Source organism: Pseudooceanicola sediminis (assembly GCF_003575965.1).
Classification (GTDB): Bacteria; Pseudomonadota; Alphaproteobacteria; order Rhodobacterales; family Rhodobacteraceae; genus Pseudooceanicola; species Pseudooceanicola sediminis.
Genome location: NZ_QWJJ01000011.1, coordinates 57,672 through 115,342, shown reverse-complemented (window position 1 = coordinate 115,342; position 57,671 = coordinate 57,672). Strand labels below are relative to the sequence as shown.

The 57,671-nt window shown below is 61.6% G+C and carries 41 protein-coding genes, 2 tRNA genes and 1 pseudogene (2 of these 44 cut by a window edge); 16 read left to right on the top strand and 28 right to left on the bottom strand.

The features are described 5' to 3' along the window. From lon to DL237_RS13470, 3 genes are all read left to right on the top strand, one after another. Positions 1–2,161 carry the 3' portion of an endopeptidase La gene (gene lon, locus DL237_RS13480; RefSeq protein WP_119399594.1) on the top strand. It extends 251 nt beyond the left edge of the window, so the window shows 2,161 of its 2,412 coding nt (coding positions 252–2,412); the start codon falls outside the window, past its left edge; its stop codon occupies positions 2,159–2,161. Between the two features lie 196 nt (positions 2,162–2,357). Then, positions 2,358–2,804, top strand: a complete 447-nt coding sequence (locus DL237_RS13475; protein WP_119399593.1) for an HU family DNA-binding protein — start codon at positions 2,358–2,360, stop codon at positions 2,802–2,804. Between the two features lie 18 nt (positions 2,805–2,822). After that, positions 2,823–2,897 (top strand) — tRNA-Val (locus DL237_RS13470). Positions 2,898–3,999: 1,102 nt separating this feature from the next. Here DL237_RS13470 and argE read toward each other — a convergent pair. From argE to DL237_RS13405, 13 genes are all read right to left on the bottom strand, one after another. Further along, complete coding sequence (argE, locus tag DL237_RS13465) at positions 4,000–5,208, bottom strand: acetylornithine deacetylase (protein ID WP_233544998.1); 1,209 nt, start codon at positions 5,206–5,208, stop codon at positions 4,000–4,002. Further along, positions 5,205–6,143: a LysR family transcriptional regulator gene (locus DL237_RS13460; protein ID WP_119399592.1), complete on the bottom strand. Its 939-nt coding sequence runs from the start codon at positions 6,141–6,143 to the stop codon at positions 5,205–5,207. The genes argE and DL237_RS13460 overlap by 4 nt, the downstream gene beginning before the upstream one ends. 61 nt (positions 6,144–6,204) lie before the next feature. Next, complete coding sequence (locus tag DL237_RS13455) at positions 6,205–6,879, bottom strand: DUF1028 domain-containing protein (protein ID WP_119399591.1); 675 nt, start codon at positions 6,877–6,879, stop codon at positions 6,205–6,207. A gap of 85 nt (positions 6,880–6,964) precedes the next feature. Further along, a complete protein-coding gene (locus DL237_RS13450; RefSeq protein ID WP_119399590.1) occupies positions 6,965–7,381 on the bottom strand; it encodes a RidA family protein in 417 nt (138 codons plus the stop codon). 245 nt (positions 7,382–7,626) lie between these two features. Then, complete coding sequence (locus DL237_RS13445; protein WP_119399589.1) at positions 7,627–8,238, bottom strand: glutathione S-transferase; 612 nt, start codon at positions 8,236–8,238, stop codon at positions 7,627–7,629. Next, positions 8,235–9,236 (bottom strand): NAD(P)H-quinone oxidoreductase, encoded by a 1,002-nt coding sequence (locus tag DL237_RS13440; RefSeq protein WP_119399588.1) that lies wholly within the window; start codon positions 9,234–9,236, stop codon positions 8,235–8,237. The genes DL237_RS13445 and DL237_RS13440 overlap by 4 nt, the downstream gene beginning before the upstream one ends. A 160-nt stretch (positions 9,237–9,396) precedes the next feature. Then, the gene (locus DL237_RS13435; protein ID WP_119399587.1) at positions 9,397–10,521 is read right to left on the bottom strand and encodes an ABC transporter ATP-binding protein; all 1,125 of its coding nucleotides are present in this window, start codon (positions 10,519–10,521) and stop codon (positions 9,397–9,399) included. Then, complete coding sequence (locus DL237_RS13430; protein ID WP_119399586.1) at positions 10,511–11,320, bottom strand: ABC transporter permease; 810 nt, start codon at positions 11,318–11,320, stop codon at positions 10,511–10,513. Before DL237_RS13430 ends, DL237_RS13435 begins: the two co-directional genes overlap by 11 nt. 2 nt (positions 11,321–11,322) lie before the next feature. Continuing rightward, positions 11,323–12,174, bottom strand: a complete 852-nt coding sequence (locus DL237_RS13425; RefSeq protein ID WP_119399585.1) for an ABC transporter permease — start codon at positions 12,172–12,174, stop codon at positions 11,323–11,325. Positions 12,175–12,234: 60 nt separating this feature from the next. Then, positions 12,235–13,260 (bottom strand): ABC transporter substrate-binding protein, encoded by a 1,026-nt coding sequence (locus tag DL237_RS13420; RefSeq protein ID WP_119399584.1) that lies wholly within the window; start codon positions 13,258–13,260, stop codon positions 12,235–12,237. 531 nt (positions 13,261–13,791) lie between these two features. After that, positions 13,792–14,727, bottom strand: coding sequence for a 2-hydroxyacid dehydrogenase (locus DL237_RS13415; protein WP_119399583.1), 936 nt, complete (start codon positions 14,725–14,727; stop codon positions 13,792–13,794). Continuing rightward, positions 14,724–15,170: a type II 3-dehydroquinate dehydratase gene (locus DL237_RS13410; RefSeq protein ID WP_119399582.1), complete on the bottom strand. Its 447-nt coding sequence runs from the start codon at positions 15,168–15,170 to the stop codon at positions 14,724–14,726. The genes DL237_RS13415 and DL237_RS13410 overlap by 4 nt, the downstream gene beginning before the upstream one ends. Before the next feature lie 141 nt (positions 15,171–15,311). Next, a complete protein-coding gene (locus DL237_RS13405) occupies positions 15,312–16,562 on the bottom strand; it encodes a flavin-containing monooxygenase (RefSeq protein WP_119399581.1) in 1,251 nt (416 codons plus the stop codon). 389 nt (positions 16,563–16,951) lie between these two features. Here DL237_RS13405 and DL237_RS13400 point away from each other — a divergent pair, with 389 nt between their 5' ends. Beyond that, a complete protein-coding gene (locus DL237_RS13400; RefSeq protein WP_119399580.1) occupies positions 16,952–17,428 on the top strand; it encodes a pyridoxamine 5'-phosphate oxidase family protein in 477 nt (158 codons plus the stop codon). A gap of 96 nt (positions 17,429–17,524) precedes the next feature. On the opposite strand, the gene DL237_RS13395 is transcribed toward DL237_RS13400, so the two are convergent. From DL237_RS13395 to DL237_RS13385, 3 genes are all read right to left on the bottom strand, one after another. Further along, the gene (locus DL237_RS13395; protein ID WP_158585642.1) at positions 17,525–18,655 is read right to left on the bottom strand and encodes a radical SAM protein; all 1,131 of its coding nucleotides are present in this window, start codon (positions 18,653–18,655) and stop codon (positions 17,525–17,527) included. 26 nt (positions 18,656–18,681) lie between these two features. Further along, on the bottom strand, positions 18,682–18,972 hold the full coding sequence (locus DL237_RS13390; RefSeq protein ID WP_119399578.1) for a hypothetical protein: 291 nt from the start codon (positions 18,970–18,972) through the stop codon (positions 18,682–18,684). A 460-nt stretch (positions 18,973–19,432) separates the two neighbouring features. Continuing rightward, positions 19,433–24,619 carry a beta strand repeat-containing protein gene (locus tag DL237_RS13385; RefSeq protein ID WP_119399577.1) on the bottom strand — a complete coding sequence of 1,729 codons (5,187 nt, stop codon included), beginning with the start codon at positions 24,617–24,619 and terminating at the stop codon, positions 19,433–19,435. A gap of 422 nt (positions 24,620–25,041) precedes the next feature. On the opposite strand from DL237_RS13385, the gene DL237_RS13380 reads away from it, so the two are divergent. After that, a complete protein-coding gene (locus tag DL237_RS13380) occupies positions 25,042–26,790 on the top strand; it encodes an alpha-amylase family glycosyl hydrolase (protein WP_119399576.1) in 1,749 nt (582 codons plus the stop codon). Between the two features lie 124 nt (positions 26,791–26,914). On the opposite strand, the gene DL237_RS13375 is transcribed toward DL237_RS13380, so the two are convergent. After that, the gene (locus DL237_RS13375) at positions 26,915–28,135 is read right to left on the bottom strand and encodes a glycosyltransferase family protein (RefSeq protein ID WP_119399575.1); all 1,221 of its coding nucleotides are present in this window, start codon (positions 28,133–28,135) and stop codon (positions 26,915–26,917) included. A gap of 72 nt (positions 28,136–28,207) precedes the next feature. Continuing rightward, a complete protein-coding gene (locus DL237_RS13370; RefSeq protein WP_119399574.1) occupies positions 28,208–28,990 on the bottom strand; it encodes an HAD-IIB family hydrolase in 783 nt (260 codons plus the stop codon). Between the two features lie 48 nt (positions 28,991–29,038). Between DL237_RS13370 and DL237_RS13365 the strand changes: the two genes are divergently transcribed. Then, a tRNA-Val gene (locus DL237_RS13365) sits at positions 29,039–29,114 on the top strand. 296 nt (positions 29,115–29,410) lie between these two features. Here the strand turns inward: DL237_RS13365 and DL237_RS13360 are convergent. The 3 genes from DL237_RS13360 to DL237_RS13350 form a co-directional block, all read right to left on the bottom strand. After that, a complete protein-coding gene (locus tag DL237_RS13360; protein ID WP_119399573.1) occupies positions 29,411–31,078 on the bottom strand; it encodes a sulfatase-like hydrolase/transferase in 1,668 nt (555 codons plus the stop codon). A 73-nt stretch (positions 31,079–31,151) separates the two neighbouring features. Further along, positions 31,152–32,177, bottom strand: coding sequence for a TAXI family TRAP transporter solute-binding subunit (locus DL237_RS13355; protein WP_233544996.1), 1,026 nt, complete (start codon positions 32,175–32,177; stop codon positions 31,152–31,154). A 37-nt stretch (positions 32,178–32,214) separates the two neighbouring features. Beyond that, the gene (locus DL237_RS13350) at positions 32,215–34,137 is read right to left on the bottom strand and encodes a TRAP transporter permease (RefSeq protein WP_119399571.1); all 1,923 of its coding nucleotides are present in this window, start codon (positions 34,135–34,137) and stop codon (positions 32,215–32,217) included. A 2-nt stretch (positions 34,138–34,139) separates the two neighbouring features. On the opposite strand from DL237_RS13350, the gene DL237_RS13345 reads away from it, so the two are divergent. Next, a complete protein-coding gene (locus DL237_RS13345) occupies positions 34,140–35,087 on the top strand; it encodes a helix-turn-helix domain-containing protein (protein WP_119399570.1) in 948 nt (315 codons plus the stop codon). 414 nt (positions 35,088–35,501) lie between these two features. Beyond that, entirely contained in the window at positions 35,502–36,599 is a 1,098-nt protein-coding gene (locus tag DL237_RS13340) for a tRNA-dihydrouridine synthase (RefSeq protein WP_119399569.1), read from the top strand. Positions 36,600–36,974: 375 nt separating this feature from the next. On the opposite strand, the gene DL237_RS13335 is transcribed toward DL237_RS13340, so the two are convergent. Further along, the gene (locus tag DL237_RS13335) at positions 36,975–37,748 is read right to left on the bottom strand and encodes a potassium channel family protein (RefSeq protein ID WP_199672087.1); all 774 of its coding nucleotides are present in this window, start codon (positions 37,746–37,748) and stop codon (positions 36,975–36,977) included. Between the two features lie 499 nt (positions 37,749–38,247). Here DL237_RS13335 and DL237_RS13330 point away from each other — a divergent pair, with 499 nt between their 5' ends. Both DL237_RS13330 and DL237_RS13325 read left to right on the top strand, forming a co-directional pair. Further along, a complete protein-coding gene (locus tag DL237_RS13330) occupies positions 38,248–38,955 on the top strand; it encodes a TetR/AcrR family transcriptional regulator (RefSeq protein ID WP_325048637.1) in 708 nt (235 codons plus the stop codon). Beyond that, positions 38,948–39,301 carry a DoxX family protein gene (locus DL237_RS13325; RefSeq protein ID WP_119399567.1) on the top strand — a complete coding sequence of 118 codons (354 nt, stop codon included), beginning with the start codon at positions 38,948–38,950 and terminating at the stop codon, positions 39,299–39,301. The genes DL237_RS13330 and DL237_RS13325 overlap by 8 nt, the downstream gene beginning before the upstream one ends. Before the next feature lie 140 nt (positions 39,302–39,441). On the opposite strand, the gene DL237_RS13320 is transcribed toward DL237_RS13325, so the two are convergent. Next, complete coding sequence (locus DL237_RS13320; RefSeq protein WP_119399648.1) at positions 39,442–40,347, bottom strand: LysR family transcriptional regulator; 906 nt, start codon at positions 40,345–40,347, stop codon at positions 39,442–39,444. A 103-nt stretch (positions 40,348–40,450) separates the two neighbouring features. On the opposite strand from DL237_RS13320, the gene DL237_RS13315 reads away from it, so the two are divergent. Both DL237_RS13315 and DL237_RS13310 read left to right on the top strand, forming a co-directional pair. Further along, positions 40,451–40,771, top strand: coding sequence for a nuclear transport factor 2 family protein (locus tag DL237_RS13315; protein ID WP_119399647.1), 321 nt, complete (start codon positions 40,451–40,453; stop codon positions 40,769–40,771). Further along, a complete protein-coding gene (locus DL237_RS13310; RefSeq protein WP_119399646.1) occupies positions 40,771–41,550 on the top strand; it encodes an SDR family oxidoreductase in 780 nt (259 codons plus the stop codon). The genes DL237_RS13315 and DL237_RS13310 overlap by 1 nt, the downstream gene beginning before the upstream one ends. A gap of 168 nt (positions 41,551–41,718) precedes the next feature. Here the strand turns inward: DL237_RS13310 and DL237_RS21080 are convergent. Next, positions 41,719–41,910, bottom strand: a pseudogene (locus DL237_RS21080) (putative quinol monooxygenase); the annotation flags it as partial. A 297-nt stretch (positions 41,911–42,207) separates the two neighbouring features. Beyond that, the gene (locus DL237_RS13305; RefSeq protein ID WP_119399566.1) at positions 42,208–50,604 is read right to left on the bottom strand and encodes a GH36-type glycosyl hydrolase domain-containing protein; all 8,397 of its coding nucleotides are present in this window, start codon (positions 50,602–50,604) and stop codon (positions 42,208–42,210) included. 414 nt (positions 50,605–51,018) lie between these two features. Here DL237_RS13305 and DL237_RS21075 point away from each other — a divergent pair, with 414 nt between their 5' ends. After that, positions 51,019–51,348, top strand: coding sequence for a hypothetical protein (locus tag DL237_RS21075; RefSeq protein ID WP_407691913.1), 330 nt, complete (start codon positions 51,019–51,021; stop codon positions 51,346–51,348). Positions 51,349–51,773: 425 nt separating this feature from the next. Here DL237_RS21075 and DL237_RS13300 read toward each other — a convergent pair whose 3' ends face one another. Further along, the gene (locus DL237_RS13300) at positions 51,774–52,544 is read right to left on the bottom strand and encodes an SDR family oxidoreductase (RefSeq protein ID WP_119399565.1); all 771 of its coding nucleotides are present in this window, start codon (positions 52,542–52,544) and stop codon (positions 51,774–51,776) included. A gap of 98 nt (positions 52,545–52,642) precedes the next feature. On the opposite strand from DL237_RS13300, the gene DL237_RS13295 reads away from it, so the two are divergent. After that, positions 52,643–53,572, top strand: a complete 930-nt coding sequence (locus DL237_RS13295; RefSeq protein WP_119399564.1) for an AraC family transcriptional regulator — start codon at positions 52,643–52,645, stop codon at positions 53,570–53,572. A 185-nt stretch (positions 53,573–53,757) separates the two neighbouring features. Here the strand turns inward: DL237_RS13295 and DL237_RS13290 are convergent, their stop codons facing one another. Then, on the bottom strand, positions 53,758–54,189 hold the full coding sequence (locus DL237_RS13290; RefSeq protein ID WP_119399563.1) for a VOC family protein: 432 nt from the start codon (positions 54,187–54,189) through the stop codon (positions 53,758–53,760). Positions 54,190–54,839: 650 nt separating this feature from the next. Here DL237_RS13290 and DL237_RS13285 point away from each other — a divergent pair. Next, entirely contained in the window at positions 54,840–55,742 is a 903-nt protein-coding gene (locus DL237_RS13285) for an alpha/beta hydrolase (RefSeq protein WP_199672085.1), read from the top strand. 3 nt (positions 55,743–55,745) lie between these two features. Here the strand turns inward: DL237_RS13285 and DL237_RS13280 are convergent, their stop codons facing one another. Then, on the bottom strand, positions 55,746–56,726 hold the full coding sequence (locus tag DL237_RS13280; RefSeq protein ID WP_119399561.1) for a GlxA family transcriptional regulator: 981 nt from the start codon (positions 56,724–56,726) through the stop codon (positions 55,746–55,748). A gap of 73 nt (positions 56,727–56,799) precedes the next feature. On the opposite strand from DL237_RS13280, the gene DL237_RS13275 reads away from it, so the two are divergent. Then, on the top strand, positions 56,800–57,671 hold the 5' portion of the coding sequence (locus tag DL237_RS13275; protein WP_119399560.1) for a BKACE family enzyme. The gene runs 49 nt beyond the window's last position; only the first 872 of its 921 coding nucleotides appear in the window; its start codon is at positions 56,800–56,802; its stop codon lies beyond the right edge, outside the window.

Here is a 57,671-nt window from a genome sequence, read left to right as displayed (position 1 = left end):
CACCGTCAAGGTGCTGGTCGAAGGGGCGGCACGCGTTCACATCGAGGAATACCTTGAAAACGATGCGTTTTTCGAAGCAAAGGCCGTGTACCTTGACGAAACCCCCGGCGATCTGACGATCACCGAGGCCCTGTTGCGCACCGTCGGGCAGGAGTTCGAACGCTACGCCAAGGTCAAGAAGAACATCCCCGAAGAGGCCCTGTCCGCCGTGGCTCAGAGCGATGAGCCGTCGCGCCTTGCGGATCTGGTTGCCGGTCACCTTGGCATCGACGTGACGCAAAAGCAGGAATTGCTTGAAACGCTGCCGGTCAGCGAGCGTCTGGAGAAGGTCTATGGGCTGATGCAGGGCGAGATGTCCGTGCTTCAGGTCGAGAAAAAGATCAAGACCCGCGTCAAGAGCCAGATGGAGCGCACGCAGCGTGAATATTACCTGAATGAGCAGATGAAGGCCATTCAGAAGGAGCTGGGCGATGGCGAAGAGGGCGAAGGCGAGATTGCCGAGCTGGAGACGCGCATCGCCGAGACCAAGCTGAGCAAGGAAGCCCGCGAAAAGGCCGATGCCGAGATCAAGAAGCTGAAGTCGATGAGCCCGATGAGCGCCGAGGCGACCGTCGTGCGCAATTACCTGGACTGGATGCTGTCGATCCCGTGGGGTGTGAAATCGCGCACCAAGAAGAACCTGAACGGTGCTCAGGAGGTGCTGGATACCGATCACTATGGCCTGGAAAAGGTCAAGGAACGGATCGTCGAATACCTCGCCGTGCAACAGCGGTCGAAAAAGCTGAAGGGGCCGATCATGTGCCTCGTCGGCCCGCCGGGTGTCGGCAAGACCTCGTTGGGGAAATCCGTGGCCAAGGCGACGGGGCGCGAGTTCATCCGGATTTCGCTGGGTGGTGTGCGTGATGAATCCGAGATCCGTGGCCACCGTCGGACCTACATCGGCTCCATGCCCGGCAAGATTATCCAGGCTCTGAAAAAGGCGAAGACCACCAACCCGCTGATCCTGCTCGATGAAATCGACAAGATGGGGCAGGATTTCCGCGGTGATCCGGCAAGTGCAATGCTTGAGGTGCTGGACCCCGAACAGAACGGCACCTTCGTCGATCACTACCTTGAGGTGGAATACGACCTGTCCAACGTGATGTTCCTGACGACGGCCAACAGCTATAACATGCCAGGGCCGCTGATGGACCGGATGGAGATCATTTCGCTGGCCGGCTACACCGAGGATGAAAAGCGCGAGATCGCGCGGCAGCACCTTGTCGACAAGCAGATCAAGAACCACGGTCTGCGCAAGGGCGAGTTCGAGGTGACGGACGGTGCGCTGAGCGAGATGATCCAGCGCTACACCCGCGAAGCCGGGGTGCGTAGCCTTGAGCGCGAGATTGCCAAGCTGACACGCAAGGCGGTGACGCAGATCGTCAAGGGCGAGGTCGACAAGGTTGTCGTCACCGAGGACAATATCGACGACTATCTTGGCGTGAAGAAATACCGCTATGGTCTGGCCGAAAAGGAAGATCAGATCGGTGTCGTCACGGGCCTGGCCTGGACAAGCGTCGGCGGCGATCTGTTGCAGATCGAAGCACTGCGTCTGCCGGGCAAGGGCCGCATGAAGACGACCGGCAAGCTGGGCGACGTGATGAAGGAATCCATCGACGCCGCATCCAGCTACGTGCGCTCGATCGCGCCTGAAATCGGGGTGAAGCCGCCCCGGTTTGACCGGATGGACATCCACGTGCACGTGCCCGACGGCGCGACGCCCAAGGATGGCCCCTCGGCCGGTCTGGCAATGGTGACCTCGATCGTGTCTGTGTTGACGCAGATCCCGATCCGCAAGGATATCGCCATGACGGGCGAGGTGTCTCTGCGCGGCAATGCGATGCCGATCGGCGGGTTGAAGGAAAAACTGCTGGCCGCGCTGCGCGGCGGGATCAAGACGGTCTTTATTCCCGAAGAGAATGAAAAGGACCTGGCGGATATCCCCGACAACGTGAAGCAGGGCCTGACCATCATCCCGGTGACCCATGTGCGCGACGTCCTCAAGCAGGCGCTGGTGCGTCAGCCTGAGCCGATCGAATGGGACGAGGAAGCGGAGGAAGCGGCCGCCGCAGCCCGTGCGGCCCGTATGCCCGAACCGGGGCAGTCGACCACGGCGCACTGATCTCGCCGGACAGAAAACGATGTGGGGCCATGTTTCCGAAAGGGAGCGTGGCCCTTTTCTATGCGCTCTTCGGCGTTGCAATGTCTGAGTGCGGAAATCGGGACCACTCCCGGTAAGGTTGCTGGATTAAGCCGTGCGGCGCTGCTAGCGTTGAACCTATGCGTTGCAGGTGACGCCGGGGATCAAGGGGAACATGATGGTATCCAAGACCAGTCCGCGCAGGGCAATATCCAAGACATCTTCGGCGCAAAAGGCGACCCGCGGTGAGGCCGATATCGCCGCGCCCCCTGTTGAAGAAACCGTCACAGCAACAGAGTCGGCAACGCCTGAGCTAAAGAAGAAAGAGCTGATCGAGCTGGTGGTGATACACTCCGGGGTGAAGAAAAAGTTTGCCAAACCGGTGGTCGAGGCCATGCTGGCCGTGCTGGGCGAGGCCATCGCTGGGGGCCGGGAGTTGAACATGCAACCACTTGGCAAGGTAAAGGTCACCAACGAGAAATCGGTGCCGAACGGCAAGGTGATGAACACGCGCATTCGTCAGAGCGATCAGGCCCGACGCGCATCCGACGGTGTGCCCTCAAAAGAGGCCGAGGCATCCGATGCGGAAACTGTCAAAGAGACGCTTGCAGACCCGGCGCAGTGACGCTAAACACCGCCGCACGGGTGATTAGCTCAGTGGTAGAGCGCTTCGTTCACATCGAAGATGTCAGGGGTTCAAATCCCTTATCACCCACCATTACATCCGCATCTTGGTTCTCCGTCATTGTGTTTTTTCCGATTGATGAGGGACGTTTCGCTGTTGTGTGACAGGCAGTATTGCGGTGATCCCGAAAGACACCCGAGAAGCCTGTAAAATAAGGCATTGCGCAAAGGGTTTCTTCCTGTTGGCGCCTTAGCGGCGATCCCTTTGCAGCAAGGGAACATCCGGCCCCTGAGCACGCGATGACCAGCCGGTTCAACATAACCGGGGCACCGACAGCAGATCCTGAGAACATCAATGAAATAAGGGGCGTTGTGCGGGAAACGCGGTGCCTCACGAGATTTTAAGCCGGTTGGAAGATGCAAATTTTTCTGCAACTTTCTGCGGCTAGTTTATATTCGAAAAAATATATTAAAATCAATAGGATGGTCGTTGTCTGGCGCTCGACGATTTGCCTCGAAGGCAGGAGAGATTTAAGGCCAACTGGGCGGACGTGCCAACTGACGCAGGGGGATGAGAGCGTTTATCGTCCCCTTAACACGTGGCTTTTGCCCTCTGAGTATTCGCCTGATTTGGAGAGGTGGGGGTGACGGCGCGACAACGCAGCTGAGCTTTAGCGAGGCAGTGCCGACGAACACTGCCGACAATCGTCGCCCGCGTTTTCGCGAGAATGGGCCATTTGTGACTGGGGCTACAGGTAGATGCGATGGAAATGGTGGTGCCTGCGGTGCCGGTCGCTCCCTTGTTGGGTGGCAGTAAGGCTGCATAGAAAGATCATCGCGCGGATCGACGCGATGGCGCATGGGACTTATCTCAATCTTTTCATCAGAATCGGCGGCTTTTTGCGCCGTGCCTGGCAGTTGACGTGCAGGGTCTCCAATCTCTACAGGATTCCGATGGCGGCGCTTCCCTCATCTCATGGACGTGATGCGTTCTCAGATCATTTTCAGGCGTGAGTGAGAAGGCCTGCGCACCGGCTTGGGATCGGCGGCAAACCCGGCAATGGCCGCGTTGCAGGCGGCAGAGGCGACCTTGTCGCTCATGCTGCAGATGCGGGAAACAACCTTTGGCAGTTCTCGCCCTTCACCCCGCAGCGTCAGCTGGACAAACCCAAGGCGTCGCGACCCGCGTTGGTCAGTCAGAGGCGATCTGGCCCGCTCCGGCCCGCCAAGGCCTGCGCCTCGCCATCCTCTAGTGCATCCGTCAGTGCTGCCATCAGACCTTCACACTCGCTCAGCTGCGCCTGGCTGACGAATTCGTCGGGTTTGTGCCCCTGTGCCATATGGCCTGGCCCGCAGACCAATGTCGGTATTCCGAGCGAGTGCTGAAACAGACCGCCTTCGGTCCCGAAGGCGACCTTGATCATAGCGGCGTCATGTCCAAGCAGGGAGTGTAGCAGTTCGACGGCGGGCGTGCCGGCAGGAGTATCGAGCCCCGGATAGCCGGAAATCTCCTCGATTTCGATCCTTGCTTCGGGAAAGCGGTTGCGGTGCGGGGTAGCGATTGCCTCGGCATCCTCGATGATATCGGCGATAATCGCGTCCGGGTCATCGGCGGCGACATTGCGGATTTCGAATTCCAGCTCACATAGATTTGGGACGATGTTGAGCGCGGTCCCCCCCTGCATGACGCCGACATGGAGGGTGGAATAGGGAATATCATAGGCCGTGTCGCGCGCGCCACTGACGCGCAGCAGGTCCTGCCGTGTTTGCAGACGGGAGATGAAGGCCGCGCCAAGATGCAGTGCGTTCAACGCATCTGGCGCCAGCGCAGAGTGGCCCTCCTGTCCGTGGCAACAGGCCCGCAAGGCGCGCTTGCCCTTGTGTCCGGTTGCGATGTTCATGCCGGTCGGTTCCCCGATCAGGCAAAGCGCCGGCCGGTGCGGACGAGTGGCGAGCGTATCGAGCATCCCGCGCACTCCCATGCAGCCGATCTCCTCGTCATAGGAGATCGCCAGGTGCAGGGGCAGGCGCAGGGGGCGTGCCGCCGCGATCAGCATGGCGCGGATGGCAACGGCGAGAAACCCCTTCATATCGGCGGTCCCGCGTCCATAGAAGTTGCCCTCTGCGTGGTGCAGTTCGAAGGGATCACGGGTCCAGCTCTGACCGGTCACGGGGACCACGTCGCAATGGCCCGACAGAACCACGCCGCCGTCCCCTTCGGGACCGAGGCTGGCCCATAGGTTGGCGCGGGTGCCGTCGTCGCTGGCAAATCGCTCCAGCCTCACACCGGCCGGGCGAAGCAGGCTTTCGATATATTCCAGCAGGGCGATGTTGGAGTGCCGCGACAGGGTGGGAAAGGCGACCAATCGCGCCAGAATGTCGGCGGTTTCCGGGATCAAGGTCAACGTTCGGTTCCTGTGACCAGGCCGGGCAGTTTGTCGGCATCGGCGGCTTCGTGGCAATGGTCAATGAAGGCCTGGATGGTGCGCGAGACGTGGGCCGCCCGCGACATGGCAATGCCCAGCTGCAAGGGTGGCACCGCAGTTTGCAGGGGAATGAATTTGAGCATTTTGCCATCCATGGAAGATTCCGACACCGTGCGCATGTTCGAGATCCCAAAGCCGAAGCCATTTGCCACAAGGCTCCGCTGAATTGCGATTTCCGATGTGCGTTCGGTGATCCGGGGGCGGTGGCCAAGGGCCCGGAACAGCGACAGGAAATAGTCTGAGCTGTGTGGCATGTCGAGCAGGACCATGTCGTGATCGACAAGGTCGGCGGCGGTCAGTTCGCGGCGCCCGGCCAGCGGATGTGCCACATCCACCATGACATAGGGTGGCAATGTGCGTAACGGCTGAAAATCTATGTCACTCGGCAGCGACAGATCGTAGGTCAGCGCGAGGTCGATGCGCGACGAACCCAGGGCATCGAAAATCTGTGCCTGGTCCAGCTCCACCTGGCTGAAATCGACGCTGGAATACTTGTCTTCGAAACTGCGGCGCAGCTGAGGGACCATCAGTTGAACGAAGGTACGCATGCAGCCCACCCGCAGTGACCCGCGCACGCTGCCCGTATAGATGTTGGCCATGTCATTCAGTTTCGCTGCATCCTCCAGCACCGCACGGGCCTGTTCGATGAAGCGTTCGCCGGTAGGGGTCAGCACCGACCCCTGAGCATGGCGCCGGGTAAACAGTTGCACCCCAAATCCGGCCTCGAGCTGAGCAATGGCGGAGGACATGGATGGCGCGGTGACGTTCACCTTTTCGGCGGCCAGGGCGATGCTGCCGGCTTCGCCCACGGCGATGAAATACTCCAGTTGTCGAAGGGTGAACCTGAGGGGCATCGGTGGTCCTCGATCTTGGGTGATCCCGGCGGGCTGGCGTGCCGCCGCCGGGCAAGCCTAGTTATTCGTCGCCGGGAACGCCATAGGACGGGGCCTCTCGTGGATCCAGCGCGCGGGTGACATAGGCGGCCATCTGCGGACGATAGACTTGCCATGCTGTTTCCAGTGCCGCGATCGGGCACGCCTCGGTCCAGTCGATACGCAGTTCTGCAAGGGGCCAGCTTTGCTGGTCGACCAACAGCAATCCCGCAGAATGCACGGGCCCGGACTCTCCTCCTGCATCCAGGCCTGCGCGCAGGGCGCGGACAAGGCGGTCACCCAGATGGCCCTCTGACGTCAGAAAGGACTGCACCATCACTTCGGGAACTCCGGCATCGGCCAGAAGGTTTCCGGCGGCCGCGGTATCGCGTCCCTCTGCCTCGGACCACATGCCAAGTACCTGCGTGCCGGAGTAGATCGCGCTCTGCCCCGACCGTCCGACAGCCAGCACCTGACGATAGGCCATATGCCCCCCGCTGCGTTCAAGAATTGACAGCGCCTCTGACGGGCTGGCGCCTCTCTCCATCAGATCAAGCGCGTGCGGGCCAAGCCGGGGGTCCGTGACGTTCTGTGTTGCAACGGCACCGACACCGGCACGGGCGAAGGAACAACGCGCCGCCACCGCTGGCGAAGAAGACGAAATGGCGACCCCGAACATGCCGGTGTCGGGGCAATGCCCAATGATGGAGAAGGTCATGTAAACTCCCGGGGCCGTCAGCCCTGTTCTTGTTTGCAAGTCGTGTGCGGCCGCACCTGCGTGTCTGCCGCAATGGTCCGGTGGATCAGTCCGGGATCACGGCCGTTGCGTCGATTTCGACCAGCCATTCGGGGCGCGCAAGGGCGACGACAACCAGACCCGTGCACACTGGATAGACGCCCTTGATGTATTCGCCCAGGGTCCGATACACGGCTTCGCGATGGCGCACGTCGGTCAGGTACACCACCAGCTTGGTGACATGTGCCATTTCGCCGCCGCATTCCTCGACCAGTTGCCGGATGTTGCTCATCACCTTGTGGGTTTGTTCCACGGGATCGTTGCTCTTTATATTCTCGGCGGTGTCCAGATCCTGCGGGCACTGACCGCGCAGAAAGATGGTGGTGCCCCCCTTTGCCACGACGGCCTGCGACAGGTCGTTGTCGAGGTTCTGTTCGGGGTAGGTGTCCTTGGTATTGAACTTGCGGTGACGAAGATGCGCCATTTGATGTGTCTTTCATTTGATTTTGGCTATGCGCCCGTTTCGGGTGCTGGTCTTGTCTGGCTGCGGTCGATGATATCAGGCTGTTTCATCGTGCGCAGTCAGGCAGTGTTCACGGGTCGCTGCGGCAGCGGGCCTGTCACGCTACGGCGGGGATGATTGTGCAGCAGGATATTTCGCGACCCGCGGAATACGCAATCTGCAAGGTGCGGAATACGCAATCTGCAAGGTCATGATGATTTCCTTTGTCAGGCACGTGGACGGGTTGCGATCATGGCCGGGCGCGCTTCATATGCACGGTGCCATGCAGCCAGATCCGCGCGGCCCCGCCGCCAATCGAGTTCGGTAAAGCGGAAATCGAGCCATCCCAGGGTACAGGCATAGGATATTGCACCGATATCGCGACAGTCCGGTGCGGGGATGTCCGCCGCCATGGCGGTCAGCGCATCGTTCAGTTTTTCGTGCTGTTTCTCGACCCAAAGCGACCATTGCCGATCCTTTGGCCGCAACAGGGTTTCGTAACGGATCAGCAGCGCCGCATCCAGCAGGCCATCCGCCAGAGCCTGACGTCGCAGGGCAGTCCAGCGCGCAGGCAGGGGCAGCGGAAACAATCCGCCGTTTGACATCGTGTCCAGGTATTCGCAGATCACGCGGCTGTCATAAAGCAACGTCCCATCATCTGCGCGCGCCGCGGGCACCTTTGCCAGCGGGTTGAAGGCCTGGATACGGGTGTCGCGCTCAACCGGATTGGCCGCGCTGTCGAGAATTTCGATATCATTTTCCAGCCCAAGCTCATGCGCGACAACCATCACCTTGCGCACGAAGGGCGAGGCTGAGCCCCAGTAGAGGGAGAGCTTCATTTGGTGCCACCTTCCGTTTGCAGAACGATCTTGCCAAAGTTCCGGCCGCTTTCGAGCAGCGTATGCGCGGCAGCGGCGTCGGCAAGGGGCAGTGAGGCCGACAGGACCGGCCGCACTTTGCCGGGGCCGATCAGGGGCAGCAGATGGGTTTCAACATCCACTGCGATGGCGGCTTTTTCTGCATCGCTCTTGGGACGAAGCGTCGAGGAGCTGAGCCAGAGGCCCTTGCGCATCATTATTCCCAGATCGACGGGTGCGATCATGCCCGTCATGAACGACAGGCCAATGTGGCGCCCGCCCGGGGCCATGCAGGCAAGGTGCGAGTTGATTGCATCCCCCCCCAGGATATCCAGCACGACATCAACGCCCGCACCGTGGGTGAGGCGCATGACCTCGGCTGCCAGGTCCGCAGTGCGATAGTCGATGGCGTCTACGCCCATCTCGGCCAGACGGGCGCATTTTTCCGTACCTCCGGCAGTGACGATGACCCTGGCACCCCAGGCAACAGCCAATTGCAACGCCAGTGTGCCGATGCCGCTGGCACCGCCCTGGATCAGCACGGTTTCACCAGGACAAAGACCGCCTCTGTCGAACAGGTTGTGCCAGATGGTAAACAGGCCTTCGGGCAGCGCGGCGGCTTCTTGCATATCCAACCCTTTGGGGATGGAAAGGCAGTGATCTGCGCGGGCGACGGCATACTCGGCATAGCCGCCCCCCTTGACCAGGGCCATTACGGCGGTCCCCTGCATCGCGTCTGGCACCCCTTCACCTGTCGCGGTGATCGCACCGGCAACTTCGAGTCCAAGGATGTCGGGGGCATCCGGCGGGGCAGGGATGGCGCCGGTACGCTGCATGATGTCGGGGCGATTTACGCCGGCGGCGACAGTGCGGATCAGCACCTCACCCGGTCCCGGCACCGGCCTTGGCCGCTCAACCAGGGCCAGAACCTGTGGGCCGCCGATGGCAGTGGCAATTACCGCAGACATGGCGCGAGTCATGAGAACCTTCCCTTCGGGGCGAAACAAGGCACAACTGACAGCCCGCTCCGGTCAAGGTGGACGAGCGCTGCGTTGCTGCCACGTGTGGTTTGCAGCTCGGTTGAATGGCAGGTTCGTGTCGTGGGTGCAGGCGCAGAGCGGGGCTGGGGGATCTGAATTGTCATGCGATATCATCCTCTCTTGCGTAGATGGCCGGGCCGCGTTGCGGCAGCGCGATGCCCACACTGGCACCAGCAGGCAGAGCCTGAGAGGCGGGAACACGCAACATGACGCGCCCACCCTCGGCAGACGGGCAATCGAGATGCAGTTCTGCGTAACTTCCCTGATAGACCGACAGAGCGACAGTGGCGGGGATAGCATCCGGTTTTCCGCTGTCTGTCAGGACGCATTGCTCGGGACGCACGAACAGCGTCACCGGACCGGGCGCGGGCATATCCACCTGATAGGTCGAGAGGGTCAGACGGGTCGAACCGACCTCGAGTATTGCATCGGCGGTAGTCTTTTCCCGCAGGGTGGCGCTGAACAGGTTCGCATCCCCAACGAAAGTGGAAACAAAGCGGCTTTGTGGTTGATCATAGATTTCGGTGGGCGTGCCGATCTGTCGGATACGGCCACGGGACATGACCGCGATACGGTCGGACATGCTGAGCGCTTCGCTCTGGTCATGTGTCACGAACACCGTCGTCAGGCCCAGGCGAGACTGGATCTCTTTCAGTTCGACCTGCATTGCGGTGCGCAGATTTCGGTCGAGTGCCGAAAACGGCTCATCCAGCAGCAGCACGCGGGGGCGGATCACCAGCGCACGGGCCAGGGCCACACGCTGTTGCTGACCACCGGACAGTTGGCGGGGACGCCGGTCGGCAAAATCCTCCAGCTTGACCAGCGCCAGCGCCTCGCGCACGCGCTCTGCCGTTTCGGCCTTTGACACGCGCCGGGTTCGCAACCCGTAGGCGACGTTCTGCGCCACGTTCATATGTGGGAACAGGGCATAGTTCTGAAAGACGATACCGATTTCACGCTGATGCGGCGGGACTTGGGTGACGAGGTCACGATTGATGAAAAGCTCTCCCTCGTCGGCCTCGAGAAAGCCCGCAATGAGATTGAGCAGTGTGGTCTTGCCGCAGCCTGATGGGCCAAGCAGGGTCAGGAATTCTCCGCGTCGGATTTTCAGCCAGACCGGTTCAAGCGCGACAGTACCGGAAAATGACTTGGCGACACCGTCGATCTGGACAGCGGGATGCTGGCGACTGTCTTGCGGTGTGTTTCGGGGGATCTCACTCGACATTGAGGACCTTTTCGAGACGGAAGAATTTATGAACGAGCAGCAGCATGACGGCGACCACGGCGACGTAGATCACGGACACGGCCGCCAGCGTGGGATCGGCGTATTCGCGTACGTAGTTGTACATTGCGACGGGCAGGGTCTGCGTGCGTTGGTTGACCACGAAAAGCGATGCGGTGAATTCGTTGAAGGACAGGATCGCGGCAAACAGACCGCCCGAGACCAGCCCGGGTAGCAGCAGCGGCAAGGTGATGGTCAGCAGGACATGCACAGGCCCGGCGCCCAGGCTTTCGGCGGCCTGTTCATAGCGGCGTTCAAAGTTTTGCAGGGAGACGTAGACGGAACGGACCACAAACGGCAGGACGATGATCACATGCACGGCCACGACAAGCCAAACCGAGCGAGGCAGAGATGCGGCGGCCGACAGGATCAGCAGGCCCAGACCGATGGTGAAGTTCGGGATAATCAGCGGCGACATCAGAACACCGTTCAACAGAGATTTCAGCGCAAAATCATAGCGGTTCAGCACATAGGCAAAGCCAGACCCGGCGATCAGCGCGATGGTCGCGCCGATGGCAGCGATCATCAGCGAGTTGACCAGACCTTCGCCAAAATCGCGGTACTCGAATGCGTTGGCGTACCAGCGGAATGACCAGCCCTTGGGCGGAAAGGTCAGGATCGCGCTTTCGTTGAAAGAGGCGATCAGGACAACGATGAAGGGCAGCAGGACGAAACACAGGATCGCAGTCAGCAGGATCCGCCCGGCCCAGTCGAGTGCGTGATCGAGAATGGTCTTCTTCATGGTCAGTGCGCTCCGATCTTTTCAAGGCGCCGAATGCCGGTGTTGAAGATGGCCAGCACCGCGATGGTGAACAGCAGCCCAACCAACGAGAGCGAGGCCGCGAGCGGGAAATTGAACGAGGCAAAACCGACCTGATAGACGAGGGTCGAGATCGTCTGGACCTTGCCGCCGCCGATCATTTGCGGCGTCGCAAAGGCCGAAAAGGTCCAGGCAAAAGCGGTCGACGTGGCGGCGACGATGCCGGGGATGGACAGCGGCAGCGTCACGGTCGCAAAGACCCGGACACGTCCCGCGCCAAGCGAGGTCGCGGCGCGTTCCAGATTGCGATCTATATGGGAGAGCGCGGCGGCCAGCATCACGACAACGATGGGCAGGGTGAAATGCACCAACGCGATGACGACCCCTGTCATGGTGAACATGAAGTCGATCGGCCTGTCGATCAGCCCCATCTGCATCAGTACGGCGTTTACGAAGCCGCGATTGCCCAGAACGATCATCCAGGAATACGTGCGTACGATTTCCCCCAGAAACAGCGGTGTCAGGGAAATCAGCAGTATCGCACTGCGCAGGCGTGCTGACTTGGCACGCACCATCGCGAAGGCCAATGGATAGCCGATCAGCAGGGTGAACAGGGCGGTCCAGAAGCAAAGCAACACGGTGTTCAGGAACGCCTGCCCGTAGACGGCTTTCCAGAGCGTCGTGAAGTTGTCCAGCGTCAGCCCGCCCGGGTTGAGGGAACCGGGGACATGTGCGCGCAGGCTGTACTGAACAATCGCCAGAAAAGACGCTGCGATCGCGAATGCAATCAGGATGGACGGCGAGGCAAACCAGCCTAGGAATGGGCGTTTCGACATCAGGGAGGTCTGCTCCTTCTGGGGGGATCCCGGCGGCGGCACCGCCGGGATGGATCAGTTTCAGTTGCCGGAAATCATGTTTTCCGAGAACCATTGACGCCATTCTGCGGTTTTTTCAGCGCGCAGCTCATGCGGGATGATCAGGGTCTGGCTCTCCCACTGTTCGGGAGTGGTGAAGATGCCGGGCAGGTCAGCAAGCTCTTCGGGCAGGTCGACGTTTGAGACGACAGGGCTGCCTTTCTTGATCTCTGCAATCTTTGCCTGCACTTCGGGATCAAGGGCTGCGTTGATGAACTTGTACGCCAGCTCTTGCTTGTCGGTGCCGGCGGTGATGCCCATGGTATCGACACCCAGCACCGCCCCTTCCTTGGGGATCGCCAGTTTTATGTTCAGACCTTCGGACTGCATGTGATAGGCGTTCATCGACAGCATGATCTGCACCGGGGTTTCGCCGGTCGACAGCAACTGCTGCGAATTGGCATCGTTGGTATAGAACGCTTTGAAGTTCGGTTTCAGTGCCAGCAGCTTGTCGGTGGCATCCATCCAGTTCTCGATGTCGACGCCGTCCAGCTTGGATGAAACCGCGATGATGTGGGACGGATCGAAATCGGGTGCAGCAATCATGCCTTCCAGTTCGGGCGACCACAGGTCTTCCCAGCTGTCGAAGGTCATCCCCTCGGGGACCGCGTCAGGCAGGTAGCCGATGGTATAGACATAGGCCCATGCCCCGATGTGGGACGGGCTGATTTTTGCCTGCTCGACCAGGTTCACGGCATTCGGGATCTTGGACATGTCCAGTTCTTCGAACAGCCCGTCGTTGTGATAAAGCCAGCCGATATGCGAGGTGGTGAAGGTCACGTCGCTTTCCGGGGTGTCACGGCTGAGCTTGGCCTGGTTCAGGCGATCGATCGTGCCGCCGGTGATGAATTCGACATCGACACCGGTTTCCTCGGTGAATTTCTTGGCGATGGTTTCGTCGATCAGGTCGCGAAAGCTACCGCCCCAGCTGCTGACGACGAGGGTTTCGGCGAATGCGGCGGGAGACAGCAAGCTTATCGCAGCGGCGGTCAGGAGGAGACGTTTCATATGGAGGTTCCTGTTGGTTGAAGGGTTTATGATGCGGCAATTGTTTGCGGCATGCCGTTATTTGCCGAACCGAGAGACGGGTTCGGGTCTTGCTCCGGCAGGGACGTCAGGCCCTTGGCCGGAGAGGATCGGCCTGGGGTGATCTGCCCCCATGGACCGGGGAATGGATAAGAGGTTTGCGCGGCTCGTTTGCAGTTGCTGCCGAACACTCGGCCGAGGGCCGCCCGTTCGCAGTGGCACCTGTGCGCATGAAATCTGATGGTACTGCCGAGGCAGGTATCTTTCTGAACCCGGCGATGCAGCCTTCACGGTGTCGGCGGCAGGTCAGAGCCATGGGTTTCTCCAGTCAGTTGTTGCGTCTCTTGCTTGGTCACAAACTGCCCGGGCTCGACCGGTTAGAGTAATTGCAAATATCAACTCCCTACAAAGGTTTTTCCAACTTAGGATGGGTAACTGTATGATACTAAATGGTTTATTATAGTGTCGTTACCTGGGCCATCGCGGGGCGTTCGCAGCGTGATTGCCGGGTGCCTAATATCCACGCACTCGGGACACCTGGTTGATCAGGGTGCCGCCTGTCTGCACCGCCCGGATATTGCGCGCAATTTGAGGCGCGGCACTTTTGGGAAGTGCGACCGAGGCAAGGTGCGGCGTGATCAGGACACCCGGCAGCGACCAGAGCGGATGTTCGGACCCAAGAGGTTCGGTCTCGAACACGTCAAGCGTGGCGCCGGACAGGTGGCCAGAGCGCAGGGCGGCAACAAGCGCGGCTTCATCGACGACCTCTCCCCGGGAAACATTCACGAAAGCGGCGCCCCGTTTCATCGCACCGAAGGCCGAGGCGTCGAGGCGTCCGCGTGTCCCGGGGGTCAACGGTAACATGCAGACCACGATATCGGCCTCGGCCAGCAGCGGTGCGAGGGCGTGATCGCCGCAATGCACACGCACCCCTGGCAGATCATGTGGTTTCGTTGCCCATCCGTGGGTGTCGAAGCCCTGCCGGGCGACCTCGGTCGCTGCCAATGCTCCCAGTTCGCCCAGGCCAAGCACCGCAACCTTGGTGTCGCCAGCCGCACGTGGGTGACGGTAGGACCATTCACGGCGTGCCTGCGCCGCTTCGAAATGTGGAATGTCGCGCGCATGTCGCAAGACCGAGAACAACACGAAACTGGCCATCATCCGCCCCATCTCGGGATCGGACAAGCGCGTGATCGGTACGTCCGGCAGATCGTCACGCGCGACCAATCGGTCGACGCCGGCCCCGAGGTTGATCACCAGCTCAAGATTCGGAAAACGTTCGAAAAAGCCCTCGGGCGGCATCCATACAAGGGCGAAGCGCACTGCGTCCGGGTCAGTGACGGCATCTGAATTCTGAATGCGCACCGTATCGGGCAGGTGTGGCACAAGGGCATCCCGCCAAGTGTCGAACGGGTCAGGGCCGCTGAAGAAAACCAGGGTGTCGGTCATGCTGGTGTGTCCGTGATCATCGTTTTCATGGCGGACAATCCAAGCAGGTAGCCCTGTACGCCGAGACCGGCAATGACCCCCGTCGCGGCCTTGGAAATATAGGACTGGCTGCGAAAGGGCTCTCGCTTCCAGATGTTGCTCATGTGGCATTCGATGATCGGGCCATCGAACGCCAGCAAAGCGTCCAGAATGGCGATCGACGTATAAGTCAGCCCGGCTGCGTTGATCAGAAGGCCATCACAGGTTTGCCTTGCTTCCTGTATCCAGTCGATCAGGACGCCTTCGTGATTGGACTGACGAAAGATCAGGTTGAATTCCAGCTCGGCAGCGCGATCCAGGCAGGCCGCTTCGATCTGTGGAAAGCTGTCCGTGCCATAGGCACCTTTCGGATCAAGGCCGTACAGATTTGCATTCGGGCCATTGAGGAACATGACGGTCTTCATGACGGTGTCCTTGTTGCTTGGCGGTGTCGGGGCGAAGGGTCAGCATGAGGTTGCCGGTTCCCGAACAGGGTTTGGCACGCAGTCATGCAGGACAGGCGCGGGGGAGCGAACGAACATCATCCTTCCCCGCCCTTTGTCCGGCTATTGCTTTTCGTAGGCGACGTAGTTGCGCTGAACGCCAATATGGGTCGCGATATATTTCGCGTCATACCAGCAGCCATAGATGAAGGAGGACGCGCGGTTGGTCAGCTCTGGCAGGCCAAGAAAGTATATGCCGGTTTCGGAGGAAATTCCGCGCTTGTGAAAAGGCGTGCCGTCTTCGTGAAAGGCATCCACATCAAGCCAGCTGAAATCGAACTTGAACCCTGTTGCCCAGATGATCGTGCGGACGTTTTCCCGTGCCAGATCCAGTTCAAGGATCGGTGCCGCTACGCACTCCGGGTCAGGCTGACGTTCCCAGGCCTCGGGTTCGGGGGGAAGGTCGATGCCATTGCGCTCGACATAGGCGTCAGCCTCGCGCAGGACGTCGCGGTAGGCCCGATCCCCTTCGTCGAGATTGCTGACCAGGTCGTCAGCGATGTGCAGCACGCCATTTTCGTAGCTTTTTGTCATGCCGAGGACCGTAACGCCCATGTTGCCGAGACGCCGGAAGTCGATCGTCTTGCCGCCATCGTAGCCGCTGACCGCAAAGGCAACGTGCTTTTTCTTTGCTTGTGTCTTGATCTCGTCCCACTTGCCCAGAACGCCAAGCCACCAGACGTAATCGCGCTGCCTGTAGGAGCGGGGAGGGCGGTAGTGTTCTCCGATCGACAGGAAAACTTTGCGGCCTGCGCGCTGCAATTCTTCGGCGATCTGCGACCCCGACGCGCCGCCGCCGACAACAAGCACAGCGCCCTCATCCAATTGGCCGGGATTTTTATAGTCGGAGGAATGAAGTTGCGTGATTGCGGCGTCCTCGGGAACAATTCGGGGAAAGGAGGGCACCTGGAAAGGACCCGTCGCCGCGACGACCCGCTGTGCTTCGATTTCGCCTTCGGACGTCGTGGCAATGAAACCGGGCCGGCCGGGGCATCTTTGCACGCGCTTTACCTCGACATTGGTGCGGATCGGCGCTTCGATCATCGTCGCGTAGTCCTCGAAGTAGCGGGCCATCCGCTCTTTCGGGGGAAAGGTGTCGGGGGAAACGTCGTCGAATTCGAGACCGGGAAAGCGATCATGCCAGGCCGGACCGTTCGCCACGAGGGAATCCCAGCGTTGCGACCTCCATCGTTCAGCGATCCGGTTCCGTTCCAGAACGATGTGTGGAATACCCATTTCCGTCAGATGTTCGCTCATCGCAATACCGGCCTGACCTGCGCCAACGATCAGCGTGTCAGTTTTTTCGACTGTCATATTCTCTTCCTAGATTTGGATCATCGCGCCAACATGTTTGGAAATGCGCTGCATCGCGTCACATGCGATGGCGCCCCGGGATGGCTGATCGGAAACTGTGCTGGCATAAAAACTGCGCGCAACGAGGCGAAGTGGAAAGAAGAAATTTCCGTGGTAGAAGGCAGGAAAAGGTCGCCTCAAGCGAGGCCTTTCGACCTGAGGACAGACCAGCGTTCGCGGGGACGGGGAATGGCGGCGTGCATGGTGCTGCCGTGCAATAACGCGGCTGCCCCAACATTTTAGCGGCCAAGGCCGGCCCGCAGGATGAAATGCAAACGTCCCCGAATTCCCGCCGATCGGTGCGGCGAAGTTGACCTTGTTCCCCTCAGCTGAATTTCGTAGCCTTAATCATGCCCAGAAAATTCGACCCGTTGGAGATATTGAGGCGCCCGCTGATGGCCAATCTGTCGACTGTCGCGGCGGATGGCAGCCCGCGCAATGCGCCAACCTGGTTCGTGTGGGAGGACGACGCGATCTGGTTGCTCGGCTCGACGAACTCCAGCTCGGTCAAACGTCTTGAGGCCGATCCCCGCTGTGCAATCGAGATTGTCCATTTTGACAATGACGCGGGCGTGCTGCTGCATCTTGGAATGCGCGGATCGGCCGAAATCGTGCGCATGAATCCTGATCGGTTCCGGCGGCTTTTGGCAAAATATCTGGGCGCAGAGAAGGATTGGAATTCCTGGTTCATCGAAAATATCGCCAGGATCGATAACCCGGACGGCCGCCTGATAAAATTGGCGCCGGAGAGATTTTTCACCAATAACGTGTCTTATTTCCGCACCGGTCCCGATCTGGCATGGCCGATAAGCGAAATTGACGAGTGATCCGCTGGGTATAGAACGGGCCACGCGCATGACAGACCTATTGCCGCACGGGTACAGCCCAGCGAATGGTCGAAAACCTCCTATCGGCAATATCGGTTACACTTCGGCAGATTCGCTCATGTGGAAAATGGTCGATATACGCGGGTCGTCTGGCAGTTTTTCGTAAATGCGTTTGCACATGTCGATGACATTGGCTGAATCCTTTTTGTAATAACTTGCCGTGCAGGGTGAGCAAACGGCGCGATGCTTGCAGACATTGCACGGTTCGAAAACGGCGTTCTTTGAACGGGATTGCTGTGCCTTGTTGAAGGCGCGAAAGACCGAGGTCGTTTCGATGTCGGCAATGCTGCGGTCAAGGATACTGAGGTTTTCGTGCCTGTGGTTCATGGTGTCGTTGCGCCCCTCTTCGTAGGATAAACCGGGGCAGGGCAAGAGGTTGCCGCGAAGATCGACGTAGGTATAAACCTCGGTTCCGCCACATGCGGCATCATTGATGAAGGCGTCGACGGGAACGCCGTATTCCATTTCGAGATATTCAGCGACTGCGGGCGGCAGCGGGATGGATAGGGTGATCGGGGGTCGCAGCAGCTGAAAATACAGGACCATCTTGGAAATCGCGGCGAGGTAGTCGTCGCCGCCGCGCAGTTTCTTGCTGAAGGTGTTCCCGCGCCCGACGGGGTTGATCAGATTGATGTTCAACTTGTCGATGCGGTGCGCGATTGCCAGGTCGACAATACGAATTGCATCTGTCTGATTCAGCGCCGTCAGGACGAAGGTCAGATCAATGGTCAATTCCGGGCGGATCCTGTCGCGCGCCGCAATGATCAATTCCAGGTTGCGGATGGTGCGTGCAAAGCTGCCCTTGCCGCGCATGGCGTCGTGGGTTTCAGGACCGGCGCCATCCAAGCTGACCACGATATTGCCCAGGCCCGGGTCGTCGATCAGCGGCAGAAGCTTTTCGGGAAAGAAAAGGTTGGTGTTGATGGAAAGTTTGACGCCCACCTCCGATGCCCTGCGGGTGAATGCAGCAAGGTCGTGACGCGTGTAGGTCGGCTCTCCGCCGAGGAGCGTGACGTATTCGACGCCACGGTCGGCGGCTTTTTCGATGACATGCATGATCTGCGCATCGTCCAAGGTTTCCCTTGGGCGATACTGATCAAGGCCCACGCTGCAATGTTTGCAGCGCAGGTTGCATGCACCGGTCAGATAGACCGCGATGCTTTTCATGGAATGCTCCGGTTTGAGGCAGCGCCTCAGAGGCGTTTGGTTGCCCCGAGGTCGCGCATCATGACGCTTTTGGAATTGCAGCACCCTGCGCCGATGCCCCATGCCGCAGTCGCTATGTCGACCCCGAGCAGTTTGGCATTGGCGCGCAGGGAATCCTGCGTCAGGCGCACAACGGCCTCCATCGCGCGAACATCGCCATCGTCGAGGTTTTCGCTTTCGATGCCGTATTCAGCCAGCGTTTCCTTTGGCTGCACCATGAACTGGGCCGTGAATTTCATATCCGAACCCAGAAGCTTTGCAATCGTTTTCGTGGACATCTGTTCCTCCAAAAAATGTGTATTTGAAATGTGTTCGCAGGCGGAAAATTCGCCATCGCCCGTTAATAATGAGCGCGAACAATGCAACTATAACACGAATCATTTCGGACGAATTGCAATTTAAGACAGATCAGCGAATTTTAGCCGATCGGGAGGGCCGGGCCCGCCGTGGCGCATTGTTTGCCCGCGCGGTGCGGGCGGGAATTGCGATGCTGGATTCGGGGAAACGGAAGCCGGAAATGTTGGGCGGTGCTTTGGTCGTGAGGACCGCCTGTTTGTTGCCTGATGAGCGTCTGCGATAAGTGCGGGGCAGGCAGTCCGGATGCCGCAGGACGCCGGAAAACAGGGCGATTTTGAACGTCGGTATCTTGACGGTATCTTGACGGTGCCCCTGCGGTGCGGACAGCGGTGTGGCCCGCACGGCGTCGGGACCGGGTGGGTGTGCGGGCTGTTGCAGGCGTCAGAAGCTGTAGCGGATCTGCGCCGTGAGGCCCCAGCCATCGACAGACCCCGCGATCTGGCTGTCGGCGCGCAGTGTCGCCTCAAGCTTTTTCACGGGGCTGGCCAGGCCCGTGTCGAAGGTCTGGATATAGGTCAGGCCCAGGCTCAGCTCTCCGTACGCGCCGGAGGCGCTGCTGCGGCTTTCGAGTGGCGCAACGGAGGGATCCGGATTTCCGGCGCCATCGGTTTTCTGGAAGTAGTGCGACGTGGTGTCCCTGCCGAAATCCTTGTAGCCGGTGATCGTGCCGAAATACTGGATTGCCGCGGTGCCGGTTTGCAGCATCGTTTCCTTGGCCAGCGTCACGCCGAGGTGAGCGAGCCGAGTCTGCACGTCGTCGATCTGGAGCAGGCCATCATCGCTGGTGTCGTTCGGCGTGCCGTTGTCGTAGGTCAGGTCGTCCGCGGACTGGTTCGAGAAGAAGAAGCCCAGTGACGGAGTCAGGGAAATCTCGCGTACTTCGTCGAGCAGGAAGGTCTTGCCGATCTTGCCGCTGAAGGTGGGCCCCTGGGTGGTATAGGTCTGGTCGGCGATGCCGAGACCGCTGGTCGGATCCGTCGCGAGGTTCTTGAGGTCGGACCGGGTGCTGGCATAGCCCAGTCGGAGGTCGGCAAAGACATCGCCGCGTGTCAGGCCGAAGGTGACGCCGCCCTGCACCTGGGTGAAATCCTGGCGGTTGTAGCTGCTGATCGAGCCGGGGATGACATTGCCGGTGGCGCCATCGAGGTTGAAGACGGGTTGGCTGACATTGCCGGTCGTGGTGCCGAGGGAGGCACCCAGGCTGAAGGACCAATCGCCCAGAAGGGGGCTTTCGCCGCCGCTGATGTCGAAGCCGGTGTCCACGCCCTGGTAGCGCACGTCGACATCGCTGGAGGTGGTGCCGAGGCTGGTCGTGGTTTCGCTGGTCATCGTGGCGCGGCCCCCGTTGACGCGGGCCCAGGTGTTGGTCTGGGTCTGGGGCGGCAGCACGGGTTCGCCGGGCAGGAAGTTGAGCGTGCCGCTGTTGTCCCCGCCCGACAGTCCGCCAGACCCACCACCGGACACACCGCCCGAAAGTCCGCCCGAAAGCCCGGCCGAGGGCGCGCCACCCGTCGGGGTGCGGGCAAAGGTACCGCCGCCGGGCAGGGCGGCGGGTGTGAACTGGCGCGGCACCGAGTTCAGCACCTGCGAGACGCTGCCGCCGGGCAGGATCGTGGGCGTGCCGGGCTGGTTGCCGGGGTTGTTGATGCCACCGACCGCGCCGACGCCACCGACCACGCCGCCGGTTCCGGGGTTGGTGGCGTTCTGCAGTTGCAGCGCGTTGGCGGAGGTATTGTTGACCAGCTTGTACTGGACGGCACCGGTGGTGGGCAGGCCGGTCACGGCATAATCCGCGACATCGAAACTGCCGTAGGTCAGCACGTCGACATTGCTGTCAAAGGCAACGAAGGTGCCCGTGGGGCCGACGTTGTTGAAGGCGAATGTCAGGTCCTGTTCCGTCTTGGTGACAGCCCCCGAAACGGAGATGGTATCGACCTTGCCGGTGCTGTCGGACAGGTCCACGTCCAGCTCAAGCCGCCGCCCCAGTTGCAGGTTGCCCGACACGCTGAGGTGGTCGGTGGTCACGCCGTTCTGCATCGTCACGACGGCTGTCGCCGCGGGTGCTGCGGGGCTGACCAGATCGCCGGTCCAGGTGTTGGTGCCGAACAGGGACAGCGTGCCGTTGTTGCTGAACCAGCCGTTGAAGGCGCTGTCGGTAAAGGTCGCGCTGGCACCGTCGGCGTTCCAGAAGGTCTGGGAATCGAGCCTGGCGTTGGTCAGGCTGAGGCTGGCGGCGGGTTTGTTGAGGAATTCGTTGGTGCCATACGCGATCAGGCTGGCATCTGAGATGCGCATGTCACCGAAGTTGGTGACGGTGCCGCCGCGATACAGGCTGGTGACGCCTGCCGTGATGCGAAATGGCGCGACGCTATTGTTGGTTATGGTTGAGGGCCTGTTGGAAAACTGCCCGAGGGTCAGGTTGCCGTTGATCAGCAGCGCGGCGGAATCCTGTGCGCCGATCCCTTCGCGGACGGTGCCGGAAATCGTGCCGGAGGCCGTTCCGAACAAGCCGTAGGAGTCGATCGAGCCGCTGCTGAGCGACACGCCCGCATATTGGCGGAAGGTGCTGATGGACCCGGTATTGGTGGCCGATCCGTCATTGATGACGACGTTTTCGACCGTGCCGGAATTTTCGAAGGTGCCGCTGTTGCCGGTAAAAGATTTCAGGGTGCCGCTGTTGGAAAACGTGCCGGTATTGGTGACGCTGACCTTTCCCAGCCGGGTGCTGGCATTGGATGCCGTGCCATGGTTTTCAAAGCTGAGGTTTTCATGGACGCTATGTGTTTCGACGGTGTTGCCGGTGATGTCGAAACGACCGGAATTGTTGACGATATTGCTGAGAGACCCGGCGGTGACGATGATCGTGCCGCCGTTGTTCGTGGTGGTTGACGCGTCAAGCGAAGCGCCGTGGTTGATGACGCGCCCCTCGATCACGGCATTTTCGACTGTCAGGTCGCCGAAGGTCAGCAGCTCTTGCGCGGTGCCGCCGGTGATCTGCGTGTCGCCCAGCACAGTGGCGCTGATGATGTCGCCGTCGGATACCAGGTTGCCGGTAAAGTTCGCGTTCAGCGTGCCATGGTTTTCCACGTCGGCGGTCAGGTCCGCATAAACGGATGTCAGGGTAGCACCGGCCGCGTTGACGATCCCGTTGGTGACGGTGACGGTCGTGACATCCCGGCGCTCGTCGCTACTGGCATTTTCGCCAAACCACAGCACGCCGCCTGCGAGGTTGTTGATCGCGGCCAGATCAAGGCTGGTTTGCACGTTGGTCGACACCTTGCCGGCGTTGTTCAGGGTCGTGCCCTGGCCGCTGAGCGCGGAGTGGGTGTTGCTGTAGTCCACGCCGGTCTCGATGACGATTTCGCCCTCTGCTAGGTTGTTGATCACGTCGGCGGTGCCATCACCGAAGACCACCAGCTGGTTGCCCCCGATGCTGAGCGTGCCGGAGTTGTTGAACGCCTCACCCCCGGAATTGTCGCTGTTGGGGTTGAGCGTGCCGCCATTCTTGAAGGTCAGGGTGCCGCTGTTGTTGATCGCGCCCGCGTCGGCAATCAGGGCCGACCCCTCGGCCACGATGGCGCCTTCGTTGGTCATGGTGTTGCCGGTGCCGATGAGCGAGGCGCCTTCATCCAGTGAGATCAGACCGGAGTTGTCGATCACCTGGGCGCTGAGGGTGGCATCGGGCCGGATATAGGTTTCGCCCTTGTTGTGCAGGGTGGCGATGTCGTCGAAGGTCACGCCGTTGACGCGCAGCACGCCGGGTTGGTCGGAGATGCCACCTGCGGCGTTGGTCGTGACATTGTGACCATTGCCGCTGATGTCGGCCTTGACCGCCGAAATACCCCCCGCCAGCACCACGAGGTCATTGCTGAGATCATTGGTGATGTCCTGCACGCCGCCGTTGTCGACCGTGCCGTTCAGAAACACGTTCCCCGTCACGATGGATTCGGGGCTGATGTAGATGTTGTCGGCGGTGATGGTCATGTCGGCGGTGCCGTTTTCGGAATCCCCGTCCAGCGTGCCGTAGTTGACGAAATCGTAGCCCGACGCGATTGTCAGGGTGACTGGCCCGGTGCCGGTCGACATGACCTTGCCATTGTTGATGAACTTGCCGGTGACCGTTGTATCGGCGCTGAGCACAAAGGTGCCGGGGCCGTCGGGTTCGTTCGGTTTGACGACGGCCTCGGCCACGGTGACCGCGCCGTTGAATGCGGCGCCTGCCGCCTCGACCGTGGCACCGAAGCCGATCGTGGTGTCACCGTCGACCTGGCCGGCGCTGAGGATCGCCTTGCCGTAGTCGCCGGTGACGTCGAGATCCTGGATGCTGCCGCCGGTCATGGTCAGCGTGCCGCCGGTGTTCGGGGACAGCGAGCCGTCGATCGTGACATTGCCGACCGCACCCGAGGTGACCTCAAGTTCGGAATTCCTGGTGAAGGTCACGTCCTGCACCTGGCCCGAGGTTTCCAGCTTGCCACCGGAAAGAGTGGTCTGGCCTTCTACGGTGCCGCTGTTGGTGACGACACCGCCCGAGATGACCAGATCGCCGTTGATGATGTTCTGGTTGTCGATGGTGCCGCCGGTGTTTTCGACGTCATCGAGATTGCCGGTGTTCGTGACCGTGCCCGCGTTTACCAATTTGCCCGACAGCGTGCCGTTGTTGATGTCGATCTCGGCGCCGGCCTTGTTCTGGACCGAGGAGTAGAGCGTGCCGCCGACATCGAGCAGAACGTAGCCGCCCGACTGGTTTTCAAATGTCTTTGTCGAGAGCGCGGCGTCCTCGAAAATGAAGATTTTCCCGGCGTTCTTGAAAACCGTGTTTTCGCCCTGCATGACGACGCCCGCCCTGAGGTCGACGGTGCCGGTGCTGTGGTTTTCGAAATAATTGAGTTCGTAGGAGGGGGTCTCGGTGCCAATCGTGATGGTGAAATAGCCGGGGTCCGTCCAGATCTTGCCCTTGTTGATGAAGGTCGCCGCCCAGGCATCATTCGCGATCGCGTTGAAAACAGCGTTGCCGTGGGTTTCAATGGTCGCGCCTTCCTCGTTGTATATGAAACCATCGGCCTGGAGCGTGGCGCCGTTGCCCATGTAAATATTGTAGTTGTTCTTGATCGCCGCAGATTGCCACGAAAGCTGTTTTTTGACGTACAATACCGCGTTGTCGCCCAGGGTCAGCCACTGGTTGTTGATGACGTTGCTTGAGATCATGCTGGCGCCTGAACCGAATGTCGTGGCGCCGTTGTTGGTAAAGACGCCAACCTGGGTGACGCCGACATTGTCGTCGAGGGTCAGCGCGCCGACGCCGCTGCCGGTATCGGCCTCGGTGGTGATCGTATGCGCATTGCCGCTGATCGTTTCGGCGATGGTGACCTCTTCGCCACCGGCCACGTTCAGGTTCGCGGTGAGATCCGTCGTGATCGTTTCCGCCTGCACGGGCCGGGGCGTCGTGACCGGCAGGGCCGCGATGATCGCGGCAACGCTACAGCACAGACGTGCCCTGCATGACAGGGCGCGTGACGCACGAACAGGATTGCAACCTGCGAGGGCCGAGATGGCAGCTTCGGTTGGCATAATCTTGTCCAAAATAAAGTGATGTTAATGCGCGTCAGCTTGTGACCTAAGGCACATCGTGTCAATGTTTTGGTAAACTTTGTGTGCTTTCGGCCCGGGCGATCACGTGATCGCCGTGCGTTTGATGTTATTGTTGCAGCGCAGGATGACGGTAGTGTGACGGTGGCTGGGCGGCGAGTTGACGGCGGCGCGCAACCGGCAGTCACGGCGGCCCGACGCGGCGTGGACACAGCCAAAGGGTGTCAAGGCGCAGGCGGATGGCGCGCCACGGGGCAGCTGGAAAAGCGCCGGGGATGCTGAATGCCCGCTGAGCCGCCTTTCCGCCGCGAACTTCGTCCGGGCGGCGACCCATTTGGACGATCCGCTTGAAACTCGGATGTTATTCTGGGAAGTCAGAAAGTATTATAGCGGAGAAATTCCTGATGACATCCGAGTATTCCTCGACCTTTCGGCACAGACTTGAGGCGCTGGTCAGGCAGATCTATCCCGAGCAGGATGTTGGCGCCGTAGCAACCGGATTGACGAAAGCCTTCTGGCCCGAAGGTTCCATGCCACGCAAGCGGGGCAGGGTGCCCGGCAACCGACAGTGGTCCGAGCGCGATGCACTGGTCATCACCTACGGGAATTCGATCATCGACGGGGTGCACAAGCCCTTGGATTTGCTTCGCGATTTTTTGCAGAACCAACTGAGCGGCGTGGTCAACGGCGTCCATATCCTGCCCTTCTTCCCCTATACTTCGGATGATGGGTTTGCGGTGACCGACTATCGCGCGGTGAACCCGATCCTGGGGGACTGGTCGGATATTCAGCGTATCGGGTCGGAATTCCTGCTGATGTCCGACCTGGTCCTGAACCACGTTTCCAGTTCCTCGGCGTGGTTCAATGCCTATCGGCAAGGGCACGAGCCCTATGACAAGTTCTTTTTCGAGGCGTCGCCCGACGAGGATCTGTCGATGGTGGTCCGCCCCCGGACGCACCCCCTGTTGCGCGAGGTGAATACGTCGCGCGGGGTGCGCCATGTCTGGTGCACCTTCAGCCATGATCAGGTCGATCTTGATTTCCGTAATCCCGAAGTGCTGATGGAATTCTTTCGCGTCATGCGGCTGCACATCGACAACGGGGTGCGGATCGTGCGGCTGGATGCCGTGGCCTTTATCTGGAAGGAAGCGGGCACCAAGTCGATCCACCTGCCACAGACCCATGCGATTGTGCGCATGATGCGGCTGTTTGCGGATTTCGCGTCGGAACCCGTGATCCTGCTGACGGAAACCAACGTGCCCAACCAGGAAAACCTGAGTTATTTCGGCAACCGGAACGAAGCCCACGCCGTATACAATTTTTCGCTGCCGCCGCTGGTGCTGCACGCGATGATGGCCGGGACCGCCAAGAACCTGATCCGCTGGCAGGGGTCGATGCCGCCGGCGCAGCTGGGGTGCGCCTATCTGAACTTTACCGCGTCGCACGACGGGATCGGGATGCGTCCCGCCGAAGGTATCCTGTCGGCGGACGATACCCAGGCGGTGATCGAGTCCGTGCGAAGTTTCGGGGGGCGGGTGTCGATGCGCGCTCTGCCAGGTGGGGGAGAGGCGCCCTATGAATTGAACATCACCTGGTTCGAGGCGATGAAGGGCACCTTTGCCGGACCGGATGCGCACCAGATCGCCCGCTTTCTGGCATCACAGACCCTGGTCATGGCGCTGGAGGGCATTCCGGCCTTCTATATCCATTCGCTGCTGGCCAGCCCGAACGATACGGAGGGCGTCGAGAAGTCGGGCCACAACAGGGCGATCAACCGGCATCGCTGGGAATACGACCGCCTGCAAGGGCTGCTGGAAGACCCCGAGAGCCCGCAGCATATCGTTCTGTCGGAGATGCGTCGCCGCATCGGTATCCGCCGTCGCCAGCGCGGGTTTCACCCCAACGCGACGCAATTTACGCTGCAACTGGACGAGCGCATCTTTGGCGTGTGGCGGCAGAGCCTTGACCGCGACCAGTCCATTTTCGCGCTGCACAATGTTTCGGATCAAGCGGTCGAGATCGACCCGCTATCGATCAATCTGATCGAAGGGGAGGACTGGGTCGATCTGCTGAGCGGCGAGGCGATCTCTCCCGAGGATGATCTGATTCCGTTCGCGCCCTACCAATGCCGCTGGATCACGAACCGAGGCTGAGGCAAAGGGCCGGGTCTGTGTGTCGATACCGGCGGCGGGGCGGAACCCCCGCCGCCGGTATCGCCCTGACAGCCTTTGGACATCGCCGCCCAGACGGTCTGGCCGGCGTTTCCGGGGCCGGGGCCTAGACGAATTCCTTCAGGTCTTCGGCCACGGCCTTTACCATGTCGGCCATCAGGTCCGGGTCCGCCGAATGGACACGGTTCCACGTCGGTATGAAGGGGGTGGCCGAGGGTTTGTCGAGGAACATCTGGCCCGCTTCGATGATGTTTTCGGCAAACAGCTCGACCGAGTTTTCCTCCTGGTGGCGGTCGACATAAAGGCCGTTGGCCTTTGCGTCGTCGTAATAACTGTCGAGAAGGTCGAGCGCCGAGCGGTAATAGGTGGCTTTCAGGGTGCGAAAGATTTCCTCGTTGAAGACGGTGCCATCCGCGGCCAGCTTGCGATACAGCGCCTTGCAGATGTCGATCGACATCCGGCTGAGGCCCTGCGTCTTGTCCTCGACGCTCAGGTCCTGGTGCTTGTGGTCGTAATTGTCGGCAATTTCGACCTGGCAGACCGATTTCGGGGCGAGGTTGCGCCATGCCTCTGACAGGACTCCGATTTCCAGGCCCCAGTCGGAGGGGATGCGCAGGTCGGGCAGGATGCCGGTGCGCATCGCCATCTCGCCCGACAGCGGATAGCGGAAGGCGCGCAGGTAATCGAGGTAGTCGCGGTCGCCGATGGTCTTTTTCAGCGATATCAACAGGGGAGAGACCAGCATCCGGCTGACGCGCCCGTTGATCTTGCTGTTGCCGACGCGGGCATAATAGCCCTTTGACAGCTGGTAGGAAAAGTTCGGGTTGGCCACCGGATAGACCATGCGGTGCAACATGTCCTTTTCGTAGGTCACGATATCGCAGTCGTGGATGGCGACCACCGAACTGTCCGCGCAGGCGATGAGAAAGCCGAGGCAGCCCCAGACGTTCTTGCCCTTGCCGGGTTCGATCGGGCCGAGGCCGAGATCTTCGAGCCGCTTCTGGATCGCGGTCATCCGCGGACTGTCGTTCCAGATCACGACATGGTTCTGGGGCAGGACGGAAAAGAACTGGCGCGCATGGCGATACTGCGCCTCGTCCGCGCGGTCCAGGCCGATGACGATGCGGTGCAGATAGGGGACCTCTGCCAGTTCCGACAGGATATTGGGCAGCGCGTCGCCCTCAAGCTCGGAGTAGAGCGAGGGCAGGACGAGGCTGATCTTGCGCGAGGTGGCAAAGCTGGCCAGTTCACGCGCCATATCCTCGGACGAGCGGGTGCGCAGGTTGTGGATGGTCGCGATATTGCCGTTCTGATGAAAATCTGCCACCTGGGGCTCCTGAATGATGGGCGGGCCAGGGCGATCTGGCCGGGTCATGGCGCCGGTTGGTTGCCGGGTTGGTTACTGTGCGGCTAACCTTGATATTAGCTTTTGCATCATCTCGTTCCAGCCTTCGGGGCCGAATTTCGTGCTGCGAAGGATGCGGCCTTCAGGTTCGCCCGCCAGTTCCGGCAGGGGGGTGGCGTGGGCGTTGCTGATGATCACACCGATATCGGCCGTTTCCAACATCTCGACATCATTCGGGGCATCACCGAGGGCAATTAGCGTGGGGTTGCCAAAGAGTTGTGCGGCGTCTTTCATGCTATCCGCCTTGGTACCGCCGAACGACAGGGTCAGGTACCGCCCGCCGCGCCGTGCCGCGATGCCCTGTTGCGCAAGTGCTGCGACGAAGGCTTCTTCGCCGTCCGGGGTTCCGCTCCAGATCCCGGGTTCGGAATAGGTCCGCTGGCACGCCATGCGCGCTGCGGGCAGGGTCAGACCGGCGTTTTCGGCGACGCCTTCGGGTCCCATGTCCGCAAATCCGCGAAACGACTGGCGCAGGTCCGGTGACACCCCATCCAGAAGGGTGCGCAGGCGGGCATACGTGGTGCTGGTCGTGTCGGGCGATTGATGCGGGGCCAGCAGGCCCGCGCCGTTCTCGACGATGGCGGGCGATGCGTCGAGCCGCAATTCCGCACGCAGGGCTGCGACTTCGGGACCGGTCTTGGACGAGGCGAGGACGACCGGTATCGCCATGTCACGAAGGCGATCCAGCGCGGGCAGGGCGGCGTCGTAGCAATAGGTCTGGTGGTCGAGAAGCGTACCGTCGAGGTCGGTGAATACCATGAAGGGAAGTTTGCTCATCTCACCTCTTGCGTGCCCGGCCAGAGTTGCTGTAGAGGAACCCGCGGCGGGTGATTAGCTCAGTTGGTAGAGCGCTTCGTTTACACCGAAGATGTCGGGGGTTCGAGTCCCTCATCACCCACCAGCATTTTCAACACCTTGATTGAAGTCTAGCCCTTTTGGTTCCCAATCCAAGAGGGAAGTTTCCCAATGTCGGGCAGCAGCAGAGCGGTTTCGCGGTTCATCTGGTCTGTCCCCGCCTGCCGCGCTTAGTGCCTGAAAACTGCTTTCACACACCAAACGACATGCCAGGGGTGTCCCGCTGAGCTGTGACCGGGGCCCGGATATCGTCCCCGATCAAGGCAGGTTGCGCAATCGACAGGGCGCAGGTTTTCGCCACAGGTTATGGCGGGGGACCTGCGCCGATCCGGTGGTCGGCAGCTAACTGGCGGAGCCGCTTCGATCCGGAACCTTGAGGCCGCGGTATTTCACCGTCAGTTCCAGCGGCACGTCGTTTTCGTCATAGATGCCGATCATCACGCCGCGCCGCCCCGAGCTGCGGCGCATCTGTTCAAGCTGGGCGGTGCTTCGGGTGGTGCGTTGTGCGTTGCGTCGTGTCCAGCGGAACAATTTGTCATACATCGCGGCGATCGTGTCGGCGTGGTCGGGATCCGCGCCGAGGTCGACAAGTTCCTGCGGATCGTTCTGAAGGTCGAACAGGATGGGGCGGAAACCGCCTTCGAAATGGACCAGCTTCCAGCGGGTATCGGCGACCATGAACATCGCGCTTTCGCGCACGCTCAGCCCCAGTTTTTCCGAAATGGGCGACGCCGAGTAGTCATATTCGCAGATAACGAAATCCCGTCGTGTGTCTGCGTCGGGGTTGCGCAGCAGGGGAAGCAGGCTTTCGCCTTCGAGGATGTGATCGGCGATGGCGCCGCCGGCCACTTGAACGAAGGTCGGGGCCAGATCGATACATTCGACCAGCGCCGCGCTGGTGGTGCCGCGTGTCGCATCGGCTGCCGTCGACGGGTCATAGATGATCATCGGTACCTTGACGGAGGCATTCTGGAAGAACATCTTTTCGCCCATCCAGTGATCGCCGAGGAAGTCACCGTGATCAGAGGTGACCACGATCAGGGTGTCCTGCATCCGACCGCTCGTTTCCAGATAGTCGAACAACACGCCCATCTGATCGTCGCACTGCTTGATCAGGCCCATGTAGGCCTGCACGACCGGATTGCGCACCTCAGGGCGGGCAAATGCCTTGCCGACGGGGGCGTCCATGAACGCCTTGAGCACGGGGTGGGCATCGGCATATTCGGCGTCGCTGCGCACCGGGGGCAGCACGTCGTCGGGACCGAACATATCGTGATAAGGGGCGGGAACGACATAGGGCCAGTGCGGCTTGATATAGCTGAGGTGACAGCACCATGGTCCTTCGGCCTGTTCGATCCACTCGATCGCGCGCCGTGTCAGGTAGGGTGTTTCGCTATCTTCTTCGGCGATATTGGCCTGCTCGGACGAATTCTTGAGGAACCAGCCCGAGAGGACGTGCCCTTCGGCATCACGCCCGGAGTTGGCATAGTCGTGCCAGGGGTTGTCGCTCTCATAGCCCTTGGCGCGCAGGTAATCGTTGTAGCGCGCCGCGCCGCCTTCGTCGTAAAAGCCGTCAGGCCCTTCGGGGCGCATCCCGTCGTCGCGTTCGACAACATCAAAGCCGCATTCGGCAACGCGGACACCGATCAGGCTGTCCGGCTCGATGCCAAGGCGCGCCATGCCTTCGGCGTCGGCCCGCATGTGGGTCTTGCCGATCAGGTGGCAGGACATGCCTGCGGCGCGCAGGTGATCACCCATCGTCAATTCACCGACCTTCAGCGGAATACCGTTCCAGCTTGCCCCATGCGAGTGGACGTAGCGCCCGGTATAGGTCGACATCCGCGACGAGCCGCAGATCGGGGATTGGATGAAGGCATTGTCGAAACGCACTCCGCGCGCTGCCAGGCGGTCAAGATGCGGGGTCTTGAGGTGCGGATGACCATAGCAGCTGAGGTAATCCCAGCGTAGCTGATCGAACATGATGAAGAGGATGTTGCGGGGCTCGCTCACGCTTGGCTCCTTTTGCAGGCGGATGACCCGGCCCCTGTGGGGACCGTGTGGGGACCGGGGCAGGGTTAGGGGCTTATTCCGGGCGCAGGTCGTCGGGGATGGTCACACCGACTTCCTCGTAATAGCGCAGGGCGCCGGGATGCAGCGGCAGGTTCAGATCCGTCAGTGCACCATCCAGCGTGATGTTGCGCAGCCAGGGGGCTGAGCCCGACATTTCGGCGACCCCTTCCCAGAATGCCTTGGTGATCTTGTAGACGGCCTCGTCAGGCACCTGCATTCCGACGCCGACGCCCACGGTCGAACCGAGGGTGGTGACCGCTTCGGTGTTCACCTGGTTCTCGCCGTAGGTGCCGGGGTCCAACGTGCCGAGCACCCCGCCGGGCCGGTTCAGAATGGCCTTCACGGCGGGTTTTTCCATCTGCTCGGGCGTCAGGCCGAGAAAGCGGATCTTGCGGCTGAGCGCCATCTGCTGAATGACGGGCGAGGGGGCATTGGTCGAGTTCACGTAGACGTCGATGCGCCCATCCTGAAAGGCCTGCGCGGCGGCATCCCACCCCAGGCGGACCTGTTCGAAATCCTTGCCCGGCTCAAGCCCCGTCGCGCCAGAGATCACCCGCTCCATGATGGCCGTTGCCCCGCCGCCCGGCGGGCCGAGAAAGACGGACTTGCCCGCCAGATCCTCAAGGCTTTCGATGCCGGAATCCGCATAGGTGGTGATGTGGTAGAGACCCAGAGGGAAGGCGAAGACGGCGCGCAAGTTGTGGCTCAGCTCAGGCGCCTGGGGGATCTTGGCATACATCGCCGTGCCGTCGATCATGTTGGCGTGCACGCTGGCCGACCACATGAAGAAATCGAGCTGCCCTGCCGCCGCCTGAAGCGCGTGCTGCGTGGCGGCACCGGTGGCATTGACCTGGATTTCCGTGTCATCCAGCCGGTCCCCGACGATCTGGGCCATCGTGCTCATCACCAGGTAGGGGGATGAGCCGGGCCCGAGGGTGGCCATGGTGTAGAAATCCTTGGCCTGTGCCACGGGGGCCGCGGCAAGGGCCAAGGTCAGGGCCATCGCCCCGGTCAGGCGTTTCATCAGTCTTGGTTGCATCGTCAATCCTCCCTGAATGACGTGGCACAGGGGCCGATCAATGGGCCTCTGCAGGTTCCTTGGTGGGGATGGGCCGGTCGTCGCGGGCGCGGCCGCGCCAGTCGATCCAGAGCACCCAGAGTGACAGGGCCGTCGCAGCGGCCTCGACCGCCGGGTAGGGGATCAGCACCCCGATCCCGAGGGCAAAGCGCAATGCGCGCGACGGGGCGCCGAGACGCGCGGCGGCGTAGCCAGAGAAGCCCGTCGAAAACAGCCAGATCGTCAGCGACAGCCGCAGGCAAACCCAGATCAGCCCACCCCATGTGAACCCTGTCACGAGGCTCAGCGAGGGGTTGTAGACCATCACGAAGGGAATGATGAAGCCGATCAGTGCGATGCGGCAGGCGTCGATGCCGATGGCGACCGGGTTGGCCTTGGCAATTGGCGCGGCAGCAAAGGCGGCAATCGCGACCGGCGGTGTGATCGAACTCAGCACCCCGAAATAGACCACGAACAGATGCGCGATCACGGTCGGCACGCCCATCATCTCGATCGCCGGTCCCATGACGAGGATGACGATCAGATAGGCGGGCACGGTCGGCATCCCCATGCCCAGCACAAGCGAGCCAAGCATCATCATGATCAGGCTGAGGAACAGCGAGTCTCCCGCAACTTCGCGGATCACGCCGGCAAAGCGCAGCCCGAGGCCGGTCATGTTCATCACTCCGATGACAATGCCGATCGCAGCCACCGCGATGACGATCTGCGCCGCCGCGATGCCGCCTTGACGCAGCCCCTCGACGATCACCTGCGGTTTGCGGCGGACCGCCGGGTTCAGGATGAGGCCGAGCGCCACGGCACAGAGCACGGCCCAGAAGCCCGCCATCGCTGGCGTGCGGCCCGACATCATCACGACCAGCATCAGCGCCAGCGGAAGGACGAAACACAACGACATTGCCCAGTCATGGCGGTTGATGACCGGCAGTTCATGGCGTGGAATGGGCCGAATATCGCGAGCCACGGCCTCAAGATGCACAGCCACGAACAGCGAAGCGTAGTAGAACAGCGCTGGCAGCAGGGCAGCAAGGCAGATCGTCATGTAGGGGATGCCCGTGACGTCAGACATGATGAAGGCCACGGCGCCCATGATGGGCGGCATGAACTGGCCGCCGGAGGAGGCCGCGGCCTCGATCCCGCCGGCGTAGCGCGCCGGAAATCCGCGACTGATGATCATCGGAATGGTCATGACGCCGGTGCCGACCACATTGCCCGAGACCGATCCGGACATGGTGCCAAACACGCCGCTTGCGGCGATGGCGGCGTGGGCGGGGCCGCCGCGGCTACGCCCCGTTGCGGCAAAGGCAAAGCGCAGCAGAACAGGCCCGGCGCCAATCGCTTCGAGTAGGGAGCCGAAGACGATGAACACGAGGATCAGCGTCACGACCACCGACAGCGGTCCGCCGAAGACCCCGTCGAACGAATACCAGACCACCTGCATCACCTGCTCCAACGAATAGCCGCCGTGTTGCAGGATCCAGGGCAGAACCGAGCCGTAGAGGGCATAGCCGAGGGCGAGCACGCAGACGATCACGAGGGGCATCCCGAACGCCCGCCGTGTCATTTCCAGCAGCACGCAGATCCCCGCGAGGCCGATCCAGATATCCGAGGGCTGGAAAAAATAGAGACCGGTCTCGAGCGCCTCGCCGATCTGTGCGTAACGCCAGATCGAGACCGCCAGCACCGCCAATAGCAAAACATCCGCGAGGATCGCGAAGGGGCGTCTGTGTTCAAGGTTCCTGCCGACGGCGGCGATCAGCAGAACCGTCGCGGCCAGGGTGAAGGTGCCGACCCGCAACAGGGTTTCGCTGGGACTGCCGTAACCCGCCACCCAGATACCGACCAGGGCGAGCATGACCGCACCGATTGCTGCTGTCGCCGATAGCGCCCGCCCGAGCGTGCTCGGCCAAGATCTCTGTTTCATCGATGTCCTCCCGACGCGCACCGCTCTCCCCGGTGGGCCTCCTCCTTGGCGAGGTTGTTCCAACAATGTTTTTGTTGAAAGCAAAATGGCGCGATGTTTCACTGGATGAAATGGGAGGCGTCATGAAACGCATCGAGTCTTTGCGCCGTGGACTGAAGGTAATGGACCTGTTGCAGGCGGCCGGACCATTGAGCCTGGCGGAATTGGCGCGTGCTACGGGCATCGACAAGGCGACACTTCTTCGCATTCTGGCGACGCTTGAGGAGGAGGCGCACGCACGGCGAGGATTGGGCGACGGCCTTTGGTACGCCGCGACCCGGGATATGGTCGCCCCCGCCGCCGATACCTTGCTGGCCCAGGTTTCGGCTCCGGTGCTGGACCGGCTGTGTCAGAAAGCTCTCTGGCCATCCGACGTGGGGGTGTATCACGATGGATCGATCCAGATCCTGGAAACCTCGCGCCGGCTATCCCCGTTCCTGGTGAACAGGGTCGTGAATTATGATGTTCACGTGCTGCCGTCGGCAATGGGGCGAGCCATCCTGGCGTGGAGTGCGCCCGAGACGCGCGCGGAAATTCTGACGACCTTGGCAAGCAGGAACAGCCCGCACGACCGGCTGGCAGGAGAGCGCGACAGGGTCGCACGCCTGATCGACGAGACACTGACGCGTGGGTATGCGATCCGGCACCCTGGATATTTCGTCGCCGTGCGGCGCGAGGCAACCGTTTCAGCGATTGCAGTGCCTGTGCTAAGTCGCGGAGTGGCAATCGGCGCGGTTAACCTGTCCTGGGTCGCGCGTGCGCAGAGCGAAGCAGATATCGCCAGTGCACATCTGGAGGATCTGCGCCGCGCCGCCGCAGAGATTGCGAAGGCGATCCCTCTGCCTCGGTCGGTGTCAGGGACCACTGATCGACAAGGGGGCAAAGACCGTCGACACTTAGCGCGAGGCTGAGCGACATCCGTGTGGAGGGTTTAATTCGCAACGCCCACCTTGCGGGGCAGGTGACGCCGTCGGGCGCGCAGCCTCGGTTTCCGGGTGCCTAGGCGAGTTGCAATAGGTCCGGTAGGGCGGGGGAGATGTCTGCCAGGCGCAGTCTCGAGCGGCGTTTTTCAAACGGGGGGAGAATGCCGTGATTTGGCGCGCACCGATTGCATGGCAGCAATTTCGCACGAGGCAGCCCTTAGATAACAGCGCTGCATCAGTCGCATTTGAAATCGCGCGCCGAGGTCAGACTCTGCCCATGTTTGCATCAGGATCCGACATTCGATGCCCCAACGGGCGCGATTGAGGCGCGCGTGGCGAGAAAATTATTGACTAGATGGTAAAATAATTGGTGCAGTTCGTCAGGAACCGGGAGTGCACCACATGTCGATCACGCTTGCTACAAACTTTACTGGCCTTGAATTCGTGAATCCTTTCGTTCTGGCCTCTGCGCCACCGACGGAAAGCAAACGCAAGATCCTGAAGGCCTTCGAGGCGGGTTGGGGTGGCGTCGTTACCAAGACCATCGGCCTGCACCCGGTTGAGAACGTCGCCGGACCCAAGACGATCTTTCAGCGCGTCAGTGAAACCAAGCCCTACGTCTCGCGCCACAAGCGGCCTGACACCGTGTCGCATTCCTCCTGGAACTGGGAGCTTATCTCGGATCAGCCGCTCGATATCTGGCTTCCCGATCTGGAAGAGATCAAGACCACCTATCCCGATCGCATGGTCATTGCGTCGATCATGGCCGGCGCAGGATCCGACGCGGAGATGGACAATTGGCGCAAGCTCGCGAAAGCCTGCGTGAATGCCGGATGCGACGCGCTGGAGCTGAACATGTCCTGCCCCCACATGGACCGCAAGGACATGGGCGCGCATATCGCCAATGACGAGATCATCATCCGCTCGATCCTCAAGGCCGTCACCGAGGCGGTCAGCGTGCCGATCTGGGTCAAGCTGACGCCATCGTCGTCTTCGCTGGTTGACGGGGCGAGGGCAGCCTATGACGCGGGCGCCGCGTCGATCTCACTGTGCAATACCTTTCCCTCGCTCCCCCTGATCGATCCGGAAACGCTGAAGTTCGAGGTCGAGGTGGACGGGCTTGTCACCTCCGGCGGGCTGGGAGGGCTGGCCATCCTGCACCAGGCACTGCAACGGGTGTCGGATATTTCACGCGCCTTCCCGGACAAGTCGATTTCGGGCATCGGCGGGATCAAGGGCTTTCGCGAGGCCTTCAATTTCATCGCCCATGGGGCCGGCAATCTTCAGGTGTGCACCGCCGCAATGGAGGAAAAGGGCAGTGGTGGCATCGGCGTCAACCTGATCCAGGAGCTTACGGGTGATCTTGACGACTACTTGCAGCGCAAGGGACATTCGTCGATCGAAGAGTTTCGCGGGATCGCTCGGGAACGGGTCGTGGAGCATTCCCAGGTTCGCAGGAAGAGCGAAGCCTACAACGGGGGTTACGCCGAGACGGCATAGGCGGCCCGGGTTCTGCTTCCGCAGTCGGGAATATTCCAGCGATACGTCGAGAGCTTTGCCGTAAGCAAAGGCGGCGAGGCTTTGATGGGGTGCCGCGACAAGTGCGACGTCGCCTGGCCTGTCCTCTGGCTGCACCTTCTGCGTCGGCCGCTGATCGTGGGAATTGACGGGGCAGATCGCAACGCGCAGGGCAGGGAGTGAGCGTTGCAAACTGAACCTTCCCCCGCATCCAAGTGACGTGTCACGCTCGGATGCGGGGCGCAACCGCTGACCTTTGCCGTCGCCTGATCATTGCGACATTGCAGAAGGGCAGCCTTGCGGACCGGGCGGTACGCCGACCCGGGCCCTCGAGAACCTTTCAAAACGCGAAGCAGATCAGTAGACGCCATCCGTGGCTATGTTGATCGTCGCGCCACAATGCTTGCAATGCACTGCATCCACATCATGATGCGTCAGACCGCACACGCGGCAAGGCTGACGGACCTTCCGAGGTCGGAAGATCACCTGAGCCAGACGCAGGAAGAGCGTGACCCCGATGATCATCACCCCGACCGATATCAAGCGACCGAACGTACCCTCTAGAATGACATCCCCGTAACCCGTGGTCGTAAGCGTACTGACGGTGAAATAGAGGGCATCCACGTAGTTGCCGATATCAGGATTTGTCTGATGCTGCGTTCCGTAGATGAGACCGGTCATGACGAAAAGGAATACCGCGAGGTTGATGGATGCGATCAGAAGCTCCTCTTTCTCGCGGAAAAAGGGCACGTCCGATCTGAGCCTGTCAAGCAGCTGGTATGTATGTAGCAGCCTAAGTGTGCGCAGGACACGCAGGAATCCTGCGCTGCCGCCTGCAATGGCGATCAGAAACGACCCGATGGACAGCAGGTCAGCCAGCGAGATGGGGTTCACCAGGAATCTGACCTTGCGTTTGCTGATCGCGAACCGCGCGCAGAAATCCATGAGGATGATGAGGCCGATCACGACATCCACGACCGGAACTGTTCGGTCATCGGATGCAAATGACGTCGCCACGACATAGAGGATGGTCCCTATGTCGAAGTACAAAAGCCCATAGCGAAACCGCGACGCTGCGTCGCTCTCTCCCTCATAAATGTCCCGTATCTTGTCTATCCACGTTTGCGCCATGCCGATCGGGTTCGCTCCTTGCTCGTCAATGAATCTTTATGTGCTGCGCCAGAGAGACACGACAAGGGGTTGGGTCTGTACCCGCGCCTTGCGCGAAGCGACACGGTTGCGGGGCGAGGGGGGGGCAGCGAGGTTGATGCGGGGGTGGTGCACGTCCGTCACATAGCAGTCCAAGGTCGTGAAAGGGCGGGGTGTTCCGGTTGTTGACGCCAGGGGACCAGTTGCTCCGGGCGGGGCTCCGTTTGCTGCGGTCGCAACACAAGCGCCTCTGAGTGCTTGGCCCGGTGCTGTGCCCCGGCGCGCCCGGTCGACACCTATCCAGGACATTCAGGCTGACAGCTGGAAGGTTCGCGAGGCTGGCCGAAGGTATCGCTTGGATACAGCCGCTCGGTCTGACCGTTCGCTTTCGCGCGGGAGTTTTCAATGCTCTCGCGCAGACGAAGCACGGTACAATCCTAGTCGCCATCGAGACGTTCGAAATGAGACGCCTGTCTGCCGCATGGGTCGGTGCAGGTTGCCGAAATCGTATGGTACGGTATGGTACCATCTGATTCTTCCAGACAGGCAAGGCATGCAACCCGATACCCACCGGACCGCACAGGGCGCGGCACGCATTCAGGCACTGACGGATACGGCGGCGGAACTGTTCCTCGAACGCGGTTACGAAGGTGTGTCGATCGACGAACTCATCGGCCGGGTCGGTGGCTCACGGCGCAATGTCTATGGTCGTTTCGGTGGAAAGCAGGGGCTGTTTATCGAAGTCGTCACGCGGCTGTGCGATGAGCAAGCCCAGCCCTTGCGGAACCTGGATATTGGCGTGGGCGGGATCGGCCCGGCCCTCACGATGTTCGGCGAAAGGGTGCTGGAGATCGTTTTGCAGCCGCGCACGCTGGCCCTGCACCGCCTGATGATCGCAGAGGGCCAGCGGTTTCCCGACCTGTCGCAGGCGATCCTGCGGTCGGGACATGAGGCGGGCACCGCAATCCTCGGCGAATGGCTGCGCGGGCGGCCCGGGTTGCGCCACGGCTTGTCGCCGGAAATCTTCGCGGAACAGTTCGTATTGCTGCTGACGGCTGGCCCGCAACTGCGCGCGCTGACCGGGCACAATGCACCGCTTTCTCCTGCCGACCGCGCGCATCATGTGCGCGTGGCGGTTTCAACCTTCCTTCACGGCGCTTTGCCCGGAGACAATACACAAGATGCGTAATCTACCCTGGAAATCCCTCCTCGCCTGGCTGCTGGCCGCGTTCTTTGTCGTGGGCGGGATCGGCAATATCTTCGCCTCCGAAACCATCCTCGCCGATTACGCGAGGTGGGGCTATCCGGGCTGGTTCCACTATGTCACTGGCGTGCTGGAACTGACTGCGGCGGCGCTGATCGCGTGGCGCCCGACGCGGCTGTGGGGCGCAGGCCTCGCCAGCCTGGTGATGGTCGGAGCCGCGGGCACGGTCCTGTTGCATGGCGAGTTCAGCCATGCCGTCGCGCCGTTGGTGGTGCTGGCCGTGGCGCTGACGGTGGCTTTCGTCGCCTACCGCGGCCGCCGTTCCGTCTGAGGCGAAAGGCAGCCTCTGAGGAAAGCGCAGGTTGGAAACGGCTGCATTGTCTCAGGCCGCCTGTCTGCCCGGCCGGACTTTGCAAGCTTTCGCTGTAGCTGTTGCCCGGCCGGAAAACTCGGCATGGCGCGCCATTGCAGTCAGTTGTCTTTGGCGTGCCGTTTTGCTGCCTCGCGAACCATCGCAAGGAAAGCCTTGAAGCCTGCTGAATGGTGTCGCCTGCCAGGATAATACAGGCAAAAGCCGAGACGTGGCGGGGTCCAATCCTCAAGCAGGCGCACCATTCGGCCCGCAGCGATATCCTCGGCAACATCCTGTTCGAAGAAGAAGCCAATGCCTGCATCGTTCAGCACCGCGGTTCGCGCAATCGCGGCCTCGTCCAAGGTAAGGCGCCCCTTGGTCTCGACTTGGAATGTCTCGCCGTGGCGCTCGAACTGCCAGCGCAACAGGGTACCGTCGGGCAAGCGCACGCGGATGCAATCGTGCAGGGGCAGATCCACCGGGCTCAGCGGTACCCGGTTGGCCGTGATCCACGCGGGGGAGGCCACGACGGCAAAACGTTGCGGCGTCCCCAAGGGGAGCGCGATCATGTCGCGCGGCACCAGATCAGCGGGGCGGAGGCCAAGGTCAAAGCCCTCTGCCACGATGTCAATCAGCCGTCCCTCGGTGACCAGATCGACCTGCATCTCGGGATAGCGACGCAGGAACGCCAGAACCAGCGGTGCGATCTCGCGACCTGCCTGGACCGAGGCGTTGATCCGCAGCAGGCCGGAGGGCGTCCGGCCAAGAGAGTGCGCGGTCTCCATCGCGAGGCGGATCTCGGCGACCGCGGGGCCGATACGTTCGACGAACCTGTGCCCGGCATCGCTCAACGCGACGCTTCGGGTGGTGCGGTTGAACAGCCGGACACCGAGGGTCGCCTCCAGCCGCCCGATGGTATGCGATAGCGCAGTTGTCGATATGCCAAGGTCAAGCGCCGCAGCCCGGAACGACCCGCGTCGCGCGACAGCCAGGACGGCCTCCAACCCCTTCAATCGACTCTCCATGATCATCCCGATATTGTCAGCGACAGATGCCGATTTATCCCGATTATCGGCATGAACGTCTAGCGTTATGTTGCTGCTGAACATGAACAGCAAGGACGCCCCCATGCACCTTCCCCCTCCTATCCACACATATTTCACCGCCCGAGCGCCGCAGGATGGTAATGCCCTGGCCGCCGCATTCGGCCCGGACGCAATCGTCCAGGATGAAGGGCAGACCCATCGTGGCCAGCAGGCGATCCGCGACTGGTGGCTCGCTGCCAATGCCAAGTATCGCCACCATGCAGAGCCGATCGCCATGACCGAGGCGGATGGCAAAACCATGGTCAAGGCAACCGTCACCGGCGACTTTCCCGGCAGCCCTGCGGTCCTGACCTTCAGGTTCGGGCTGAGCGGTGACCGCATCTCCGACCTGGAGATCGGATGATGGCGGACTTCCTGAGCTTGGCAGGCAAGCGAGCTCTGATCACGGGCGGGACACAGGGCGCGGGCGCAGCCACCGTGGCGCTGTTCCGGGAATTGGGGGCGCAGGTCATGACCACTGCGCGCAAGCCGCCGGGCCACCTGCCGGACGATCTGTTCCTGGCCGCGGACCTGAGCACGCCGGAGGGATGCGACCTCCTGGCAGAGGCCGTGCAAAGCCGAATGGGCGGCGTCGACATCATCGTCCACATGCTGGGCGGATCCTCCGCGCCCGGCGATGGCTTTACGGCCCTTGGCGAGTCAGAGTGGCAGGCAGAACTGGCGCTGAACCTGCAACCCGCCCTGCGCCTTGATCGTGCGCTGGTGCCAGGCATGATCGCACGGGGCACTGGTGTCGTGGTCCATGTCACCTCCATCCAGCGGGTGCTGCCGCTGCCTGAGGCGACCACAGCCTACGCCGCTGCCAAGGCCGCGTTGTCGGTCTACAGCAAGAGTCTGTCCAAGGAGGTCTCGCCCAAGGGAGTCCGGGTGGTGCGCGTCGCGCCCGGCTGGATCGAGACCGAGGCGTCGGTCCGCCTGGCAGAGCGGGTGGCCTCCGAGGCGGGCACCGATCTTGCCGGCGGGCGGCGCATCATCATGGACAGCCTCGGGGGTATACCGATCGGTCGCCCGTCGAAACCTGCCGAGATTGCCAATCTGATCGCCTTCTTGTGCTCTGACCGCGCAGCGACCATCACCGGCACTGAATATGTCATCGATGGAGGGACCGTCCCGACGGCATAAGCCTCTGTCCGGCAAGGACCGGCATTCAACGAAGGCGCGCTGGAGCGCAATGGCGAGGGTAAAAGCCGCCACATCGTTCAAGCCCGCCCGACCACCTGCGGCGCTGATGGATCTGTCTGTGGCAGCGCGCAGTTCTGAGGCCTGACGCGGGCTTTCGGCAAAATCCGGGCGGGCGAGATGGGATTCATGAGCACTTAGGTCGCTCCAGCCTTCTGCGCCTCGGAACAGACCAGGATGCTGCACGTCCGCCGCGAACGCGCAATAAAGGCATCCATCCTTAGGACGGGTCGACCCAACCGAAACTGCCGCAATCGCGCGAAACGTCTCGGCATCCTCGAGGTGCAGCTTTTGATCGACCATCACAGCGAGATGGTCAGTTTTTCACAAGGCATTCAATTCGCCTTTTCGAAGTGCCTCCTGTCCGCGCCATCACCATCCTGCGCGGTATATTTCCAAGTAAGAACCACCCTCTGAAAAAAACATAAGTACCTCCCATTTTGTGAGTTTGGATCAGGAGTGACAGAATGGTTGCGGGTAACTTTGGATGCGGCCGCTTTGCCAATGGCTGCGGTCCGGCGCTGCTGCAAAGCCGGATCGGCAACGGCCTCAGCCTGAAGGCGCGCCCAACTCACCTTCGGCTCAGCCTGAGTGAAGGCGTCAGGTTTTTGCCGCCGTCTCCAAATCGACGACACCGCCTTCGATCACGTTTCCATCGAAAGTCACCAGCAAACCGTCGGATCCGCGCTGCACCTCCAACACATGCTCGGCCCCATCTCGCCTGAGCGACACGGTGAAGCCGGGCCAGTCGTCGGGTAACGACGGATCGATGCGCAGGCGCGTGCCACCCTCAAGTTGCACACCAAGGATTCCCTCGACTGCCGCGCGGTAAAGCCAGCCTGCCGAACCGGTGTACCACGTCCAGCCTCCGCGCCCGATCTTGTCGTCGGCACCGTAGATGTCGGCGGCCACGACATAGGGTTCTACGCGGTAAAGATCGGCGCCCTCACGGGTTTCGGAATGGCTGATCGGATTGATCAGGTCGAACATTGCCAGGGCCTCGGTGCCACGTCCGGCCCGGCCAAGGGCATGCACGACCCAGGTTGCGGCATGCGTGTACTGGCCGCCGTTTTCGCGCACCCCAGGTGGATACCCCTTGATGTAGCCGGGTTCCTGATCAGTGTTCTGGAACGGTGGGGTGAAGAGGCGAAGGACGTTGTCCTGACCGTCGGCCAGATGCTCCAAAACCGCGTCCAGTGCCTGTCGGGCACGATCTGGATCACCTGCACCCGAGATGTTGGCCCAGGACTGTGCGATGGAATCGATGCGGCATTCCGGGTTTTCATGTGAGCCGAGAGGCGTGCCGTCGTCGAAAAAGCCGCGCCTGTACCACGCACCGTCCCATCCGTTGCTCTCAAGCGCGGCCAGAAGGCTGGCGCGGTGGCTTGTCCATGCCTCGGCGCGGGCTGCGTCGCCACGTTCCTTTGCGACGGGCGTGAAAGCGTCGAGCGTGTTCAGCAGGAACCAGCCCAGCCAGACGCTCTCGCCGCGACCCTGCTCGCCGACACGGTTCATACCGTCGTTCCAGTCGCCGCCCAGCATCAGCGGCAGGCCATTGGTCCCGGTTCGCGCGATGGCAAGGTCGAGCGCCTGTGCGCAGTGCTCATAAAGCGGTGCGGTGTCGCCATCGCTGTCGGGGACGAAAAAGGCGTCATGCTGTCCGGGATCCAATTGCGGCCCGGAGAGAAAGGGCAATGGTTCGTCGAGGATGGCAGTGTCTGCCGTCAGGTCGACATAGCGCGCTGTGATATGGGCCAGCCAGACGACATCATCGGATATGGTGGTGCGCACCCCCGCGCCGGTGCGGGGCAGCCACCAGTGCTGCACGTCGCCTTCGGGAAACTGACGCGAGGCGGCGTTCAGGATTTGCGCGCGCGCAAGGCTGGGATCCTGCAGGATCCAGGCGGAGGTATCCTGTAGCTGGTCGCGGAACCCGAAGGCCCCCGACGCCTGATAGAAGGCCGAGCGGCCCCGGATCCGGCAGGACAGCGACTGGTAAGGCAGCCAGGTATTCACCATCAGGTCAAACTTGGGATCAGGCGTGGTAATCTGGAGATGACCAAGGAAATCGGACCACTCAGCCTCGGCAGCGACAAGCGCGCGGGTCAGCGCGCCCGGCCCCCGGGCCCGGGTCAGGACATCGGAAAGACCGGCCTGATCACTGTCGGCCAGCACGAAGGTCACCGTTTCGGCGTTGCCGGATGCGATGGTCATGGCGACCTTGGCGGCGAGGCAGGGGTCGCCGTCAGCCTCGCCGACCTCGGGCCAGTGGGCCAGGGCGTCGGGGTGAGCCATCCGACCATTGCGCCCCAGAAACGCCTGGCGCGACACGCAGGTCGCGATCAGCGGGCGATCGGCGGCAAGGGCTGTGACGCGCCCGCTGATCTCGGTCGCGAAAGGGTTGCGCGCCACAACTGCCTGAAGCTGCGGGTCGTGGGCGGCGCGGATCATGCTTGCCGTGCGCCCCCGGTTGTTGCCAAGCACCAGTTCGGCGTAGGCAATGGCCTCGACCTTGAGCGGTGCGGTGCCGCGATTGCGCACGGTGACGCCTGTCAGGCGGGCGGGGGCGTCGGCGGCAAGGGTCATCACTGCCTCGACCTCGGCCCAGTCGGTCCAGACCCGGAACACGGATTTGCCAAGACCATGGCGCGCCTCATGCAATGCCATCGGATCATCCGACAGCGCCGCGAAGGGCGAGATGACCTGGCCTGTCGCGGAGTTGCGGATCAGGATTGCTTCGCCTGGCTGGTTGATCACCGGGTCGTTGGACCAGGGTGTCAGCTGGTAATCGCGCGAGTTGACAGACCACGTAAAGGCGGCCCCGGCGGCAGAGACGTGAAAGCCGAAGTCTTCGCGGGCGATGACGTTGATCCAGGGCTGGGGCGTGCGCTCGCCCGCGCGCATCCGCACGACATATTCCTTGCCGTCGTCGGAAAATCCGCCGTAGCCGTTCCAGAAGGCGAAGGTTTCGACAGGAAAAGCCCGCACGCTGCGTGCAGATTTCCGTGTCGGAGCGGGCAGGGCGCGCAGTGCGGGGCCGTCAGCTTCGGGGTGGGCGCGTTCGATCCTGGCCAGCTGTTCGCTGATCCGTCCATTGCGGGTGTGAAGCACGATGCGCGCGGCGGCCAGCAGGGTGTGAAAACTCTCCTCCGACATCTGGTCGCGGCGCACTGCAAAGACCGAGCGGTGTTCGGCATCTACATGCCCGGCACGCGCGGCCAGATCGCAGATCGTCTGGATCGAGGTTTGCAGGTCCTGAACATAGGATGACTGGCGTTCGTTCAGGATGACCAGATCGGCCTGGAGCCCGTGCAGGCGGAAGTAGTCGGCCATGCGCACGGCGGTGCGCACGATCGGCAGGTCGGCCTCGTCATCCGTGCGCAGCAGCAGAATTGGCCTGTCGCCTGAAATCCCCATCGGCCAAAGCGCATTTTGCGGGCCGAGTGCAGCCCGCAGGCTTTCATCCTGCACCGCAAGTCGGGCATCCGGCCAGATCAGCGCGGCAGCGACATTGCGAAACAGCGCCGCCTCCTCAAGCGCGACACCGGCATGGCGCAGCTGAACCTGACTCATCGTCCAGGCCATGCGGGCTTCGTGATCGAATGCGGCGTCATGACGGAAATGGCGGATGCTTTGTTCCATCTGTTCGGGGTCGTCGGCGACGAGCGTCCAGAAGGTGACCGAGACTTCCTTGCCCGCCGGGATCGTCACGCGATGGCGGATCGCAAAGATCGGGTCCAGTGTGAAGCCTTCGGAGCCAGAGAGCCGTTCTCCCTTGTCGAAGGCGGTGGCGGTGCCGAGGTCACGGCCCCGCCCGATGAAAGCACGCCGGTCGGTCTCGGCCTCGGCCGGGCGTCGATCGGCGGTCCCCGCGATCAGGTGGGCCATGTGCAGAACGCGCTGGCCCGGCGCACGGGGATTGCGAAATGCGGTGATGGTGCGCCCGCCGTCGCGGATGGCGGTGCGCACGAACATCTTGGAGAATGCAGGATGCGCGAGGTCGGCGTCCTCGCGGTCGAGCACGATTTCGCCGTAGCTGGTGACCTCGATCGTGCGCGGGCCGGTACCGGTGTTCTTGAGTGTCAGGCGGCGGCCCTCGGCGGAGGCTTCAGAGGCGACGATGACTTCCATCAGCGTCTCCAGCCCCTCGGTCGTCTTGTGGAACTCGGCCTTGTGATCGGAAAAGACGGCGCGGGCCCGTTCGGCCCCGGCGCGGCGCGGGCTGGTGGTGGCAGACCACCACTGGCCGCTGGCCACGTCGCGCAGAAACAGGAAGATGCCACCGGTGTCGAGTGTCGGGTCGGGGCGCCAACGCGTGACGGCAAGGCCGTCGTAGTGCAGTGGCCCGGCCCCGGTCGAGGCGAGTTGCGCCGTCATTCGGCCATTCGACAGCAGCGCCACGATCCGACGATCCGCGGCCGGGTCGGTCGAGATCGCAAGGCGAGGGTCATCGGCGCGGTCGATTGGATCGCGTTGGTCGAAGTTGTCGGCGCGGGTCAGCGGGACAACTTCGCGGGGGGCCTTTTCCTGGAGCAGCAATTCCGCGGCGCGGATCACCTCGTCCGAGTGAAAGCGTTCGCGGTGGATACCGTCCATCACCGCATTGGCGATGGCGACCATAGACATGCCGTGATGGTGCGCCATAACATTGCGCACCACGACATGGCTCTGCCCCTCAGGCATGCGTGAAGCCGTGAAATCAATGGCGTCGAAATAGCCGTAGGGACCGAACGCGCCAAGGGTATCGAGGTGCCTCAGGTTCGCGACCGCCTTGGCTGGTACAATCTGCGCCGCCAGCAGGGTCGCGTAGGGGGCGACGACATGTTCGTTCAGAGGAATACGCTTCAGTGCCAGGTCGGGCGAGCCAAAAGCGTGGTATTGGTAATTCATGTCGCGATCACGCGCACTGAACGCACTTTCCGACACGCCCCATGGCAGGCCGAGGCGCTTGCCGTCGCGGATCTGGCGCTTGACAGCCAGCGCGTTGGAGGCGTTCAGGATGCCGCCGGTGCGTTCGTGCATCACCAGGGGCGGCATCAGGTATTCGAACATCGAGCCGGACCAGGACAGCAGCGCTGCTTGCATCCCGATGGCCGTCACCGGGCGGCCAAGACGCAACCAGTGTTCTGTGGGCAGGTCGCCCTTGGCGATGGCAAAGAGGCTGGCAAGACGCGCCTCAGATGCCAGAAGGTCATAACACGAGCGGTCCATTTCCTGGCTCTCTGGCCGATAGCCGACGGTCAGCAACCGCTTTTCGGGATTCATGAGCAGGGTGAAGTCCATTTCGAACGCCAGGCGCCGCGCGCGTTCGGCAAGAGACGACATGCGCTGCGCAAAGGCTGCAAGGCCTTCGCGGGTGCTGTCGACGTCGCCAACGACCTCTTCGCAGTTTGTCTGCAAGGCCTTGGCCCACCAGACCAGTTCGCCGGATTCGGGCCGGGCCGCCTCTGCATCCAGATCGGTGGCAAGGCGGGTGATGTCCGCCGCGATCACGACAAGGTTCAGTGCGCGGATCGGTGCCAGATGCGGTTCGGCAATGTAGGTGCGGTGACTTTGCGTGAACCCTTCGATCAGCTTTTCCAGTCGTCGGCGCAGAGGGCGCAGGGTGCGTCGGTCATTCGGCATGTCGTTCAGGGCGTATTTGAGAACTGCCAATGTATCGCCGATCCCCTCAAGTGAGCCGTACTGCAATACGGCGGGGTTCGCGGCCCATTCCCGCAGCGCCGAGGATAGCGCGATGAGATGCCCGGCAAGGTTTCCGCTGTCGACCGAGGAAATATAGCGCGGCTCCAGAACAGCCAGATCGCGGGTGTCGTACCAGTTGTACCAGTGCCCCTTGAAACGCTCCATCCGCTCCAGCGTGTCCAATGTCGCGCCGATACGTGCGACAGCCGTGCGGATACCGATCCAGCCCATGTCGCGCGCCGTCAATACCGACAACAGGTACAGCCCGATGTTGGTCGGCGAGGTCCGCTCTGCCAGCTTGGGTTCGGGCAGATCCTGATAGTTGTCGGGCGGCAGGTGGTGTGAGGCCGGGGTGACAAACGTTTCGAAAAATCGCCAGGTGGTGCGTGCGATCCGGCGAAGGGTCGCGGCGTCTTGCGGGCTGACGTCCAGCCGGTCCTCGGTTTCCATCGAGCGGGAGACGGAGTGAGCGACGGCGGGGGCAAAGAACCATAGCAGTGCAAACAGGCTGGCGATCGGCACGTTGGCCGGGTTGATCAGCAGTGTCAGAACCATGGCAGCGATCGCGATGGCAGGCGAGGCGATCATGCGTCGCCACGAGGCGCGCTGGCTGGCCACGCCACTGTCCTGTACCTGACGTGCGGTGCGCCATTCCAGCAGGTTTCGCCGGCTTACCAAAAGCCGCCAGAGAGTGCGAAGAATGGCGTCCATCATCAGGGCGGCCTGATGCGGCATGAATATCATTCGAAGTGCAATTTCTTGCAGATGTCCACCGAGATCCGAGGCGACCCTTCCCAGGTGACGCGCGCCCGAGACATCTTTTTGCGATGGCATCAGTCCCGATTGAAAATTCATGATCGGCATGAAGAACAACGTCGCCAGCAGGCCCAGTTGCCAAAGACCCACGATATCGGAGGGCAGTACAAGCCAACCCAGAACCGAGGCCAGAATCCAGGTGGGGGCCATCAGGCTGCGGCGCAGGTTGTCGACCATCTTCATCCGGCCCAGCCCGTCGATACCGTTCTTGAGGTCCATGATGAATGGCAACAATTGCCAGTCGCCCCGCACCCAGCGGTGCTGACGCGCGGCGTCGATATCGTAACGGATCGGGAAATCCTCGACCATCTGCACATCTGTGGTCAGTGCGGCGCGCGCCAAAGTCCCCTCCAGCAGGTCGTGGCTGAGCACGGCGTTTTCGGGAAAGTGATCCGCCATCGCGGCCTCGAAGGCGGCGACATCGTAGATGCCCTTGCCGGCAAAGGACCCACTGTCGAGCAGATCCTGGTAGAGGTCGGACACGGTAAAGACATATGGATCCATCCCGCGACCGGCTGAAAAGATGCGCTGAAAGGCCGACGCCTCGGCCCCTGTGGTCAGCGATGGGGTGATGCGCGGTTGCAGAATGGCATGACCCGAGACGACGAGGCCGGTGGCGGGGTCGTTCACGGGGCGGTTCACCGGGTGCATCATCTTGCCGACCAGCGCCGCCACTGTGCCACGCGGCAGACGGGTGTCGCTGTCCAGCGTGACGACAAAGCGCACGCCTTCGGGAGGGCGGGCACCGGTGTCCATGAAGGTCGTCTCGGCGCGCCCCAGCAGCAGGTCGTTCAACTCGGACAGTTTGCCGCGCTTGCGCTCCCAGCCCATCCATATGTCGTCGGTTTCGTTCCAGATCCGGGCACGATGCAGCAGGTAGAAGCGGCGTCCGGTACTTTGGTATTTCTGTGCCAGTCGCTCGATCGTTTTGCTGGCGTGGGCCAGTATCTCGGAGTCCGCGGGGGAGAGTTCTGTTGCGGAATCTGACCAGTCGGTCAGCAGGGCAAAATCGACAGCCCCGTCCGGATTGGCAAGATAGTGCAGCTCAAGCATCTCTGCCAGCTCGTCCACCGTATCGAAATTGCTGATCAGGCTGGGGATCACGACAAGGGTACGTGCGGATTCAGGGATGGCATCCTTGTAGTCGATGGCGGGCAGGCGGTGGGGCGGCACCAGCCGCGCGCCGACAAGGTTGACCAACCCCATCGCCGCCTCTGAGGCGCTGAGCAGCGCCGAGATATACATCAGCCATTTTGCCCAGGTGGGCAGGTCGTCGGGCAGCATCGCGCTCAGCAGCAGCGCGATTGCCAATGTTATGACCAGAGCCGGGCCAGAGATGCCGATCCAACCCGCTTTCACCCATAGCCGCGTGATGCGTTCGGCCGGACGCGGGCGATAGTGGCAGGCCTGCTCGAACGTCCGCAATTGATTGCCCACCAGCAGATGCCCGACGCCGTCCTGCTGCGCCATTGTGACCGCCAGTTCGGCGACTTCGATCTCGGTCCGGGGCGCGCGGCGCGCGATGCGTTCGATCGTATTTCGGTAGTCATTGCGCGTCGGTCGGTCGAGGCGTGGGAAGTCATCACGCTGTCGCAGGATCTTGTCGACGCTGCTGACGGTTTCGAACCATTCGGTCCAGTTCGTGTCGCCGATCGTCTTGAGGCTGCCAATGACATTGCCAGCGATGACGTTCGCAGCCGACTGGCGGCCATGTTCGGCGACGACGATGCGGGCCGAGTCGGTGCCCCGTGCCGCTAGGCGGGCATCCAGCCAGCCTAGACCCCGATCCGCCGCTTGAGAACCATCGCGCAGCCGATAGACCAATTGCGCCGCGAATGTGTCCGAGATCGGTTGGTCCCGCTCCCATGTGCGATCCTGCGGTCCGGCCTGAACGATGCGATCTGCAAGCCGGTTCGCCTCGTAACGCTCACGCCGCGACAGGGCGACCCGGTCCGAGACGCGCCGCAGGTTCTCCAGCAGCACGAAGCGTACCATGGCCGGAACCGCCCAGAGTTCACCGATGGTCAACGCGCGTTCGGCCTGAAACCCCTCGACCATCTCAGTAAGCGTCTGCGTCGTAATGTCGGAATTGGATAGCCCGACATAGCGCCAGGCAAGGGCGAGAACGGCCGGAATTTCGTCACCGTCGCGCGTTCTGATAGTGGGAAGGGTGCGGTAATACTTTGGTACCAACGCACCGCGCAAAAGGCGGAAGTTCTCCTCGACAATATGGTGATTGTCGAGGAGCCATTCAGCCGCGGGCGTGATGATGGCCTCGTTCCGGGCGGCTTGCGCGATCGCGAGGTAGTTCTTCAGCAGCGCCGCCTTGTCGCTTTCCATGCGGGCCGGATAGCGTAAGCCTGAAAAGGCCTCCAATGTGACCGGGCTTTCCTTCGCCAGCCTCGCACCTGCAACAAAGAAACCGTCGTCGTCTTGGAATTCCTGACGGATCAACTGGACAGGCGACTGTGTCACCTGGGTCGTACGCGCTGGCATGTGATGAAAACTCTCTTGAGCTAGGCCCTTAAGGACATTGTATTAACGAATGTCCGTGCGCTTTGTTCCCGCCCCCGGCGGTCAATCGCACGATAATCCAATACGCCGCCTCAGCCGGTTGAAACCTGGCAAATGGTGTGCGCGTCTGCGCCTGATCGCGACGTAGCAATGCGGGATAGTGTCATGCGCCGCGCCTCTATTCTTCTTTTTGGCGCACCAACCTTTGCCCGACGTGGCGAATTTTCGCCACGCCGCCGAATCTGGGGGACGATTCAGCGATCACCGTGCTTTTCTGCCCTGCACAGGCGGATGAGGCCTGTGCGCCAGGCACAGGGATTTAGTGGTACTAGGATCAGGGCGCATCGATTTGTGCTCTCCACGATGCTGGTCGCACGGGGTGGGTGATGGCGTGGTGTGCTTCCGACCCGGCAAAACAATGCCTATCTCCTCGACATATCCCAAGGCGCGTCCGTGCCGACAATTCCGGTCGGACACACGCGCGCGGCCCGGCGGAGCGTGCTCGGGGAGCGCGTAGAACGGTCGTTTGAGCGGGCGACCGGCCTTGAGACGGCTCTGGTGGCAAATACGGGTGAAGCCCGTCCGGTGATCGCTCCCGATCAGGTTCTCGTCAGCGGCAGGTTGGCAACCGGCGCACCCGTTTCGCTCTATTATCGGAGGGCAGGCCGCGCGGGGAGCAGGGCTTCGAATGGCAGATCAACGGATCGGGTGAACGCCTGCGCCTGACCGCGCCCTTCGGTCATCCGCAATTGTTGCTGCTTTCGATCGAGGGGGCGTTCGGCGCGGAAAAGGAATTCAAGTCGCTGGAAACCTAAGAGACCAACCACGCGAATATTCCTGAAAACGCCGGCCTTGGGAATGTGGCCCGAGTCCATAAGATGATTGCTGATAGTTCGCGCGAGGGGACCAGGGCAACATCGAGCTTCGGTGAGGCGAGAGCGGTCCTTCGCGTTCTTGCGGTAATCGAGAAGTCTTTTTCTAGCAGCACTCGGGTCGCTGACGGTCGATCAGCTCGCAGACTATCAGTTCATGATCAAAGAACAGTCGCCCGCCGGAGCTTTAGAGCGGTGCCAGCTGCTGCCGCGCGCCGCCCAGATCGACCAGCCAATAAACCGCCCGGAGCATGAGCTGCCCCGGGTCATGTTTCTCAATCAAACTTGCTTAGAAGAGAGCGTTCCGTAGCGCGCTTGCGCCAAGGCGACCGCATCAGCTCCCGCGGGGAAGCGCAGCCTGCCTGTCTCGTCATTCGCGGCATGCCAGACCGTTTCGGCCACATCGCTCTCCTTTGTGGTCAGGGTTGGTTTGGCAAAGCCTGCAAAGATAGGTTCGGCGAAAGCGGCGTAGGCCTCGGGGATAAGGTCCGCGATGTCGATGTCGGTGTTTTGCGCAAACCGAGTTGTCGGCGCATAGCCCGGCTCGACCAGTTTCACCTGGATGCCAAAGGCTGACATTTCATGCGCCAACGATCCTGTAAAACCCTCTATGGCCTGTTTGCTGGCCGTATAGGCAGCGGCCAGCGGCATCGCGGCCAGTGTTACGCTGGAGGTAACGTTCACGATTGCCCCCGATCGGCGCGCGCGCATCTGCGGTATCACTGCCTGGACCATCGCCATCGTGCCAAGCGTGTTGGTTTCGAACACCTTACGCACATGCGACATCGGTGTGGCCTCAAAGGCCCCTACGACCCCGATACCAGCATTGTTGACCAGCACATCAATCGGCCCAGCCGCCGCGATCGCGGTGCTGATACTGTCCGGATCAGTCACATCCAGCGGCAGCATGCGGATACGATCTGAGTCGGGCAGCACCCCTTTCCGCGGGGTGCGCATCGTGGCGATCACGCGCCAACCCTGCGCATGGAAGTGGCGCGCTGTTTCCAGGCCATAACCCGATGAGCAGCCCGTAATAAGGACGGTTTTCATATCAGTCTCCTGAGTTTGTCGTTGATGAACCCTAGGTGCCGGACAAGTGTCGGATTATATGCAATGATCAGTCCAAAATTAATTTGTAGTCGTCCAGAATGTCTGACCCCCTCGAACAGATCATCCGCCTGCTGCGCCCCAGGGCGGTGTTTTCGAAAGGGATCAGTGGCTCGGGTGAATGGGCGGTGCGTTACCCGGCGTTCGGCCATCCGGGCTTTTGCGCCATGACGCTTGGCAGCTGCCTTCTTGCGGTGGACGGCGAAGCGGAAATCCTGCTGGAAGAAGGCGATTTTGTGCTTTTGCCCGCCACCCCGGCGTTCACCATGTCCACCCTTAATACGGTGGGGCGCAGGGTCGAAGCTGGCCGCATCGCCGAAGCGGGCATTGAGGTTCGGCACGGGCGACAGCGCGGCCCCGCCGAGATGCGACAGTTCGGTGGCTATTTCACCTTCGAGTCACCGGATGCCTTCTTGCTCGTGACGCTTTTGCCCCGCTTGATCCACATCCGCGGTGCACCGCGACTGCCCCAGCTTGTGCGCCTTGTTGGGGATGAGGCAGAACGGGACGATATTGGCCGCACAATGATCTTGGAACGGCTCATTGAAATCCTGCTGATCGAGGCGCTACGATCAGTTTCGGGCGCCACGCTGCAGCCGGGATTGTTGCGCGGGTTAGCCGATGACCGAGTGGTTGTTGCCTTGCGGTTGATGCACGGGGACGTCGAACGCAGCTGGACGGCAAACGAACTCGCGCGCGAAGTCGGGATGTCACGTTCAGCCTTCTTCGACCGTTTTTCGCGGACGGTCGGAATGACACCCATGGACTATCTGCTAAGGTGGCGCATGGCGCTTGCCAAATCGCTGCTAAGAGCCGGCACGCTGACGATCGAGGACGTTGCCGCGCGGATCGGGTATGGCTCTGCGAGCACTTTCAGCACGGCTTTCAGGCGCCATGTCGGCCAGCCACCTGGCCGCTTCATGCGCAGTCTGCACCTTCCGGAACACACGGGAACGTCCAGTGCTCCATGACTCTCGCGTCGTGCCGTCTCCTTCGCACTACAGTCTGCCAAGCCGCAGGAATGCTGCGCGATGCTTGACCCGCCAGTTCGGCACAGCCGCATGGCGGTGTTGGTTTCTGCCTTTTCGGTATGCAAGGGGCAGGGGGTGCCATCTGTGATGCGCACCGCTCCACGCTGCGCTCGCCCCCGATATTATTACCGCGCTGTCGTGTTTCCAAAGTAGGGATCGTCTGAGTTCTTCAGGCTGCACACGTTTCCGTCCGGGTCGAGAAATGCGCCTGTTGTCCCCCAGCTATGCTCGCTGACACTGACGGAGATTCCCTGTGCCTGCAGCAGGTGCGCGGCGTCGGTGACGCTAGCGACGTTGAAGCGGATCGCGGTCGGGTTCTCTGATCGCGTCTTGCGCGTGTCACTCGCGATGCCGTCTTTCTCGATCATCAAATAGCCGTCGCCAAACCTGAGGCATGTAAGCCCGTCCTTCTCATACCAGAGGGGCAACCCAAGTTTGTCCCGATAGAACGCAACGCAATCGTCGTATCGCTCCGTAAAGAGAATCACGCCGTGGCATTCGACCAGTTCCGACAATTTGTGAACTTGGGAGTTCTTGGTCTCATTCGCGGTGGACATGCTATACTTACAAACTTCCCTGAGACTTTGCGGTGTTGGCGTGCTCGCCGGTGTCATCCTGTGACACAGGCGGAAGTGCTGCAAGAGACAATCGAACCCGGTCCCATTGCGTGATCTGGACCGGATCAGATGAGAAACTCCGGCAGGTTGATGGCTCGGGCTTCCGCTCCAAGCTTTGAAGGCAGGGCCAGCGGTGCTCTGCCTCCGAATGCGCTACGCGGTCTCACGTCGTTGGCCGCCCGACTTCGACTTTTCCTGGGCGCTTGGAAGGTCCATAAGCTCAGATTGATCAAGGTTCCCCCTCCACACGATCGCGTTGAAGTTTTTGGCACAGGCGTGTCGGTCGGTTTGCCGGGAGGGCCGAGGTCCGGGACGTCGCGGATGCCAGGGATCAAACTCTTCCGAGGTGAGCCGCGCGCTCTGATAACAGGAATCGCCTTCGGATGGCCCCTTGCTGTAGTAGCCAAGACCGACGGTCGTGGATTACCTGCTGCGAGGACAGCTTTCGCGCCCACCGGGCGCGCAGCTGGTGTGGGGTAGTCTGCCGGACAGAGCAAAGCGACTTGCCTAATAAAAGCGCGCGTGAAACTTTTCGCCGACGGTACGCCGGCAGAAGTACAAAGGAAAGATGCTTGGAAATGACACAATCTATGCAGAGACCAAGTGAGCCGGAAATCCTTGATTTCATTGCGCAATGCGAGACGTTCTATCCTGCTGATGCAACCGGCGCCTCCATCGCGCAGCAGCGTGCTTGGTATGACGCCTTGTGCGTCGCGTTTGGCGCGACAGATGCGTCGGCATCCTGGTCGGATGACATCGTGGGCGGGCAGGTGCCGGTGCGCCGCTATACGCCGCAGGATCTGCGCACCGATGTGCAGCTGTTGTACATCCACGGAGGTGGTTTCGTCGTCGGATCACTGGAAAGTCACCATGGGATCTGTGCCGAACTGGCCGCAGGTGTCGGGGCCTGCCTGACAGCGGTAGATTACAGGCTTGCGCCCGAACATTTATGGCCCGCGCAAATCGAGGATTGTGATCTGGTGCTTCAGGATTTCCTCGGACGCGGACAGCAGGTCGTCTTGATCGGAGACAGCGCAGGCGGAACGCTGGCGGCGGGGCTGGCGCGGCGGGTCCGTGACCGGGGACTGGACGGCCTGATGGGGCAAGCGCTGATCTATCCGGGGTTGGGCGGGGACCTTTCGCGTGGGTCTTATGTCAGCATGGCGGAGGCGCCCGGGCTGAGCACGGCTGACATCCGGTTCTACCGGGATCTGCTGTGCGCCCCCGCTGGCGATCCAGAAGCGCAGCCCTTGAGTGCGTCGGACTTTTCCGGGCTGGCACCGGCCTATGTGACGGGGGCGTTTTTCGATCCGCTGCATGATGATGCGGCCGAATACGCGGGGGCGCTGGTCCGCGCTGGTGTCGAGGCCTGGTTTCGCAGTGAACCTCAGATGATCCATGCCTGGTTGCGCGCGCGGCACATGAGCCCCGGAGCAGCCGAGGGGTTTGCCGCATTGATCGCGGCGATTCGCCATCTGGCGGGTGTGCGCTGAGCGTTATCTGAGGGCGGACGGGGGCTGGCCAAACCGTGTCGTGAAGGCGCGGCTGAGTGCGGATTGTGCGGAAAACCCGCAACGCAAGGCCACTTCTGACAGCGGGTGCCGGGTGTCGGTGACCATGCGGCGGGCCGCCTGCAAACGCAGTTCAAGCGCATATTGACCCGGACCCATGCCAATCTCTGTCGCGAATAATCGTTGCAGGTGACGCAGCGGGATGCCGATGGCCCATGCGGTGCGCGCCGCTGTTTCCGGCTGATCTATCAATGTTTCCATTCGGGCAATTGCAGCCGCCACGCGGGGATCGCCGCCTGAGCGGCGCCCGGTCGCGATGGCGGCAAGCTGGCTTTCCGCGCCTGAGCGACGCGAGGTGATGAAAGTGCCGGCCACCTGCATGGCCAGTGCTGCACCGTGCCGCGCCGCAATAAGATCTAGCATCATGTCCTGGGCGGGTCCTGCGCCGGCGGCGCTGGCACATCGGGACGTGACGAGGTAGCGATCCGGCACCAACGTCACCTCTGGGAAGGCGGCAGCGAAATCTTCCAGATCCTCCCAGTGGGTGGTTACGCGGCAGCCGTCCAGCAATCCGGTTGCCGCCAGCAGCCATGCACCACTGTCGACCGTCATCAGGGTACGCGCGCGGGTCGCGGCGTGCCGCAAGTCATGCAACAAGCCACGCCGCGCCATCTCGGGTGCTCCGTAGCCCGCCAAAACCAGCAAGACCGCCCCTTGGGTCGCGGGCAGGGCACAATCGGCAGGCAGATGGATGCCACAGGTCAGCGCGACCGGGCCACCGTCGACCGAGACGATCCGCCAGCGAAAGGCCTGTCGGCCGAGGTGCCTGTTCGCCGCGCGCAGCGGATCTATGACCGAGCCAAGCGTCAGCAGAGAGGCCTGGGGCATTACCAGCAGGTCCAATTCCAGGACCTCTGAGCTGCCCGTCAGGGGGGCAGGGGTAAAAATATTGGCGCGATCTGTCATGAAAGTAACCTATATCGTCAAATGAGGCGATTCAATTGCGATAGCATTGGGGGCATCACGAATAGGAGTTCCCATGCCACTGGCCGCCAACAAAGACGTCTTCATAACTTGCGCCGTCACCGGATCGGGGGCGACGCAGGATCGCAGCCCGCATGTGCCGCGTTCACCCGAACAGATTGCCGACAGCGCGATCGCGGCGGCAAAGGCCGGTGCGGCCATCGTGCATTGCCACGTGCGCGATCCCGAAACCGGCACGCCGTCGCGCGACCCTGCGATGTTCCGCGAAGTGACGGAACGCATCCGGGACAGTGACACCGATGTCGTGCTGAACCTGACGGCGGGGATGGGCGGCGATATCGTCTTTGGCGGGGTCGAGGCACCGTTTCCGGTGAATGCCGCCGCGACTGACATGGTCGGTGCGACCGAGCGCATGGCGCATATCGCGGATTGCCTGCCCGAGATCTGCACGCTGGATTGCGGTACGATGAATTTTGCCGAGGCCGATTACGTCATGACCAACACGCCCGGCATGTTGCGCGCCATGGGCGGGATGATGACGGCCCTTGGCGTCAAGCCCGAGATCGAGGCCTTCGACACCGGTCACCTGTGGTTCGCCAAGCAACTGGTCGAAGAAGGTACGCTGACCTCGCCCGCGCTGGTGCAATTGTGCATGGGGGTGCCATGGGGTGCACCCAATGACATGAATACCTTCATGGCGATGGTGAACAACGTCCCGCAGGATTGGAACTGGTCGGCGTTCACGCTGGGTCGCGATCAGATGAACTATGTCGCCGCGTCGGTTCTGGCGGGGGGCAACGTGCGCGTCGGCCTGGAGGACAACCTGTGGCTGGCCAAGGGACAGCTTGCCACGAATGCGCAGCTGGTCGAGCGGGCGGTGACGATCATCGAAGCGATGGGATCCCGGGTGATGGGCCCGCAGGCGGT

Excerpts from the sequence above, each read along its gene's own strand:
- DL237_RS13475 (WP_119399593.1), top strand. The coding sequence starts at position 2,358 with ATGGTATCCAAGACCAGTCCGCGCAGGGCAATATCCAAGACATCTTCG.
- DL237_RS13460 (WP_119399592.1), bottom strand. The coding sequence starts at position 6,143 with ATGCCCCTCAGGTTCACCCTTCGACAACTGGAGTATTTCATCGCCGTG.
- DL237_RS13455 (WP_119399591.1), bottom strand. The coding sequence starts at position 6,879 with ATGACCTTCTCCATCATTGGGCATTGCCCCGACACCGGCATGTTCGGG.
- DL237_RS13450 (WP_119399590.1), bottom strand. The coding sequence starts at position 7,381 with ATGGCGCATCTTCGTCACCGCAAGTTCAATACCAAGGACACCTACCCC.
- DL237_RS13445 (WP_119399589.1), bottom strand. The coding sequence starts at position 8,238 with ATGAAGCTCTCCCTCTACTGGGGCTCAGCCTCGCCCTTCGTGCGCAAG.
- DL237_RS13440 (WP_119399588.1), bottom strand. The coding sequence starts at position 9,236 with ATGACTCGCGCCATGTCTGCGGTAATTGCCACTGCCATCGGCGGCCCA.
- DL237_RS13435 (WP_119399587.1), bottom strand. The coding sequence starts at position 10,521 with ATGTCGAGTGAGATCCCCCGAAACACACCGCAAGACAGTCGCCAGCAT.
- DL237_RS13430 (WP_119399586.1), bottom strand. The coding sequence starts at position 11,320 with ATGAAGAAGACCATTCTCGATCACGCACTCGACTGGGCCGGGCGGATC.
- DL237_RS13425 (WP_119399585.1), bottom strand. The coding sequence starts at position 12,174 with ATGTCGAAACGCCCATTCCTAGGCTGGTTTGCCTCGCCGTCCATCCTG.
- DL237_RS13420 (WP_119399584.1), bottom strand. The coding sequence starts at position 13,260 with ATGAAACGTCTCCTCCTGACCGCCGCTGCGATAAGCTTGCTGTCTCCC.
- DL237_RS13415 (WP_119399583.1), bottom strand. The coding sequence starts at position 14,727 with ATGACCGACACCCTGGTTTTCTTCAGCGGCCCTGACCCGTTCGACACT.
- DL237_RS13410 (WP_119399582.1), bottom strand. The coding sequence starts at position 15,170 with ATGAAGACCGTCATGTTCCTCAATGGCCCGAATGCAAATCTGTACGGC.
- DL237_RS13405 (WP_119399581.1), bottom strand. The coding sequence starts at position 16,562 with ATGACAGTCGAAAAAACTGACACGCTGATCGTTGGCGCAGGTCAGGCC.
- DL237_RS13400 (WP_119399580.1), top strand. The coding sequence starts at position 16,952 with ATGCCCAGAAAATTCGACCCGTTGGAGATATTGAGGCGCCCGCTGATG.
- DL237_RS13395 (WP_158585642.1), bottom strand. The coding sequence starts at position 18,655 with ATGAAAAGCATCGCGGTCTATCTGACCGGTGCATGCAACCTGCGCTGC.
- DL237_RS13390 (WP_119399578.1), bottom strand. The coding sequence starts at position 18,972 with ATGTCCACGAAAACGATTGCAAAGCTTCTGGGTTCGGATATGAAATTC.
- DL237_RS13385 (WP_119399577.1), bottom strand. The coding sequence starts at position 24,619 with ATGCCAACCGAAGCTGCCATCTCGGCCCTCGCAGGTTGCAATCCTGTT.
- DL237_RS13380 (WP_119399576.1), top strand. The coding sequence starts at position 25,042 with ATGACATCCGAGTATTCCTCGACCTTTCGGCACAGACTTGAGGCGCTG.
- DL237_RS13370 (WP_119399574.1), bottom strand. The coding sequence starts at position 28,990 with ATGAGCAAACTTCCCTTCATGGTATTCACCGACCTCGACGGTACGCTT.
- DL237_RS13355 (WP_233544996.1), bottom strand. The coding sequence starts at position 32,177 with ATGCAACCAAGACTGATGAAACGCCTGACCGGGGCGATGGCCCTGACC.
- DL237_RS13350 (WP_119399571.1), bottom strand. The coding sequence starts at position 34,137 with ATGAAACAGAGATCTTGGCCGAGCACGCTCGGGCGGGCGCTATCGGCG.
- DL237_RS13345 (WP_119399570.1), top strand. The coding sequence starts at position 34,140 with ATGTCCTCCCGACGCGCACCGCTCTCCCCGGTGGGCCTCCTCCTTGGC.
- DL237_RS13340 (WP_119399569.1), top strand. The coding sequence starts at position 35,502 with ATGTCGATCACGCTTGCTACAAACTTTACTGGCCTTGAATTCGTGAAT.
- DL237_RS13335 (WP_199672087.1), bottom strand. The coding sequence starts at position 37,748 with ATGGCGCAAACGTGGATAGACAAGATACGGGACATTTATGAGGGAGAG.
- DL237_RS13330 (WP_325048637.1), top strand. The coding sequence starts at position 38,248 with ATGGGTCGGTGCAGGTTGCCGAAATCGTATGGTACGGTATGGTACCAT.
- DL237_RS13325 (WP_119399567.1), top strand. The coding sequence starts at position 38,948 with ATGCGTAATCTACCCTGGAAATCCCTCCTCGCCTGGCTGCTGGCCGCG.
- DL237_RS13320 (WP_119399648.1), bottom strand. The coding sequence starts at position 40,347 with ATGGAGAGTCGATTGAAGGGGTTGGAGGCCGTCCTGGCTGTCGCGCGA.
- DL237_RS13315 (WP_119399647.1), top strand. The coding sequence starts at position 40,451 with ATGCACCTTCCCCCTCCTATCCACACATATTTCACCGCCCGAGCGCCG.
- DL237_RS13310 (WP_119399646.1), top strand. The coding sequence starts at position 40,771 with ATGGCGGACTTCCTGAGCTTGGCAGGCAAGCGAGCTCTGATCACGGGC.
- DL237_RS13305 (WP_119399566.1), bottom strand. The coding sequence starts at position 50,604 with ATGCCAGCGCGTACGACCCAGGTGACACAGTCGCCTGTCCAGTTGATC.
- DL237_RS13300 (WP_119399565.1), bottom strand. The coding sequence starts at position 52,544 with ATGAAAACCGTCCTTATTACGGGCTGCTCATCGGGTTATGGCCTGGAA.
- DL237_RS13295 (WP_119399564.1), top strand. The coding sequence starts at position 52,643 with ATGTCTGACCCCCTCGAACAGATCATCCGCCTGCTGCGCCCCAGGGCG.
- DL237_RS13290 (WP_119399563.1), bottom strand. The coding sequence starts at position 54,189 with ATGTCCACCGCGAATGAGACCAAGAACTCCCAAGTTCACAAATTGTCG.
- DL237_RS13285 (WP_199672085.1), top strand. The coding sequence starts at position 54,840 with ATGCAGAGACCAAGTGAGCCGGAAATCCTTGATTTCATTGCGCAATGC.
- DL237_RS13280 (WP_119399561.1), bottom strand. The coding sequence starts at position 56,726 with ATGACAGATCGCGCCAATATTTTTACCCCTGCCCCCCTGACGGGCAGC.